Below are 56,687 nucleotides of genomic sequence, written 5' to 3'. Positions count from 1 at the left end.
GCTGTTGCGATGGCCGTTGAGGATATCACGCAGCAATGCGTCGCCGTCGGAAACCAGATCAACCGTCAAAGCCTTCGCGTGATAGTGCCTCCGGTTGACGGAAAGCAGAGGTTGCTTGGTTTTACAATACAGGATGTCGTCGACCACGATTAGACGATCACTGCGGTCAGCGAAGGTATCAAGCTGACTTTGAGCGATTTCGTTATCGAGATCCCGGATACCGAGGCCTGGCAGGTTAAGAGTATTAGCAGGATGTTTCAGGTCAACGTCCCCATCGAATCCCACAGTGCGCCACAGGTCGCGATGAACCGACCAATAGTCGGTAACGTTGATCAGTGCGCGGTTTGGAGGATATTTTTGAATGTGTAATGTAGCGCCTGCTTGTGGCACCTCACCTGCGCCCTGGAAGAACTCTCCATTCAGCACACGCAGTTCACCATCAGGTAGGGTCGCGGCAATTGGTGCTTCGTGGGCGTCGATAATCGCGACGTCGATCTCTCTGGTGAGAGTGGCGCTGATGATCTTCCGGTTTCGCGCCCGCCGAGGATAGCCCGTGGTGGCGACGGGAATTTCAAAGTTGATGGTGACTGGCACGGCATATTCCTTCAGCGTTTCGGTCAGGTGGGGGTTGATCGAGTTGGCCCGCTTTCGGGTTTTCACGGTTCCATGCGCGGCGGCCCGCGGCTTTCCGCAAGAGCCCAGCGCATCGCGTCTCCACGTTCGAGACGAGCACCTCTTGGAGCTTGTTGGGCCATGCCACTGATCGATGTCGCCGAGGTAGGAAAGCACTGGGATCTTTTCTCCCAGCGGTTGAGCGTGTTCCACTCGCCATGGTGCTCGCAGGCTTTGAGCCCGCGAGACGATACCTTGGCAGGCTCGCGCCTCGCCATGCGAGCTTCCCGTACCGCCGGCGACACTGCGCCGGCGGTCTTCTTCTTCCTCCCATCAGACATTCGCGGCACTTTCGGCCTGAACCTCAGGCTCTGGCGCGGAAAGCTCGATAGGTGCGATGGAGGGCACGTTGGCGACACGCGTTCTTGCCGGTGCCTCCTTGGCATGGTCCCCTGCCCCACCATTGATCTCCTCGTTCAGAAGCCCGTCTGCGACGGCGGCCGTCGCCTGATCAGCGTCATGCTCCGCGGTATCGTTTTCGCCATCATCCGCGATGTCCACAGCGACCTGACCGATCAAGCCGGCAGTGCCGGGGAACGCTTCGCCGAGAACCACGAAACGCAGCGCCGGCAGCGCCGCATCGACGACCCAGTCGTGGAACTCTTCCCGGCCGGGGTAGCGCGGAGAATCCCCAAGACGGGAGATGATCTGCCGTGCCTTTTCCCATTCGACCGGAAGCGGAGCGTCAGAGCCGCGTGGCGAGATCACCGCGCTCAGCAGAATGCCCGCCTTCTGGCAGTCGGCTTCTACCGCTGTTGCAAGCCTGGTTTTCGGGACGTGCTTGCCCTTGCGGATGTCGGCGACGATCAGTTCGACAGCCTTGAGCGAGCGCTTGACGAGCTTGTTGATCACCTCCAGATCTACCTTCACCCTGGCGTCGACGGCACGGCGAAGGCCGTTAGCGCCGCCACCTTCTGTTGCAGCCTTCGCCGGCGTGTCTCCCTTGATCCGCTGCTTGACCTTGCTGACAGTGAACTGCTCGCCCGAAAGGATCCGGCCGAGCAGTTCCGTGATCACTGGCGCATCCGCCGTCGCGATGATCGTCATCACGGTCGGCTTCACAGCGGCAGCGATCAGCAGCTCCTGCTGCTCCACGGTGAACTTCTCGACGCGGATAGTGTGGTTCCACGCATTGCGGACTGTCATTCCGCACTCCAGCTTCAGCCACTTGCCGAAGGACTTTTCCGGCAGCACCGACTTGACGCGAATGAGCTGCCGACCGAGCTCGAGCGCTTCTGCCGCGTCCCGCCGGCCGAGAGAAGCGATGAAGCCGCTCACCTCCGACAGAAGCGGCCGGTGCTCCTCCGGTGCTACGAACGTTTCTGCCGTCTTGCTTGCCTTGGCCTTATTGGCCTTCTGTGTTTTCTGCATCTGGAACTCCTTTGATGCGATTGGGGTAGCCGAAGCATTGGGCAATGCTCCTCGCTGACGCCTCCTGCGAGCGATGGCGTCAAAATGAAGCATTGATGTTGGATGGATCGTCAGACCCTGCCGCGCCGTGCGGACTTACGCCGATGGCAGCAGGGCGCCGACTAGATCACTTCATGACGGGGCGGCTTCGGTCACGCAGCGGTGCTGCCAATGCTCCTGGGTCCGCATGTATGCCGCACGTCGCGCGACCCAGTCGCCACGGACCAAGCAGTCGAGAAAGGCGGTCCGATAGGATGCGATCATCGCATCCTCATGCGCGCTGAGCGCTTTGCCGGACACCTGAGACTGGCGCAGGATGTAAAGGATGAGAGCTGGCAGCGGGTAGAACCACATCGCGACGCGCAAGTTTGACAACATGGTGCCCGCCGGCAAGTCGATCGCGATCGAGCCTGGATTTGCGGTACCGAAACGCAAATACAGTGTGTCATTGGGGTCAGCCACCAGTGCCATACCGTCCAGGCAGAGGTCACCCTTCCGGCCGGAAGTGTCATCGAGCAAAGCGCGGGAAGAACCGGGGGCCTCGTGAGCCATGTCTGCCAGTGCCATGATAGCAGGAGAGAAAATCATGCCTTGTCCCTTCCGGTATTGTTGATGGAGTTGCCGTTTCCGCGCGTCTGCTCAGAGTCGCGGGCCGTGCGATTGGCGGCCCGATAAGGCCCGAGCGAGAATGCCCGGTTCCAGCTGTCGCGCAGCCATTCCAGAGCCTCGGAATGATCGCCATGCTCGATCACGTCGATGAACGCCTTGAGCTTCGCATCAACCTTCCCTTGCCAGCCCTCGGCATCAGGATCGAAGCCCGGCAGATGGCGCAAGCTGTGAAGAAGCAGGTCAGGTGTCATGTCGACAAACAACGTCGCCAGCAGATCACCGAGTGTCCTGGATGCAGGCAGTGCGATATAAACGGCGTGCTCGACAGGCTGGCTAAGCACCGCTACGAGCCGAATTCCGTGAAGTGCAGAGACTTCGAGAACGTGTCCCTTCAAGCTCCTGTAGAACTGGCTTGGCCGGAAGGTCGTCGCGAAATCCTGCGTTGCACCACGCGCGGTGTGCAGGTTCCAACGAAGGTGATGGAGGTGTTCATTGGACAGTTTCTTGGTTTTGTGGGTCGAATTTTTGGTCACAGACTCTCCTTCGGCATTTCGATGCCCTACTGAGTGATGGAAATTTGGGTGGAAACCTGCTTGATCGTGAGGATGCGAGCCGGAGCTACACCGGCGCCTAGCCGTGCTGTCCGATCTTACGCACCGCCGCCTCATTGAGACGCTGCCGAGCGATGTCCACGTACGCGCGCTCCTTCTCGATCAGGATCGAGCGGCGTCCATGACCGTTGCAGACGGCTCCAACCGTGCCGGCCCCCGCAAACGGATCGAGAACCAAGTCGCCCGGCGCCGTCAGCGCACGCACGAAGCGTTCGACGAGTGCCTCCGGGAACTGGCACGGGTGCGCGGTTTTTTCGGGATGGTTGTGTTTGACATTGGGGATATCCCAGACGTCGCCGGGATTCTTACCGAGTGGATTTCCGCTCAGCTGCCCCTTCTTCGGTCCCTTGAAGTGACGCTTTCCCGGATATTTTTGCGGCACCCGGATCACATCCAGATCGAAGTGGTAGGTGTCAGATTTGGTAACCCACACGATCGTCTCGTAGCGACCCGAAAGACGGCGCGAGCAGTGCAGACCATGTCCGAAGGTCCACACAACGCGGTTGCGCACTTTCATGCCAAGCGCGCGAAACATCGCAATAAATTCCAGATCGAGCGGAACCACCTCGCCGGCGTGAACATAGTTTCCGAGCTGCCAGCACATCGATCCATGGTCCGACAAAACGCGATGGCATTCGCGGATGATCGGCTTCATCTGTTCAAGATAAGCAGCCAGGGACGTCGAGCGCTCGTACGCCTTGCCAATGTTGTAAGGCGGGCTTGTGAAGATCAGATCGACACTCTTGCTGGGAACCCGAGCCAGGACAGCCTCAGCCTCGTCGTGGCGGATGTCGCAAAGACCGTGCACGAACGAAATGTTTGGCTTGCTGCGGACAACCGCAGGGAGCGGGGTCTCTCCATTATTTGCTGTCGAAGTCGATTTTCTCGGGGGAGGGCCGAGTGGAGTTGACATTAGCGGTGTCGTCAGTCCAATTGTGTGTTTGAGGCATTGCGTCGGCATCCAAGGGCTCCACGTTGTTTGTCCGGTGCCACCTTAAAGCACCGACAGGGGGCCTTGATCCATGCAGAACGTTCACAGCACAAACTGACATTTAAGCAGTTGATATTGCTGTAGAAAATTGACCTTTTAGGTTCCTCACATCGTTTCACACGGATAGCTTTAAGCCTTGGCTAAGCAACTCCCTTGGAGCCTTGTTAGCCTGTGGAGGGTAGACCTTCATTTGAAGCCAGCGAGGTGAATATGACGATTGACTTGACCGCGATGATGACGAGGCCGGTAAACGAGGAAGCCTTAGAGGCTTACAACGATGGAACTGCTGAAAGCAGTGCGGATCTTGAAGATATCTATCCCGACGACCCTCGATTTCCAAAATATCCACGCGAACTTAGGCTTGAAAAACTTCGTGATAAGATCGAACTAGGAGTGCTTATGGGCCGATTGACGCCGGAGGAAGCCGAGCGTCGAGCCGAAAAAATGGGGTTAACCCCGTTTAAGTCTGTGCCCGCGAAAATCTCGGTTGATGGTCTTCCTGACCTCTGGACGCCGGAGATGGTGGCAACATGGATTGCCACTAAAGACCCAATGAAAGCACTTCGTCATCACTTTGAAAGTTGTCAGTCGTCAGCGGTCTGGTTGCGGAACATGCCTGGCCGCTATCATTCTGGTACGGCAAAACTACTAAGTCGGGCCGCTCCGTCGAGGCTTTTCAAACCCGGGTCGATACACGCAAATGGGTACAGTAAGGTATCTCTTACTAAGACAAGCTTTTTCGACAGCTACTACGATTTTGATGGCGAACTATGCGCGTTCCCCCCGTTCCACGAATGGTTCAAGGAGGTGAAGGAACTCCTTGTTGCCGAGCAGATATCTTCCTGGGGAATGGTTTCTGACGATGATCCAGGTCGCAAAATTCGTCCTGATGAATGGAGTTTCGCAAGTTTTCGTCAGGGACGCAGCGGTAAGGTTATTCTTTATATTGGAAGTGCACCAGTTTATGTTCAGATATATTTTCTCGGGTCCGAAATCCTGGAGAAATTTAGTTTGGTGGGTTCGAAGTATCGAGCTTGGCGGACGGATACAAAGGCGCTTCGTTCGTTATCTATGACCAGACGCATTTTGATAGAGTCCATGCAAAAAAGCGACAAATTTGCGCCCGGATTTCCAATTAACCGCTCATCCAAAAAGGAATTAAATCGGGAAATATGGGATTGTATAACAGACGATGGTCTGAAGGAAAAATACGCGATCACAAGCGATCCGAAGTTTTACAACTTCATTGACGAAACGTTTAAAGCGTATTTTGAAGAGAAAGACGCTTGATTACCTCATGGTCCGCCTCCCCTTCCCGGTTCGCTCAATGGAGACGACGAGATCGACGGCTTCGCCGATCACCTCGTGCATGGGCTGCTGGCTGACTTCCGCCGTCAGTTGCTCCAGCCGGCGCAAGGCTGAAATCGCCGTGTTGGAATGAATTGTGGTGACGCGCCGGGATGGCCTGTGTTCCAGGCCTTGAGCAGCGTCAGTGCCGCGCCGTCGCGGACCTCGCCGACAGTGATGCGGTCGGACGCAGGCGCATCGTGCTTTTCAGCGGGCGGGCCATGTCGATAGTATCGCTGGTATGCAGTGACACGGCGTTCTCGGCCGCGCATTGAATTTCGGCGGTGTCTTTCAGGATCACCATCCGATCGACCGGGGTCGCGGTGACGATCTCGGCGATGATGGCGTTGGCGAGTGTCGTCTTGCCCGATCCCGTGCCACCTGAGATGACGATGTCCATCCGAGCGTCGATCGCGCTTCGAATGGCAGATGCCTGGGCTTCGGTCATCACCTTCGACTTCACATACTCGGTCAGTGGAATAAGACGCGAGGCTCGGCGGCGGATGGTGCATGCTGGTCTGGAGACCACCGGCGGTAACAGGCCCTCGAAGCGGTGTCCGCCAATCGGAAGTTCACCAGAGATGATGGGCCGCTCGTCGTTGGTCTCCGACTGCAGCGCATGCGCAACACTGCCGATGACAACTTCGGCTGCGGCGGTGCTAATCGCGCCAGCGGGTGCCAAGCCGTGCCCCAGCCGTTCGATGAAGAGACGGCCGTCCGGATTGAGCATGATCTCGACCACGGTGGTGTCGTCGAGCGCGATGAAGAGCTGGTCACCGAGTGCGTCCTGCAGTTTGCGGACCAGGCGGGGATGGGAGCGCAGTTGGATCACGCAGCGCTCCTGAGCATTGCTCCGTCGGTCCGATGGAACGACTGATAACCTGGCGGGCATACCTGCTCGAAGCTGACGCGGTCGGCCGGCAGGCTCCCGTTAATGGCGATGGTGTTGCCGATCGGAGCAGGTTCGCCGAGACGCCGCATCGGCCATCCCGCTCGCTTCAGGATGCGCTCGAAGCGGAGATCGGTGGCCGTGGCGATTTCGCTGTAGCCGCTCGCCATCGACCATTCGATGATACCGGCAAACATGGTGAGCGTCGCAAGATGGAGCTGGCCCCCTCCCCTTCCCGCGGCCAAGGACGTATCGACGCAGAAGCGCGAACTCTCGACCATGCCAGAATGAGGGCGGAGCGAACCGCATCGAGAAGCTGGCGGAAGGTCTGCTCCAGCATTGTCGGGCCAGAAGCTGGAAGGAGACGAACGCAACCTGCGACCGTTCCACGGTCGGCAATTGCCAGAAGATAAGTCGGTCTGCAATCATCGTACTGGTCGCGCTCTTCTCCTGCGGTGTTAGGAGACGTCCCAGGCGAGACGTACGCCAAATACCGTCGCTCAAAGACGGTGCATCTGTCTCAGGAAGTCGCGATGGCGCTCTTCACCGCTTGCCTACGTGCAGATCTGCACCTCAGGTGATTCTAGCAACTCGCTGGTCCGGCTCTTAGAAAGGGAGCTCGTGGTGGGCTACGATGAGGAGATTTATGTGCAAATCTGCATTTTGCCGTTGCAGCGCCAACAAGAGAGAACAGGTGGAAATCCTTGAATCATCGTCAGTAAATCGAGTTGAGCTGCTTATGCGACGGAAATTCGTTCACTTCTTGTTAACTCTAATTCTCTTGCAGCACTGATAGAATCGTGCGCTATCTTGAGACGGCATACGCGCGTCTGACGCTTGCAAACCGTCTTGAACTTGAGGCTACATTGAACGTGATCGACAGGCACATAAACAGGGCAGCAACGTCCGCGCATATCACGCAGCGTGCTGAGGCGCTATCTGCGCGACTTCGTGCGGTTGGCGAACGCGCTTTCCCACCGACAGCGCAAAAGTCGCTTCGCTCATTCACTTCTGGTGAAGTTGCCGAAATAGTTGGAATTTCTGATGGGTACCTGCGCCAACTGTCGCTGGATGGTCTCGGGCCCACTCCCGACATTGGTACCGGAGGGCGCCGCTCGTATACCCTTGAGCAGATCAACGAGTTGCGGCGATACCTCGCTGAAGCGCGCCCGAAAGAAGCTGGGCGATTTTGGCCGCGCCGTCGGGAAAGTGACAAACTTCAAATCATCACAGTCGCGAACTTCAAGGGTGGCTCCGCCAAAACGACCACCTCACTTTATCTCGCACAGGGTTTAGCGCTGCAGGGTTACAGGGTTCTCGCAATCGATCTGGATCCTCAGGCCTCGCTCTCCGCGATGTTCGGGTATCAACCCGAGTTCGACGTTGCTGAAAATGCCACCATTTATGGCGCAATAAGATACGACGACCAACGTGTGCCGATGAAGGATGTGATCCGTTCGACTTACTTTACGGGCATCAGCATCGTCCCCGGCAATCTCGAACTGATGGAGTTCGAGCATCAAACGCCGCGCTTCATGCTCCAGAACCGCGGACGGCCGGAGGACCTGTTCTTTAGACGTGTCGCGAGCGCAATCAATCAAGTCGAAGACGAGTACGACATCGTTGTTATTGACTGCCCTCCCCAGCTGGGCTTCCTCACCATGGGCGCTTTGAACGCAGCTACCAGCATGATTGTCACCGTTCATCCGCAGATGGTGGACGTAGCGTCTATGAGTCAGTTCCTTCTCATGACATCGGATCTTGTCTCCGTCATTGAGGAAGCTGGAGGCAAGCTCGATTACGATTTCTTACGCTTTCTGGTTACTCGCCATGACCCGCGAGACGTCCCGGAACAGGAAATCGTCGGCCTGCTTCGTGATGTATTTGGGACGGATGTCATGGCTGCAGCAGCTTGGAAGTCAACGGCGATCGCCAATGCCGGTTTGACCAAACAATCGCTCTATGAGTTGTCGCGCGGCGCAGTCGGGCGGTCGACCTACGACCGCGCCATGGAATCAATCAATGCCGTCAACCACGAAGCTGTCGGTCTAATTAACGATGTGTGGGGCAGATAAACATGCTTCACCCTCAAGAAAATCAACCGCTTACCTTGTTGTCAGCTGACGACACGATGCCGCTGGGTCGGCAAGCGAGATGTTTTGATCGGGGAGACCATAGATGAGCAAACGAACTCAGTCAGTCCGCAATCTCTTTGCCGCTGGGCCAGATGTCGTGCCGACGGCGGAGACCCGCCAACCGATGCAGCGTGTAGCATCAGGCGCGGTGCGGTCCCTGAAGGACACTTTCTCGGAAGTTGAAAGAGACTACGAGGAACTCAAGCGGCAGTTTGCAGAAGGCGCTCTGCCGATTGACCTCGATCCGTCCCTTATTGACCCCTCCCCTTTCGCCGATCGTTTCGCGGACCAAGACCTGTCCGCTCTGGAAGCGCTCAAGACCTCTTTCTCGGAGCACGGGCAGGAGATACCAATCCTCGTTCGTAACCATCCGAGCGAGACAGGCCGCTACCAGATTGCCTATGGCCATCGTCGTGTGCGTGCGGCCAATCAACTTGGCATCAAGGTCAAAGCTTATGTACGCGAGCTAGGAGACGATCGCCTCGTTGTTGCGCAGGGGATCGAAAACTCTGCGCGCGAAGACCTTACCTTCATTGAGCGCTCAATATTTGCGTTGAAACTCGAAGACGGTGGCTTTGACCGGACGCTCATTCAGACGGCTCTTTCAGTTGATCGCCAAGAGGCGTCAAAGCTTATCAACGTGGGCCGAGCAGTTCCCGGCTGGTTGACCGAAGCGATTGGCAGAGCTCCGAAAATTGGCCGCCCCCGGTGGCAAGAGCTTGCTGACATTCTGAAGGCCGACGGCGTCGATGTCAAAGCGCGGAAAGCGACGAATGATAAGTCGTTCAGCCACAAGTCCTCAGATGATCGCTTCATTGCAGTCCTTCGTGCAGTTAAGGCAGTCGATAAGCCGAACTCGGTAAGACCCACGGCCCTAATCGCGAAGTCTGTAGATGGAGAAGAGATTGCGACTCTCGCTGTCACAGGCAAGGTCTGCAAGATCCAAATCGATAGAGATCGAGACGAGGCTTTTGCCAAGTTCGTGATGGATCGTATCCCCGATCTTTACGAGAACTTCCGGAAGACCACGTCCGGCTCCGAGAGCTAGAAAAGGAAGAAACCGCAAAAGAAAAAGGCCCCCAAACGTTGCCGTCATGGAAGCCTCTCTCATTGGTCTAAGCAGCCTGAGAATCGCATTTTCATGAATCACAGTCAAGAGTCTTGGCGCCGTTTTGGTGAGCGGATTTCTTTTGCCGATCGAGAGGTAGAAGAAAAATGCATAATGGAAGTGTAACGACGCCCTTCGGGCGGCGGCCTATGACGCTTGCGTTGGTCAGAGCCCAATTCAAGACATCCGAGATTCGGGATGGAAAGTCTGCTGATAAGTGGAAAGTGTACCGTGACGTTTGCGATGCGCGAGCGATTCTTGGTTTGCGCGATCGTGCGCTTGCCGTACTCAACGCTCTCATTTCATTTTTTCCCGAAACGGAACTGAACCACGGCAAAAACCTCGTCGTCTTTCCGTCTAATGCCCAGTTGATCACTCGAGCAAACGGTATCGCGGGCACGACCTTGAGAGAGAACCTAGCTGTGCTGGTAAATGCTGGGTTGATCAATCGCAACGACAGCCCCAATGGCAAGCGTTACGTGAGGCGTGCAAGGGACGGTGCTGTCGAGACCGCTTACGGATTCAGTCTTAGCCCCCTACTTGCAAGGTCGGAGGAATTCGCGCTCATGGCGCAACAGGTTGCCGAAGATGCCCGACGTCTAAAGTTCGTCAAAGAACGCACGACTATCGCCCGCAGGGATGTCAGAAAGCTCATTACTGCTGCGATTCAAGACGGCGCGGCTGGTGACTGGGCGACGATCGAGACCACGTATGTAGCGGCAGTAGGGCGGCTGCGGACAGCCAAATCGAAAACGGACTTTGAAGCAATCCTGGACGAACTGTCGCTTTTGCGTGACGGCGTTCTTAACATACTGCAATGCCAAGTTTTTCCGCAAGAATCCGACACCAGTGATAGCGGTATCCGTCACCACATACAGAATTCAAATACCGACTCTATAACTGAACTTGAACCGAGCTCTGAAATGGAGTTGGGCAAAACGGCCGTGCAAAATCGAAGCCTTCAGGCCGAGCCTTTAAAAGCTTTCCCAATTGGGTTGGTTATGCGGGCATGCCCCGAGATAGAGTCCTATGGGCCGGGAGGCGAAGTCCGAAATTGGAGGGACCTTATGTCGGCCGCGGTGGTTGTCCGCTCGACTTTGGGTGTGACCGCGTCGGCCTATCAGGACGCTTGCGAGGCGATGGGACCCGAAAACGCCGCGGTTGCAATGGCAGCGATACTTGAGCGAGCAGGGCACATCAATTCGGCCGGGGGATATCTACGTAATTTGACATCGAGAACCCGTCGCGGTGAGTTTTCGCTTGGTCCCATGTTGATGGCGCTGCTGAAAGCAAACTCAGGCGGCGAGATGCGGGCCTGAGATAATCCGGCGGTCGCAAAGGTTGAGGGCGTTCAGAAAGCGAACGATGTCGTCAGCTGACAACATCGCAAAGCATTGATTCTATTGATAAAGGACAATGTAGCGAAGACGAGTGATTAAAGTAGCTACCAGCATGCGAACCAGTCTGTCAGAGGCCTACTTCAGCGGAGGATTCTAATCATCGTATGGCCTGTCGCTGACGGTGCGTTAGTCCAGGACAGTCGGATCGACCCACAGGCTGTCGGAGCGAAGGTGCAAGACGCGCGAAATTTATTATCGGCTCGTTTAATCGACGCACTCGCTTCGGAACTTACAAGGAACGGCTCCAGTCTCTCACCTTGGAGCTCCCGTCAAATTTGGTCCGGTTCAGTCCGGCGTTTTTCCGCAGCAATTGTGAACCATCGGATAGCCCTGACCTTAATCCATGCGCATAAAACTCCCGTGTTCCAGCCCAGCCTACGCCGCTCTATGTTTTGACGATCACATTGGCCGTACTCTGATCCAGTGCCCGCTTCGAAACATTGCCCAAGCGACCGAGCTTTAGAAAATTGCTCCCGCTTTCGATCTTGGCAACCGCAAGCCAGCCACCGAGCGCATCCACAAGACAGCGCTCGTCGGGCGCATACGCTACCATCAAAATTGCCCGGTTGCGGTGCCTACCGTGCGGTTAGGCGTATCGTGGATTTCAGGGCAGTGGAGAAAGAGAAGCCCGACAGCCCGCGTTATTTCATCAGCATCGACCAGCTGACGAGCTGCCGTCGCACAGTATTGGCCACATGTGGTACCGAAGATCGAGATTAGCCTTGCTCGTGCAAACCAGCCGGCATCCGTGGCGAGGATCGATGTCGCGCTGTTCCGGTCTGCACAGATGGTTCGCGAAGACTTTCAGAGCCTGGGCTTCTGGTGCAGGCCAGGGGGAGGGAAGCGCTGGTCGCGGAGCGACTAGGCCTGCAGATAGGCAAGGGACGTGAATGCCCGAAGCGTGTTTCTGCTCATGCGCTCGTAGATCCGTTCAGCGGAATTTTCTGAATTGGCTGCAGCGAGACAACTCCTCCTCTTAACCCTGATGGGAAAGACGCGATATAGGATGTTCACGTGCGCTTCGCAGGCTGTAGTTTACCGGTATCCAACAGCCCGAGAGGCCGAGCACGACGAGACATTCAGGCCACTGGAGCGAGCAAGGACATGTATGGGAACGATGACAAATCATCGACAATCGTCGTGTTTGATACGGACTGTGTGCTTTGCTCGTCATGGGTTCACTTCCTCCTCCGTCACGAACGCGATCAGACGATGAGGTTTGTTTCCGCGTGGTCTGACGAGGGAACGCAGATGGCTGCGCGGCACGGACTGACGGCTGATGATCTCGATGAAACTTATCTGGTGATCGAAGGCGATCGCGGACTTGTGCGCTCCGATGCCGGACTGGCCCTGATGTGGCACCTCTCGATGCCCTGGCGCGCTCTTCGCATCCTCTCCATCTTTCCCCGTTCTCTTCGCGACATCGTCTACGCATTCATCGCCCGCAATCGCTACCGCTGGTTCGGTCATCGCGCGCGCTGTTTCGTGCCGCCTCACGGACAAAGCCATAGGTTCGTCAACGGCGCGTGGTCAGCGCCGCGTTCGCCATCTTAAAACGAGGCCCCCGGCAGGCCGGAGCGAGAACCGAGCCACCGGTTTCGGCAACTGGTCGCACTGTTCTGGCAGCATGCGCTGCAGCACGGTCGCCAGCACCAGTCCCGTTTCCATCAGGCCAAAATTCTGTCCGATACAGACACGCGGTCCGGCGCTGAAGGGCAGGTAGGCGTAGGGCGGCCAATCCGGCTCGCGCATGAAGCGGGCAGGCTCAAATCGTTCGGCGTTCTCGAAGACGCGCTCATCGCGTTGCGTGATGTCGGGAATGACCTGAACAAGGTCTCCGCGACGGATCCGATTTCCCTGGATGTCGACATCGCGCAAGGCTTCACGGAGAAAAAGCGTATAGGCGGGCGGAAAAAGCCGTAGAGTCTCGTTGAGTATTGCCGGGATCGTCGGCAGCCGAACGAGGTCGGATTGCAGTTGCGGTGCAATGCGGGCGCCAGAGTGGCAACCACTCCGGAACGGCGTTGCGATAGTCCGCCCAGGACTGGGGAAACCGCTGCTGCAGGTCATTTCGGTGGTGCCAGCACAATGCCTTCCACGAAAATCCAGGCCATGACGGCAGCCGCGGCGATCCATATGTTGTCGAGGAACGCTCCGAGGACGACCCAGGACAACGCTGCCGACAGCTGCATCGGGTTCCGGATATAGCTGTAGATCCCCGTCGTGACCAGCCGCCGCGTCGGGTCGAGTGGTATCGCGGTGCCAAGGCCTTGAACCGCAAGCATCTGCACGGCCGACAGACCGATGACGAAGCTTATCAAAAGACCGATGAACAGACCAGCCCAGCGCCAGGCCGGAAGCCCCGTGATGGGACGCTTATCAGCGAGACGGCTGGGCGGAAGGCGTTGGCTCGCGAGGCGGTCATTCATCCTCTCGCTTTCGGCGGACGCTAAGGATCTCTAAGAGACCTACGCCTAAAGGCAGTTGGTCCTCGGACCATCGAGATTAAAATCAGGCGGGGTGAGAAACAGCGCAATCGGGAGGGTTATGCTCCGTGCCCTCAATGACGCATGAAACCGAACCGATGCACCCGATCATCAGCGGCAGATCGGGATTGAGAGGGGTGGTTCGGAAAGGCAGCAACCTCGGTTCCTCGCTGCAGCCTTGAACAGCAAGTGCAAATCGCGTATTGTCAGACAAAGACCGATAATGTCAGACATTATTGTGATCTCTGGAGACGTCTATGACAAAACAAGGCCGCGAAAAAACCATCACATCGTCGTCGCCCGACGGCGTTCTCACGGCGGCCGCCCGGTCCGCGAAGGCTGGACAGTTTGTAACCGTCAGCAAGGCCCGGTTCGAAGCCGTGATGAAAGCCGCTGAGCATTCCGGCTTGCTGGGTGAAAAGAGCAAGCGGATCGGCGGCCGTATCAGTCCTGCTCTCATTGAACAGGCAAAAAAACATACGGGTATCGAGACAGACACGGATCTGATCGAATTTGCACTGGCAAATGTTGCCCTGGACGACAATTTCGGAGCCACGTTCCGCAAGACGCAAGGTACAGTAGATCCCGATATGAAGCTGGGTTTCTAAATTGTCGGACTTTGATTTCGACGCGGCGCTCCGCTGGGCTCGGTTTGATCCCTATCGCACTTTAGCAAGACGGCAGGACGAGGAACTCCCGTTCGTCAGTGATCGGGCAGACAGTGGCCAAGATATTATTCTGGATACGTGTGTCTATATCGACGGCCTGCAGGGACGTGCGCCGGAGGTCGTTGCCGATCTCCTCGATATCAGGATAAGCAATCATTCGACTGTGGCTATCCAGGAGTTGATGCACACTGTCGGCGTCCTAGATCCCAAACACCCCGGCACCAAGGGAGCGGTCCGGCAGATAGGTGTGACCATCATGGACATGAAGCCGCACCGTATTTTCGCGCCCGATCCTGACGTGTTGGGGCGGGCAGCACTCCTATCCGGCATGCTGTGCCGCCTTCAGGGCTATGAAAAAGATGCGCGCCTGCGAGCACTTCAGGACTGTGTTCTCTTTCTACAGGCGCAGAAATTGGGCTTCACGGTCCTCACAGCCAATGTCACCGATTTTGACTACCTTCTGCAGTTGATACCCACCGGGCGGGCTTTGTTTTACAGAGCTACGCAGTAGGTCTGAGTTATCAAATGTTGGGGTCTGTTCAATCGCTTCGGCTGGCGCGTAAAGTTGTGCGTACGCGCGATACTTTGCATATCTCGGCCCAAAAGCTGTTCTGGCAGCATTTGATAGATACGGCCGCGTCTCACTATGGAATAATCGGTTACAGCAAAAGGCGGGCAGCCCGTCCTGTTCGCCTGCTTGCGTTGTTGTAATAACTGGAGGCCTGCTGGACCGATCTATGTCGGGACTGCTCCATTGCTTCTGGCAAGGGAACGCCACGATTGGCAGCCTCCGTGAGATAACCCGACCGCAGCCCGTGCGCCGAAAACTCCCCAGGTTCCAGTCCAGCCATCTCCGCCCGTTGTTTGACGATCTGGTTGACTGCACTCGGCTCCAGCGCGCGCTTCGAAACATTCCCCCAGCGATCGATCTTCCGAAAAATGCTCCCCGCCTCGATCCTTCCGGCCGCAAGCCAGGCATTCAGCGCATCCACAGGTCTACCCGTCAGATAAACGACCTCATCGCTTTCGGCACCTGACGTCTTGGTGCGACCGAGGTGAATGGCGAGAGAGAGGAGGGGAGGGGCCCCCTCGACGGTGATTGGTGGCTCGGCGGTGAGCTGCTCCCTGCGCAGACCGGCAATCTCACTGCGACGCCGTCCGCCCGAGGCAAAAGCCACCATCAGGATTGCCCGGTCGCGGATATCACGAAGGTTGTCGGTGCTGCAGGTCGCGAGCATTTTTGCCAAGACGTCGCCGGTCACCGCCTTGGCGCTTTTGCGTTTCCTTGGCCGCGGTGTCGCGCGGACAGCAAGACGGATCGCGGACTTCAGCGAAGGGGAGGAGAAGACACCCGTCAGCCCGCGCCATTTCGTCAGCGTCGACCAGCTGGCAAGCCGCCGGCGCACCGTATCGGGCGCATGCGGCCCTAACGATCTGAGAAACCGTTGTTCGCGCAGGTTCTGCTCGACATCAGCCGGCATTCCGTGTTGGGGGTCGATGTCGCGCTGATCAGGCTGCCAGAGATGGTGGGCGACGAATTTCAGAGCCAAGGCTTCGGGTGCCGGCCAGGGGAGGGAGGCACCGGTTGCGGCCAGCGACCAGGCTTGCAGATAGGCAAGGTCGGAGGTGAGCGCGCGCAGGGTGTTTTCGCCCATGCCTTCGTTGACCAGATGGCGCAGCGTTTCGATATCCTGGTCGGTGAGCAATTCAGCCAGTTCGTCGCGGCGGTCGATAGGCAGCACGCTGGCGATGGTGTCGAGCTCGTCGGCCCGGCGATCGACGGCGGTCTTTGAACGGGGCAGCATGGCCATAGCAAACCTCACGATCGACGGTTTCGACGGCCGAGCGGCCAGGGACTTACCGGATTCTTTCTGATTTGCGGCCCGAAATCAATCACCCTCGATAAGATGTACTTATCGATGGTCAGCGCACCAACCCGAATTCATACCATGTGAGGAACCGAAATATTGATATAGAGTTCCTGTAGGAAATCATTTACCATGATTTCAATGGCTTATGATCTCGCGAGAATCAGCATGACTGCTCTGATGGAGCCGGCTTTCCGGGCCGGCTGTGGCTTTTAGCTCCCGGTTTCAATTGAAGCGCTAAGCGAGAAATTCGGCACTGAAATCTTCGCTTGCGATTTCATGCGGAGGAGGGGAGGGGCCTGCTAAAGACCTGAAGCCTTGGTTAAATTCACGCGGAAGCGATCACGTCGTCTCTGGTATCTACGGGTCATCTCCGCGGACGCGTGCCCCAGTTGCTTCTGGACATATCGCTCATCGACTTCGGCAGACGAAGCGAGCCCAGCACGAAGGGAGTGACCGGAGAACTTAAACGCACGCTCGATCTCGCTAAGATCACCGCGAACGCCGGCCGCCATCGCAGCACGCTTCACCAGCCGAGCCACTTCTTTGTCATTCAGCCGGTCTGGCCCAACCGCTTTGCCTTGTCCCGTGACCCGACGGAAGAGGGGACCGTGCGCAAGCTTGGCGAATTTGACCCAAGTCTCGACTGCCGCGATCGGGCAGGTGATGTCTGAAGAACCGCGGCCAATTTCGACTTCCCGCCATCCGGTTTTGCCGCGCAGAGTGACGAGCATTCCCTTGTCGAGGATCTCGATCCAGCCGCGCCCATCTTCGGTCTGATCTGCCTTCAGATCAAGGCCAACGATCTCGGAGCGGCGAAGACCTCCTGCAAATCCGATGAGCAGCATGGCACGGTCGCGCAGGCCGCGCAGAGAGCCGCGATCAAGCGTCTCGACCATGGCGATGATATCCTCTGCCAGAACCGCTTCCTTCTGGACGGGCGGCCTGGCATGGCTGTTACGAATGCCGGCCATCACCGTGGCAATATGCCTGTCCTTGCGATCAAGCGTCAGGCCGCGCTGGACATAGTTCCAGGCAAGCGAAGAGAGGCGCCGTTCGATGGTTGAGACGGAGTGGGCCTTGGCACCTCTTATAGGCGTGCCAATGGCACTGCCGGATGCGCATGCGGTGATATAGAGCCCAACTGTTTGCGGGTGCGGGGGGAGCGGAGCCAGATTGGACCGCCGACACCAAGCAGCAAAATGCTTCCAGTCCGAGGCATAAGCCTTGCGGGTATTCGCCGAACTCGCCGCCTCGACGTAACCCCTGGCGCGATCGGCAAGGCCTGCGAGGTGAGCTGGCGTCTGATTCTCGCCGACGAGAGAGGGAAGGGGGCTATCGCCCGACACGTCCGGCGCGGAAACATCACGGTCAGAAGCCGTGCTGAGAGACGTCGCTGAGGTCTCCTCAACGTGAATTTCGGTGCTCTGCTCGATGATTTGGGCCATTCTTCATATAAAGAGCACGACGTCCGATAATGCAAGATTATCGGACATAATCGTGCGGCGACGTGGCGTGCGGTTTACCGCATTAATACTGGCATTAACCGCGCATCTAATCTACACTCCTGCGCATGGATTCGCCCGCCCCATCTGCTCTAACGGCCCCCGCCTGGTCGCCCCGCCTACCAGCTTGGACGCGGCCGCGAACGCACGACATGAGGGAATCCGACGCCGCCTTCGCCGCCGGTATCGCCTTGAAATCTCTCGACGATCTGATCCGTGCCGACCCACCGTGGCTGGGCTGCTGGCGCGATCGACTGGCGCTCAAATCAGCCACCGTCGCCGCAAGAATGCTCGGCCGCAGCGAGGAAGAACCCACCATCCGCGACGCCGTTTTGCTGACCGCCGCTGGTGACGATCCAGGTCCTGCCGGAAAGCTGTTTTCCGCCACACGAATGCTGACGCGCCAATCCGGGACAATCACAACGCCATTCGTTAAGGAGCTTGCCGCGCTTCTGGGGATCCGTTGGGATGACGGCCTTACTTCAATCCCAGACGTGTTCGATACCGCCATCAAGTCCGGGCGGGCGGCACCCCTCGTGATCGCCGATCTGATATCGGCGATCACGACCCCCTGCCCGGACGCCGAGATCCTGGCTTTGGGCCTCGCCGACGTGGTGCTGGCCCATATGCTGAAATGGCCCAAAGCCCTACCGCTGCTGCTGCCCGAACGCTACGGCTCGGCTTTCCGAACACTTGGCGGCAGAGGCCGTGTGCGGCCGGGCGAGCCGGCCTATCCAAAAGCCATCTGCCTGGCGCTGGTCGATGGCGTCGAAGCTGCACTGCGCTCCGCCGTCGAGATCGACCGCAGCGCGGCGCGATTGCTGACCGTGGCGCCGAAGTTGCGCACCAAAGGCGCCGAGCGGGTGATCCGCAGGTTGCTGAGCGAGGATGCCGTTCCGGCCTCTGCGCCCGGCAGCAACCTGTCGCGCTGGGCGGCCACCCGGCTATTCGAGCGTCTCGAAGGCTTTGAGGCGGTACGGGAGCTCTCCGGTCGTTCCTCCTTCCGGATATTTGGGTTGTGACCATGGCCGGATCAACTGCACCCAAATCATCGCGCCGAAAGGCGAACGCCGCAGAGGATCCTCTTTATGATCGTGAACTGGAACAGTTCCCGCCGGAGATGCGCTGGCGGGAATGGATGCTGCGGGTCGAGGCGGTGATCTTTGCTTCCGCTGAGCCGGTTTCCCGCGAAACGCTGGCGCAGGTGGTCGGCAAAGACTGCAGCGTCGATCTGCTCATCGATGATTTGCGCGAGGAACTCAGTTCCAGGCCGTATGAACTGGTGTCGGTCGCCGGCGGATGGCAGCACCGAACCCGACCACGTTTCGCGGAAACGATCCGGGCTTCTTCGGCGCCGACGCGGGGAGGGGCGGCGGCGTTATCCGAGTTCGAGGCGATGGTGCTGATGGCGGTGGGATATTTTCAGCCGGTCACGCGGACGGAGTTGTCTAAGACTTTCGGCAAGGAAGTTAGTCGCGACACGATCGGGTCACTGCGTGGCGCGGGGTTTATTTCGTCCGGGCCGCGAAGTCCGACGCCCGGCGCGCCCTACACCTACGTGACGACGAAACATTTTCTCTCAGCCTTTGGCTTCGACACGCTGCGAGATCTGCCTGATATGGAGATGCTCGAGGATGCCGGGCTTCTCAGTCGGCGGAGCCAAGGTCGGGGTGACGTTTCTGAAGACGTAGAGACGTTTAGCTCGGGAGAGGATTAATCTGATTCAAAACGCAGATGTTACTCTGCGAGATTTGCCATAATTCGAAGGCATGGAAGAGGCTGGTTTGCTAGGTAGTGAATTGACTTACGTTCGAGTGCGTCGCAATCTAATCTACGCGGAGGGAGAGTAGAGATGGGGCTGGTAAACCTAAGTACCCGCGAGAAGCAGGCCATCGACGCGCTCAACAGCGGCGAGCTCCATGACTTGGTTGATGAGGCTATCAGGTCAGAGCACCTTGGAAAGCTCAGCAGCCTACCACTCTACGACTGCGGTGAGCACGTGGCCTCAAAACTTCGATATTTAGACAGGGCGCTCGCTGCCTACAGGATCGCGAAGTCGGCAAGGAAGCGGGATGAGACGCTGTATTCTGCACGCAAGGCCGGCAGTGATCTGACGTTTGCTGTTGGCCAGATGAAGCATCGCGTCCAGGTAGAGGAACGCGACGGCCAGCTATTTCTCGTTCACGATCCGGCGATGCCTCCATTCCGTCTGACCGAAGAAATGCAGGTTCGTGTTAGCTACAAGTGGCGCCGAACGGCAGAGGATGACTGGGCTTCCAGCTCGATCGTTTTCAAGCATAGGTTCCGGCCCCGTTTCGACCATCATGCACTCGCTCATCCGAAGCCGAAGCGAAAGCCGAGCGCCCGCAAAGTTGCGGAGGACCTGGAGAATAACCTGTTTCGCGAATGGAAGGACCTCGAGCAGTTGGCTCATTGGTCCGTGCGCGACTATTTTCGGGCGGGCAATGACGGCGCCAGCATTCCCGACCAGTTCGAGGTTCGGCTGGGTGACGGTGAACAGCTAAACAATTTCAGCGCTGATTTCTGGGGACGCGAAGCCAACACCTGAATCTCGGTCAGCCCTCCATAACCGTCCCTGCCGCAAATCTGCCCGCGCTCCAGGTGCTGTGAACGAGCCAGTCTTCGACAAGGAAGAATTCCCCACCCAGCACCTCAGCCCCCTCAGTTACAAGACGCCGCTTCATGGCATCCTCGCCGACAATCGCCACCTTGGCGCTCGAATACGGTGCGGCATCTGGAATGGGTTGGGGGTATTTTATCACCCATTTGAATTGCCCATTTGGATAGGCGCTTTGGATCTGGTCGCGCCGGGCCGATGGGCTTCGGGAGAACCCGACCTTGATGATCGTCCGGCCATCAACTTCAGCGGGCGGCCGCCCCAGATAAGCCGATGTATCGCCGCTGAGTTCCAATATGTAGAGATGTTTGGGGCCATCGGTTTCGCCAACCCAATACGGTTCGGTGGCGGGTGGGATCGCGCGACTTGGCGACAAGGCGGACTCGAGGGTCTGGATTGCGCCGTTGACGCGGCTCTTTTGCCCATACACCGGCACTTCATAGACATCGAGTTGCAGAAGAAGCTCTGCTTCGGCCGCGCTGACCTGGACGCCACTGGATCCAATGTATTCTGCGTGCGCGCTTGCGTATGCTGCTGGAAATAGCCGCTCCACAGGCTTCCAGTCTTCCTGAACGATCCGCCACGCACGTGTTGCTTGAACCGCGAGCAGCCATTTGCCTCTTGAGGCAGGGTCCATTTCCTTCTCGGCCCAGTGATCGCCTGCGATGAACTGACTGGCATGTCCGGCGTTGTGCGACATTTCCAAGACGCCAACGACCTTACCTCTCATCTGCTCGGGCCCTTTGCCCTTGGTGACATAGATCGCCACCAATGCGTTGGGACTGGACAGTCTCAGGTATCGATTCCGCTTGGCCTCGTCGGCAAAGCCGATGCACCCCCAACCCGCAGGGTCAAATCCCCAGAATGATGTCAGCCAAAGATCGCGGCCGCTAGGAAGTCTGTCGCTATCGGGCGCCAGGTCTGGGACAGAACCCCAATCGAAGGCGAACACGTCGCGTTGGGCGGCCTCGATGTCGATATCGCCTAAAGCTCCGCGAATATACGTCATTGCGTCCGATGCAGGATGTCTCTCACCACGCTTGACCAGAATTGTCGTGAGCGGCGGAAGTCCGCGATCATGCAGGGCGTGGAGGACGACTTCCAGGTTCTTGCCCAGGCCGCGCCCTGTTGGGTGGTTCCACCCGACAGCATCCCCTACCTGCTGATATGTCGCACGCGTTTGCCGCATCGCTTTTTCGGCAAGGAAACGCGCGATTTCGATTTGCACAGAATCCATCGATCTCCCCAGTCGATCAAGGCGATAGGCTTACTTCACTTGCCTGACGTCCCGCAGCAAGCACTCATTAAGCCTTGCCTCGGCGTTCAACGCAATCTATATTCCGTTCAACACAGGAGGTTCTTATGGCTGCGCAAACACGGACGGCCGTAGGCAGCGAAGCAACGATCGCTTCTACCCGCAATAAGCTTGTGCTGGAACAAGCGAAAGCCGCCGGTCTGCTTGGCGCCGCGAAGAATACCCGGGTTTCGGGGCGCGTTCCCTCCGAATTGATCGAGGCGGCCAAGAAGCGCGCCCATGTCACTTCTGACACGGAGCTGTTGGAACTGGCGCTGTCGCGGCTGGCCCTAGAAGACGACTTTGGCGTCCGTCTGGTCGCACGCAAGGGCAGCATCCCGTCGGACATTGATCTTGGGGTTTGATCTTCCCGAAGCTCTCCGATCGTTAAAGCCTCAAAAACACGCCGGAACGTTGGAACGCAGGCGCGACGGCGATCTCCCATGGGTTGCTGACGAGCCCGCGATTGGGGGGGCGCTGTTTCTGGATACCAGCGTCTACCTGGACGTGCTGCAGGGGCGATCGCCCGTGGAAGTGGACACGCTGCTCACATATCGCCTCTGCCAACATTCGGTGGTGTGTCTGTCCGAGCTGACCCACGCTTTTGGTCGGCTCGACCCAAAACATGCTTCCACGAAAACGGTGCTCGAAACGGTCGCAGCGACGATAGAGGACATTCCAGACCATCGGCTCCACGCGCCAGACGCGGCCATCTGGGGTCAGGCCGGCATGTTGGCGGGTCTTCTATTTCGGCTGAGTAATCTGCCGAAAGGGGAGGGGCACGAGCGTCGCTTCATCAATGACGCCCTCGTGTTCCTGCAGGCGCGTCAGCTGGGCGCCAGCGTGCTGACCGGCAACGTCCGCGATTTTGATTTCCTAACCCAGATCGTGCCAACCGGCCGGATCGTTCTTTATCGAAATTTACCGGGACAGCGATCGTCATGAACGACCAGGCCGCTCCTCCCCTCGACTTTCTCCACGAACTCGAACAACTGGCCCAGGTGCCGGAAACAGATATCAATCACCTGCAGAACTTGCCGGCCTTTCTCCATTTTGTGGAGCTGTGCCAAACCCGATATCCCCACGTCAGACCTGGCTCGATGTTACGATTTTCGCTGGCCTCGGCACTGCGGCGGCTCGGCTTGGCCTGCCTCGTCGGTGGCCAGGGTTCTGAGTTGGCAGCGACTGCGGCCGAGATACTGGATGGTCTCGACAAGGCCATCCGGAGCACCGCATCGAGGCGTATGCACCTGTGCCCGCTCGATCTGGCATCGCGCCTTCCGGCGATCTCGTTTGGCCCAAACCAAGTGCGGCGGTTTTCTGCGGCCGAGCTTGAGCAGCTCTTCGACGTTAGTATCCTTCAACGCGTGAACGAAAACTGGTCGCTCGATAGTGGACGTTTCTCCCAGTTCAACTGGCTCGTCGTCAGCGAGGAGGTTCGGCACGACGACATGGGGCCGGAGGGCAGAAGACTGCCCGGTCTGCTCGTGGATCTCAGTCAGGATTTTGGAAGGATTGAACCCTACAAGACAGGCCTTCCACCGGCGGTCGAAGCTGCCCTTTTCGGCCTTCTCACGATCCCATGGGAAAACATCGCCGACCTTATGGAGACGGAGTGGCGAGGATTTGTATTGCCGTGGGTTTACACCGTCGATTCCGATGTCTTTGCTCGGCGGCTTCCCCCACCGACCCCTGATAGCCTGACTTGGGAGCCAGCAGGGTATGTTGATAACAATGGCGAACACCATGAGTACGAAAGGCCGCTCCTCTATCCGCTAGATGAAGGTAGCGATCATGAAATCACCTGGCTGAACGATAGTGCTTGGGATGACATTGTATCCGCACGCAAAGCGTCCTTGTTCGCGCGGCCTATAGCGCACTTTTTCATTAGGGGCTTCCAGGCGGACGGAATCGACGAGTTCCTCGCTCATATTTCGACCATTGAAGCAGCTTTGGGCTCACCCATAGATCATGATAACAAAAAACGTCCCCGGCTTGGCGGGGTGAAACAGGGCGCGACCCACCGTGTGTGCCTTCGAATTTCCGGGCTGTTGGGCGACGCCGCGACTGGTACGGCCTATGGAGACCTCTTCAAGCTCAGAAGTGACTTTCTCCATGGCAAGCCGATGGGAGACATCTCCGGTCGGGACAAGCGGGCGGCCAGAGAGATCGCTCGAAAAGTGGTGTGTGCATTAATCGGTTCTGCCGTTTCGACGCCAAGTGTCGACCGCGAACAATTTCTGGCCGGTCTGTTGGACAGTGGGGCAAGCGTAGACGCGCAGAAAAACAGTGTGTCCAGGTCGAGGGAAGGCGCCAATGGTCGTTAATATATTGCTTCCAAGCCGAAAAGGCGTGCAGTCGTTTCCGACGAAGTTCGCACTCCAGCAGGACCACTGGAACGATTATTCATTCAAGACTCAGTATCACCTCTACCATCAAGAGGAAGGGCAACCTCCGACGCTTTTAGGGCCGGTAAAGATATTGCGACGCGGCCAGTCCGAGCAGGACGACATTCAAATCACGGAATCTTTCGAAAGGCTATCGCCCGAATTTGGATCGGTTGGTAACTCCCTAGACTACTACCAGCGGCTCAACGAGATTCCGTCGGCAGATCGCGATGAGATACTGTCCATCCTCAATGACGTCGTCGCCAACCCCCAGCTCGAACAGGTGTTCAACCAGGAAAAGGGTTGGCGCATATCTCTCTTTCGAGACAACATCGATCCCGATGGCTTTCTTGCCGACGCCGGCGCTATCCACTCGCGCAGTGCAAACGAGCTTCCAGACCTGCACTTCTCATTCAAATTCCATCCCGGCGGGTGGTCATCTCCGGTCCAGCTCTATTTCGATGCCCCTGGTCCGATTTTTTATTCCGGCCCCAGACGCAAACTCGGGCCCAGCCAGCGCGAGGTTCTGCTGCCGCGGCGCGTGATGGTCCTCATCGGGCGGAACGGATCGGGCAAAAGCACACTGCTCGCGCGAATTGCTCGCGTCGCCTTTGCGTCCCCGTCCGACAGGGCCTGGCCTCAGTTGATGTCGGTTGGCGTGTTTGATCCACCTTCGGTTGGGTTCATGCGCATTATCGCCGTCTCCTACAGTGCGTTTGAAAACTTTTCCGTCCCCGGTCTCTACGAGACTGAACTGGAGCAGATTGCAGCAGATATCGAGAAGGGGGGAGGGCGGTACGTCTATGCCGGACTGCGCGACGTCGTTGCCGAAGTGCGCGAACAATTGGCGACAGCAAGGTCCCGGCCTCGGGCGGATAACGAAAGAGCAACCGTCGACGCCGTCGATCGCAGACCCACCACAAAGCTGAAATCGCTCGAGCAACTGGCGGACGAGTTCGTTCGTCTGGTCGGGCAGATCACTGCCAATGGAGATGGCGCGCTGTTCGAAGCTGCCCTGCAGCCAGTGCTGGCAGACGCCTCATTCGTCGATGTGGCGAGTTCCGATTGGCAGGCGCTGATCGGCGCTGATCCCCGATCGAGCTTCCTGAGCTGGAGTACCGGACACAAGATTACGCTTCATGCAATCGCCTCGCTGGTCGCTCACACGACGAGGAAGTCGCTGGTGCTGTTCGATGAGCCGGAGACGCATCTGCATCCACCTCTCATTGCGGGGGTCCTGCACGCGCTGCGATTGGTCCTCGAGGAGAAAAATGCGTTTGCAATCGTCGCAACGCATTCGCCGGTAATCCTGCAGGAGACCCTGTCCCAACATGTGCGCGTCATTCGCCGAGTTGGAGATCAGTTCGACGTCATGGTGCCGTCCAGACAGACTTTCGGAGAGAACGTCGGCACGCTGACCCACGACACTTTCGGCTTGACCGCATCCACGACGGATTTCCACGAGGTTCTCGACATTCTCGTGCAGGCTCACACCAGCGTCGAGCAGGTGAATGAGCACTTCACGCCCCCGCTAAGCGGTCAGGCGCTTGCCTATATTCTCTCGGGTCTAGCACGAAAGGCACGCCAATGAGGTCACTGGCATGCCCTTCTCGCGACGAGGCGCGAGACTACCTAGCGGCCGCGGTCGAACCATACATTCATACGGGCTTGTCGAAGGGTTACGCGGCAACCGGAGCTGAACTTGACAGTGTCGTTGCGCTCTACGACGTTTATGATGCCGGGTCTGGCGCGCCTGCAGAACCACTTGAAGGGGCGGGCCTGACTGTCGAGTTCCGCAGCGCGATTCACAGTGGCTATGATTTTACGCAAGCCGGTAGAAAGTTGGCTGCTCTTCGAGCCAACCTTATGGCAGGTGTCGAACTCTGCCCGATCTGCGGTATCGCCCCCCCCCGTGAATTGGACCATCATCTGCCCCGGTCAACCTACCACGCTCTTGCCGTGTACCCTCGAAATTTGGTGCCGCTCTGCCACGACTGCAATCAGTCAAAGAGCAAATCGGTTGCCGATGATCCAGCCGAACGCTTTTTCCATCCGTATCTTGAGGAACTTCCAAATGTTCCATTTCTGCGGGCAACCATCATCATTCACGAGGGTGGTCTCGTCGCAGATTTCGACATCGATCCGAACGCGGCCATCGACGCCATCGTGAGAGCACGTCTCGCCTATGTGATTGAACGACTGAAACTCAATGAGCGCTATGCCAGAGAGATCAACATTTATCTCACAAGCCAGGTTACGGCGATCAGAATGTCATTCGAATGGGCCGGCCCAAACGGAGTTCGGGACTATCTGCTTGCCCAGGCGGACGTGGAAAGCGCGAGGTTCCATCTCAACCACTGGCAGCCGGTGCTCTTGCGCTCCTTGGCAGAAAATGTGGATTTCTGTGGTGGCGCCTTTGCCCATGTATTGCCCGCATGATTGGGTGGCCTGTGCGATAATCAACAAGGCAAGAGTTTCGGCGAGACGGACCACGGTAATTCATGATTCGCGCCCGCCAGGTTCTCCAGGCGGCTTGATCCGGGGAAATGAGCCAGCACCACGGCAAACCATGTTACTATCGAGGGTGCTCGGCTTTGCAAACATTGGTAACCTGCGGAGCTCGTGAAGCCTTCTATCCTCCCTTAGAGCGGCATATGGCAGCTGAGGACGACTCGATCGGGCTCGATTGCCCCAATCTCACCGCGAAATTGTAACGTCTCGCCCCGCCGGCGCTGGTGATTGTTCCAACCGTCGTCGTAGCACCGCAGTTCAATCAGTTGGGAGTGTACGACAGATTTTTCGCCTGCATCTCCCGTTCCAGAGACGCAAGCGGGAGCGTCGGCCCACAGGTAAAAACTGTTTTCGGCACCCTGCAGGATAAGGCCCGAAAGATACACGATATCCCCGTCAACCATGCAGCCGGCAGGGTTGTCGGTCGGCGCTGCGCCATCGGCCACACCGATAGCAGGCTGCAGCACACTGCATGCCAGCGACAAGGCTGCCAGCGCTGAAAAACGGCGTTTAAATCGTGGCAACATCGCTAATTCCTATATTGGGGCAGGGCGCCGCATTCGACCAGGCGGTCAACACCACCCCAAGCGCTGAATATCTCGGCTTCGACCTGGTCGGGCTGTTCCTGCGTAAAGCGGCCACGGAACATTCGCTTGATGTCGACCTCCGGGAAAACCAGATAGTTGACGTGGTCTAGCGCGAGCGTTTTGATCTCGTGATAATTCGGTAGTCCGCCAGATTGACACCCCGAAGCGCCGCAGCCGTAGCGATGGATACTTCGCCGATTTCCAGTTCCGGACCACTGTCAAAGTTGATGGCGTAAACCGGCTCGCCGCCGTTCCGCATCGTTACGACTAGGTCAAACGCGTCCGTCGGGCGACCGGGTCGGCCCCAGGCGCTATTGCCAGGGAGCACGTTACCGTTGAGCAATGAGGCATCGACGTAAATCGACTGGTCACACTTGTTCCCGTGCGTCCACGCCGCTTTTGTAGCTGAAACGTAATACCCCGGGGCTGCGCTGCTGTTGTCTTGAATGCACGGGATCTCTTCGCTTAGCGCGGTGCGGTCTTTAGACGGTCATACGGTCGGGGCTCCATTACGTTCACAATGGTGTTAAGCGCCGGGGCGTCCCCCTTTGGGTGATCAGGAAGCAGCACGAACAGGCAGGTCAATCTCAAGTAATTTGTAAATCTCTTTCCCCTGAAACCCAGTGAAGCAGTGAAGGCGATTGGTTTTGACTTGCAACTGGAGAGATTGGAACCGGGCGTAAAGCAGCAACTCAAGGGCAGTTGTTGGCTGTGTAACCCGCCGGTTCCTGTTAGGGGATCACTTCCGATGGGTTGATTTCGAAAGCGTCATGCGCTGACGTCGAGTAAATTGTACTCAATAAAGGCCGCTAGACCCCCTCTTTACAGACGGAAATGAATCACGGACATCGTCTTAGTGGGCCGAAGGATCATCAGATGAAGTATGACTACAATCCATTTGCGAGTGACTTCGATAGTATTGCCGTCGAGGATCTTGCTGTCCTCTTTTCGGTCGCCGAGGGCTGGTACGTCGAGTACAAGCGGGAGGTGCCGAACGCCGGCGCGATCGCGAAATCCATGACCGCATTTGCCAACACCTATGGTGGGTGGATTTTCTATGGCGTCAACGAAAGGTCAAAGGAAGATCCTGTCGCTGGGTCATTGCCTGGCATAGCCAACGAAGAGGCGGATGGGTGCCTGCAGCGCATTCGCCAAGCAGTCGCAAACCACGCGCAGCCCGCACCCTATTTCAGGGCCAAGGCGCTATTTGGGCCACTGGAAACGATGGGACTACCGGAAGGTCGCTGCGTTATAGTCGGCCAAGTTCCGTGGGGACCGGAAGCACCATACATCCACAAAGATGGCCGGATCTATCGACGGGTGGGGGACGGATCGGAGCCTCGACCGGAAAATGATCGGTTCATCCTCGATCAACTTTGGAGCCGCTCTTCGAAAATCACACAGCAATATGCGGACTGGATCGGCCAAGAATTAGAGACGTCGGAAGCCGAGGAGGATGCTGCTTATGTTCGACTTTTTCTTATCGCCGATTTCTGGGGCGATCATGAGCCAATGAAATCCGTATCCCTTCGACGTATCCGAGAAGTGATGTCGGATGTAAGCGGCAGCTACACAATACCATTCGACAATGTGTATCAGGGATCCCGTGGCTTCATCAGCCGCCAAACGGCAAACAACGACCCTGAGCAGCTTGGCCTCACTTGGAAGCTGAGTCGAGGTTTCGAGAGCGAGATAATCATCCCGCTCTCTAAATTCCGACGCGACAATCTACAAGATCTCGCTCCATGGCTGGATGGATACGACCACGCCGACCGATTTCTGCAGCTCTGTCAGAACCAGCGCTATCTTTTACCGACAATCATCGACCTCAATATCCTCTTGCACGTGTTGTTGGGGGTCACCCGAATCCAAACCCAATTGGCCAAAGAGTTCGGATGGACTGGCCCGATTTACGCGAAGATGGAAATTGCAGGTGTATGGCGCACCGTTCCGTTTTTCGACGCTCCCCACGTTCTTGATGAATATGAGAAGCATGGCATAGCGCTTGGGCTGAACGACAAGGTCGTATTGCACCGCGGGATAGGGCAAGAAAGCTTCGTTGAACTGCCGGGGCCCAATAGCGATGGGAATGATGACGGACACAGAGTTATGATGGCGATCCGGCTTTTTCTGCCCATCGCGATGGCACTGGGTGTCTCAACGGGCATCGATCCGGATGGTGACGGCACAGATGCAGCCGATTCAATCAGCAGTTTTTTGCACGCCGGCGGTCGCGCGATCGAAGTACAGAAAAACCGAGCAGATTTGGCATAGCAAGCAAGCGAGGTTTTTCTATCGGCGAAGGGGGTGCGGCAAGTTAAAGGCATAACCTGCATACTCGCCAACCGTACTTCGTTCTGGCGAGGCGTGTGACTTTCCGACGTGAGCGGCTAATGTTGCCTCCGGCCCGCGCAGTCCGCAGGCGTGGGCCTTACACGCTGGTGACCACGAAACCTTCCTGTCACAATTGGGGATTCCTGATCGGCACAATCTTTAAAGGTGATCTCGTATTCGGGGAGACCGGGTGCGGGTTTAGCCTCGGCGGTTTCGTGCTCTGTCTGTTCTGTCATTCCGATTCGGTCAACCTCTGTAGCGTCGTGGCACGTTTCGCGACTTTGACTGCCGCTCTCAAACAAACAACAGATAGTATGAAAAAACGGCGTATAACCATCTAAACGCTAGAGTTGTCGAAGAGGGCGGGGGTCGAGTGCATATCGAATTTTTGGAGATCGCAAATTTCAGGAAGCTTCTGTCCACCCGGGTCGATCTCTCGAGTACGACTACGCTGTTCGTCGGCGCGAATAATAGTGGGAAGACCTCGGCGATGCTCGCCCTTCGGCGGTTCCTGTCGCCCCGCCGTTGTCCATTCGAGATGCATGATTTGACCCTGTGTCATTGGCCCTCGATCATTGCATTGGGCGAAAGCTGGATAACTGCGCGCAACGCCGAGGAGGTCGTTGATCTGGTCGTTGATCCATGGGTCAGCGCGCTGCCGATGCTGGACCTTTGGTTGCATGTCGAAACGGGGGAGATGCACCACGTGCGCGATCTTATCCCGACGCTGGACTGGGAAGGTGGAAGGCTGGGCGTCCGGCTGCGCTACGAGCCGAAGGATCGCGCACTTCTGTACAAGGAGTTCATGGGCGCCGTGAGCGACGCCGAGACGATGCGCGCGGCGGCGCTGGCGGCCACTGTCGGGGAGAACCCTGAAGCCGATCCGCCGGCTACACCGCCCAAGCTGACGATCTGGCCGGAAAATCTTGTCGATTTTCTCGGCAAGCGCTTATCGACGCACTTCACCATACGGGCCTATCCGTTGGATCCCGGGAAGCTCGTCACGCCCACCAAGTCGCTGGCACAGCCGCAGGCCCTGTCTGGAGGTTCACGGCCGATCGACGGCGACCCGCTGGGCGGCCTGATCCGCGTCCACGACATCCCCGCGCAGCGAGGATTCGGTGAAGAGCAGCAGGCCGTCGAGGACGGCGATTCCCCTGCGGCGGCATCCGGCAGCCGACTGTCAGACCAACTTCGAAGCTATTATGCCAAACACCTCGATCCCACGAAGGGCCCCGATCCGAAGGACCTTGGCGCATTGCAGGCGATTGAAGCCGCGCAAGACGCCTTCGACAAGCGGCTGACCGAGAGCTTCAAGGCCGCTTTCACGGAGGTCGAGGGTATGGGATACCCCGGCGTGACGGATCCGCGTCCGCGTGTCTCCACACGATTGAAGGCAATAGACGGCCTCAACCACAACGCGGCGATCAGCTTCGAGGTGGACGTGATCGCGGGCGACGGCGCGATGACGCCGGTATTGCGATTGCCCGAGGCGAATAACGGCCTCGGCTATCAAAACCTCATCTCGATGATATTCCGGTTGATGAGCTTTCGCGACGCCTGGATGCGGGTGGGAAAGGCCTCGACCGGGGCGACGGTCACCACGACGGAGCCGCTCCATCTGGTACTCGTCGAAGAGCCGGAGGCGCATCTCCACGCTCAGGTGCAGCAGGTGTTCATCAAAAAGGCCTATGCAGTGCTTCGCGCCCATGAGGATCTCGGCGAGAACAAGAAGCTTCGCACCCAACTCGTGGTCAGTACGCATTCGAGCCACGTTGCGCACGAGACGTCCTTCTCATGCCTACGATATTTCCGGCGGCTGCCGGCAGGCATGGCAGCGAACGTACCTGTCTCGACGGTGATCAACCTGTCGGAGGTCTTCGGTCCTGGAAGCGAAACCGAGCGCTTCGTGACCCGCTATCTCAGGGCCCAGCACGCCGATCTGTTCTTCGCCGACGCGGCAATACTGGTGGAAGGACCGGCCGAACGGATGCTCGTCCCCAATTTTATACGCGCGCGTTATGATGAGCTCAACCAGTGCTACATCACGCTCCTCGAGATTGGTGGCAGCCATGCGCATCGCCTTAAGCCCCTGATCGATCATCTGGGTTTGTTGACCCTGATCATCACCGACTTGGACACGCTGGCCGAGACCGGCGGCGCCTCTGTTCAGCCGGCGAAGGGCGCTGGCCAGAAGACCAACAATGCCACCCTGAAGACGTGGGTGCCGCGGCTCGACGATATCGATGACCTGATGCGGGCCGACTGCGGGGTCAAAACGCTCCGCGAAGACAGCGACCCCCTGTTTGCGGTGCGCGCTGCCTATCAGATCCCACTTGGCGTCACCTCGCCGGGTATCGTAGGGCCGGAAGTGGCGTATCCTTACACGTTTGAGGACGCGCTCGTCTTCGAGAACCTGAGCTTTTTCTCGGAATTCGCGGGCACAGGTCTGGTGCGCAAGTTCCGCGATGCGATCACGGATGGCGGCGGAGCGGCCGCGATCGGCGAGCGAATGTATCTCGCCCTGAAGAGCGGCAAGAAGGCTGAATTTGCGCTCGACGTCATGGAGGTCGAAAATTTCGATGACATCATTGTTCCGAGTTACATCGCCGAGGGACTGGAGTGGCTGCTGGCGCAGCTCAAGAAAAAACAGGTCGAAATCCTGCCTCAGATTAAAGAGGATGTCGCCGCCGCAATCGAGCAGGCCGAAGCATGAGCGCGGCCGACGATAAATTCGATGCGGAGGCAGACGAGATCATCCTTGGCTGCCTGAACCTAGAGAAGCCCAAGAGCTTCTTTCTCTACGCTGGGGCCGGATCGGGAAAGACGCGTTCGCTCGTCGAAGTCATCCGCACTGTCTGCAGGGATCAGGGCAGACGGCTATCTCTATCCGGTCAGAAAATCGGGGTCATCACCTATACGAACGCGGCGTGCGATGAGATCAAGCAGCGGCTTGAGTTCGATCCGCGCGTTGAAGTGTCCACGATCCATGCGTTCGCCTGGTCGCTGATCGCGGGCTATGACGCTGACATCCGGGCGTGGCTGTCCACAAGGCTCCTTGAGGACATCGCGGAATTGGAGGCGGCCCAGGCGAAGGGACGAGCTACCAGCAAGGCCGCATCTGATCGCGCGCGCTCGATCGAGGGCAAGCAGCGACGTCGCGCGAACCTCGCCGAAATCACGCGCTTTGTTTACAGCCCGACCGGCGACAACCGGACGCGGGATTCCCTCAACCACGCGGAGGTCATCGCGATGACCTCCGATTTCCTCGGCGCAAAGCCCGGCTTGCGCCGGCTTCTCGTGACGCGGTTTCCGATACTGCTGATCGACGAAAGCCAGGATACGAACCGCAGGCTGATGGATGCGCTGCTCGACGTCGAGGAGGGATACCGTGACGCCTTCTGCCTCGGGCTTTTCGGTGACATGATGCAGCGGATCTACGCCGACGGTAAAGATCGCCTGGCCGAGGCAATCCCGGAGGTCTGGGCGAAGCCGAGGAAGCGGATGAACCATCGCTGCCCCACGCGCGTCATCACGCTCATCAACAAGATCAGGCATGATGAGGACGGGGAGGAGCAGCAGCCACGCAGCGACGCAGCGCAGGGTACTGTTCGTCTGTTCGTCGTCTCGCAGGCGATCGTCGACAAGACCGCAGCTGAGGTGGCGATAGCTGCAAAAATGGCCGAAATCACAGGCGATCCGGAATGGGGCCACGGGACCGCGGCGATCAAGACGCTGGCGTTGGAGCATCTGATGTCTGCGCGCCGCTTTGGTTTCGAGCAGTTTTTCGAGGCGCTCTATGCCGTTGAGCGCATCCGAACTAGCTTCTTGCAAGGGACGGGCGCAGGCATCGGCCTGTTCACCCGCGAGATACTGCCGCTCGTCACAGCTCTGCGCGCGCGGGATCGGTTTGCTGCCGCCGCAGTCGTTCGGCGCACGTCGCCATTTCTCGAGCGCAAGGCGCTTGAAACGGCCGGAGACAAGCAGGTCGAGATCCTCGGCGAAGTCAGGGCGGCCTGCGACGGCTTATTGGCGCTCGTTTCGGCCGAGGCGAAGCCTAGTTCCCGCGCTGTCCTTCGCTATGTCGCCGAGACCCGCCTGTTCACGATCCCTGACGTCCTGGTCCCATTTTGCACCGCCGATGTTGTTGCCCCTGACGGCGATGGCGACGCTCTGGCGGGTGACGCCGCCGACGGAGAGGACGAAGTCGACGTCAAAAGCGAGTCGGGCGGCTGGCGGTTGGCGCTTGAGGCGCCCTTCGACGAGATCGAGAAGTATGACCGCTACGTTCGAGGCGTGTCGCAGTTCGATACCCACCAGGGCGTCAAGGGCCTGGAGTTCCCACGGGTAATGGTCGTCGTCAGCGACGAGGAAGCGCGTGGCTTCATGTTCGCCTATGACAAGCTTTTCGCGACGAAGGCGAAGAGCAAGACGGATCTTGAGAATGAGGCAGCCGGCAAGGAGACGACCATCGATCGGACACGGCGACTGTTTTATGTGACCTGCAGCCGCGCGGAGCAAAGCCTTGCCGTCGTTTACTACGCTGCGGATCCGGAGCTGGCACGCGATGCGATGATACGGCAGGAGTGGTTCGAGCCCGGCGAGATAGCACTGATCTCCTAAGGGGGTCGGCTAGGTGCAGCGGATCTGCACAGCCCTTGAGATTAGTGATCCTTCCACTGCCGATGTTGCTCGCGTAATGCAGCTTCAGTAGCGGTGAGCCGGGCGGTATAATCCAGTCCGTCTGGGCTCTTAGCGGCGACCTCGGCGGACGCGATGACGAGGCGCCACGCACCATATTCGTGAAAAGCGTTCAGTCCGATAACGTTGCCGAGGGCGAGGTCGCTGGGTTCCGGCGCGGACAACAGCTTTGCGAAGGCTGCTATCGCAGCGTTCATGTCCCAATCGGAGACGAAGAGCATCAGCGCGCAGAGGGCAAGCAACGCCGTTGGCGCGCCCTTCCATCGATAAATTTCGGGCTGTCGCTTGCCGAAATCGATGCCGCCGTTCGCAGCGACGAAGGTGCAGAGCGAGATCGCCGCCTCATAGTAGGGCTGGAGCTTGGTGACGTCGAACACCTCGCGCCCATGATTTTTTTGAGCGAGTTCGTTCGCCTGTCGCCACGTCACGTCCTCGAACGGGATCAATCCGCCCTTCACCAGTTCAAACAGATGAAGGTGCTCTTCGGTGAACTGCCTTTTTGCGGCGGCTTTCCAGTCGAAGGCGGGCATCTCCGCTTGGGATGGGTGGAACTGCCAGCGCTGATGATGGGGGTGGCGCTGAAGTGCATGGGCCCAGGAAATCGCCTCCAGCGGCATCGATACCGTGAAGCGGGTGGCCGATTTAAGATCGAAAAACCACTGCCGCATGTCCCGGATACGACGCTGGTCAAATATGCCTTGCTCGATGCCCTTACATACCAGAAGGCGTATGGCCCTCGTTTCCGCGCTCTTTTCCGATCCGAAGTCGAGCAAGCTATCCTGGGTCGAACGAGTTTCGTCGTTCCCGTGGAATTCGCAGAATGGATGGTGGGCGTCGCCGCCGTTGGGATCGACAAACCTGAAGTGGGCCTGCCGAAGAATTGCCCTGGATGCTCGCGACCTTGCGGAGCGAACGATGTGAGCACCGAATTTCCCACATGATGAGCATTGGATGTCGGCGCGGATCGCATCGCCGAACGTGCTGAGAATTTCAGCTCCATCGTGGTCATGCCTTGGCTGGACGCCGGTCATCAAAGTCGCGAGTTGGTCGACATCGAGTTCGCGCGCGAACCTTACTGAAAATGCAGTTGCTGGCATTTGCCCCCCAAGCCAAAACGATCGTTTTGCGTCACCACGTGCACACTGCCTCCTTAAAGACAGTCTTGAATAAGACCTCAGCTGATTTGAGAAGGCACTTTGTCAACATGCCCTAGCGCAAGTCGTGCGCTCCCCTCCGGTGCACGATCGTCTGGCTCAAAATCCGCCGGTTGATTTTCTGCTTCCAGCTTAACTGCCTGGCGGAGAGCTTTCGCTTGAGTTTGGTTTGTTTGAGAAAGCGATATTCCTTTTCATCAAACAGATATCCCATTCGGTACGCATATTCGATGAGATCATCGTTGGCATTTGCGGATATGTCCTCCCGGATACGCTTCAGTCCTTCAAAGAGGTTACCGGTCTCGATTCCTACGAACCGGTTGATGCAGACATTGCCGACATAGGTCGTCGCGCCATTGAGGCGATTTCGAATGTAGCAATGTTCCAGAATATCCTGACCGCAGGGACATTGATCAAACTCTTCACTGATCTCGACGCCGACCAGGTCCCATTCAAGCCGAGCCGTCTCGAATGCCTTGGAGTTTGACAGGGGAACGATGTGTGATTTGAGACGCTCGAAGTTATGGCCTTTCATCAAGTTCAATCCCTGCGATATCGTTCCTGTTGGGCACGCCAGCGGTCGCGCGTGGTCATGTCTTCGTTTTCTTCTTCGTCCTCCTCCGCGCTTTCATGCCAGAGCATGATCAAGGCAAACCCATTTTTCTGAAGGCAGACCTGTTCGCTAAGAGACGGGGCGCGCTGCCCTCGGACTACGTCGATCCACAGATCGGGAAGCCGGCTTTCGATTTCGCTTGGAACGCCGATCTGGAGGTCCCGTCGGTAAAACGTTGAGCCTTGCGGGACCGACTTGTTGCGGCTTGCAACGACAAAAGGAAAGCGCTTTCGATTGTGATAGACCCGCCCAACCTTCTTATCCTTAACGACAATGAAGGCCAATGCTTCCGGGTGATACTCGGCATAGGCCCGCGCCATGGCTTCTTTGCTGACATCAAATCGGTCCGCCAACTCGAATACATGTTCAAGGCTTGGCGAGGGATGCTTCTTGAAGGCGTCGCGCAGTTTGGGTGGCGGCATCAGGATGAGGGAGGAAAAGCGGTTCGCTTCCACCTCCATTTTTGCACGCCGGTCGCTTTCCTTCGCCGACAGTGCTCGCAGATCTTCCCTCGAGCAGAGGAACTGACCGTCCTTGTCCGGGATGTGGTTGGCAATCAGGAAGTGCCCGAGCTCGTGGCCAATGGTGAATCGGCGACGCGGCCGGTTCATCCCCTTTCTAACAAGGATAATTCCGCGGCTCCGTACCGTGTCGGTGATTAAACCGCCCTCGAAACCTTCCGTTTGCAACTCGGCAATTTCCTCAATCTCGAGCTGGAGCGCCAACTCCTCGATCGGTACAGGAAGCGGAAGATTTGGTTCATGCTTCAGGATCAGACTGACGAGCCCTTCAGGCGACCCCGTGTCGGCTAGATCCATCCGCAAGATGTCCATTTACTTTCCCTTTGGTTTGAGCCTGTCCATCAGCATCTGGATTGTTTCACGGTCTTGCGGAGCGAGAGATTTGAGATCCCTATACATTGCGACTAGACCAGGCTCCTCGTCTTTCCCCTCTGGATTCTCGCCAACTAAGTCGGCAATAGCAACGCGAAAATGCGTGGCGAGTTTGGTCAGAAGTTCTATTGAGGGGTTGGTGCTGCGACCGGTCTCCAGATCATAGATATGCGTCTTGGACGCTCCAATGGCATCCGCGACGTCCTGCAAGGATTGACGGTTCTTGCCCCTGAGTTCTTTGAGCTTGGCAGCCAAAGACATGTTCGAATCACTCCCTTGAATCACTGAAGGCGCGTGCACTCGCGTGCCGCGCCGTTCGGTTAATCTGTACAAAAACATAGCACAGAGCTTGACGATAGCAAGCGTTCGATTTATCTGTATGAAATTAGACGAGCAAATCTTACGGCTAAATCCATTTTCGGGCGCAGGAGGAATGCATGTTTCACGATCATCGCCTTGTCATGCGGGACGGAATGCTCATCGGCGCTCTTGAGCGCATGTGTGCCACCCTTGAAATCGCGCCGAGCCAGGCGGACCTTGCGAAAGTGCGCTACGAAGGGGTCGGCGGATGGTTGGCCGACGCGGAGGATCCCCTGCTTAAGGCAATGGGAATTTTCCTGCAGGGATCGACCGCTATCGGAACGACCGTTAAGCCGATCGGCAGCAATGAACATGACGTCGACCTGGTGGCCCACGCGCCATATCTTGGACATTGGGTCGAGCCGGCTGCACTGAAGAAGGCAATCGGCGACCGGTTGAAAGCGAACGGCCATTACAAGCCGCTTCTGGTGGAGATGGCGCGCTGCTGGCGGCTGGTCTACGCCAACGAATTCCATATGGACATTACCCCGTCCATTCCGAACCGGGACTGCACCATGGGCGGGGAACTTGTGCCAGACCGGGCACTCAAAATTTGGAAGCCGTCAAACCCGAAGGGCTACAAGGCATTGTTCCTTGAGCGTGTGAAGTTGGCGCCGCGCTTCCGGGTGACGAAAAGCTTGCATACTCAGGATCGCGCCCGTGCTGACATCGAGCCCTTTCCTGAGCAGGTTCATTTCAAGGGCCTGTTGCAGAGGGTCGTCCAAATCCTGAAGCGCCACCGGGATGTCTTCATCGCAGTCAACGAGATCGATATATCTCTTTCGCCGATTTCGGTTCTGGTGACGACCTTGGCGTCCCAGAGTTACGAGTACTGCGTCAGGACCTTCATCTACGACTCTGAATTGGATCTGCTCTTCGACGTCATCCGGCACATGCCCGACTTCATCGAGACGCGCCGCGTTGATGGCCAGATGCAATGGTTCGTCTGGAACGAGACGACAAAGGGGGAGAATTTTTCCGAAAAGTGGAACGGCGATCCCAAACGCGCCGAGATATTTTACACTTGGCATACTCGTGCTCTGGCCGACATCAGCAGGCTGAAGGATGTAGAGGGGCTTGATGGCCTGAAGCGACAGCTCGGCGACGCCTTCGGGTCCGCCCCGGCCAAGGCTGTCATGGATTCCATTACCGATGACATCTCGACCTCTCGTCAGAGGGGCACTCTTGGCGTCGCACCCCGCATCGGCCTCGTGACAGGTATCACCACGGCCACCGCGACCCCCGTTCGCGCCAACACGTTTTTTGGAAGATAGCCACCATGCGTTTTTCCGATCCGAAGCCACTGACCCCCGCGCAGCAGTTTCTTCTACTGACGAAGAACCCGTTGTCTGTCGGGGATGGTGAACTCGGATCAGGACATTTCAGTTGGTACTATAAATCGTCGCCTACGCCGCTTTCCCGCATCTATGATGCTCGGTTAGAATTTGCGGTCAATCGCTCGCCGAGGGTGTTTCTGGACAATCCTGATCTGTTGATGCTGTCCGGTGGAAAAGACCTTCCACATGTATATGACCAGAAGCCTACCCGCCTCTGTCTCTATTTGCCACGCACATATGAGTGGCAGCCCTGGATGAGGCTCGATCAGACCATCATTCCGTGGACTTCGCTCTGGCTCTTCTATTTCGAGGATTGGCTGATCGATGGCGAGTGGCGAGGCGGGGGAGAGCATCCGCAGCATAGCGATGTGGAGCGGCATGTCAGTCGGAGCCGCCTGCAGCGGCACGCACCAGTTCGGAGGGCAGTTTGAATGGCAAAATCGAGGATTCCCGAGAAGGTCCAACGCGCGCTCTGGGCGCGTGCGGCAGGCCGTTGCCAGTTTCGCGGTTGCAACTGCGAACTCATTGGAGACCTTCTCACTGGCAAAGAGGACAAGATGTTTGGCTTTGTCGCCCACATCGTTGCCGACTCATCCGAGGGAGCCCGCGGTCATCCGACAAGATCAGCACTTCTCGCCAAAGACATCTCTAACCTCATGCTTCTCTGCGCCAAGTGCCATCGACTGATCGACAATGAAGCGCCAGACGACCATCCTGAGGAACTTCTGGTCCGTATGAAGGAGGAGCACGAGCGGAGGGTCCGCCTGGTGAGTGGTATCCAGCCAGATCGCGCTTCGCATGTTATCCGTTTTGGAGCCAACATCGGCAAAAACGAAGCGCTCGTGGCAAGAGATGACATATTCGCATCGATGCTGCCGGAGCGCTCACCGGCGTCATTTGAGACGATTGATCTTGAAATGCTCGGCCTCTCTCTCGAGGATAACGACGAGCAGTATTGGCAGGTTCAGCAGACCAACCTTCAAAGGCTGTTTGCCGACAAGATCAGGGGCCGGATCGAACGACAGCAGATTACCCATGCAAGCGTTTTCGCGCTTGCGCCCCAGCCGCTTCTCATTGAACTGGGGAGGCAGCTTTGCGATATTCTACCTGCGGAGGTTCATCAACGCCACAGAGAGCCAGCGACATGGAAGTGGCAGAACGACAGTGACCCGATCGAATTTCTGGTTGAGACGCCGACTGAGATAAATTCAAAGGTGGCTCTGATTTTAGGTTTGAGCGCGACAGTTTCGAAGGATCGCATTGCTTCCGTTCTGGGAAACGACGTTTCGGTTTGGTCGATCACTGTGAATTCGCCCCACAACGACATCATGCGGAATGCCGCGGATCTCACATTTTTTCGCCAGGAACTGAGGCGGCTTTTTAACAGTATAAAATCCGCGCACGGAGAGGGCGCGACAATAAATGTGTTCCCTGCCTTGCCAGTCTCTGCCGCGGTGGAAGTGGGTCGTGTCTGGATGCCGAAGGCCGATCTGCCGATGAACGTGTTTGATCAAAGTCGTAAGATCGGCGGGTTCGTCTCCGCTCTGCAGATCCATTGAAACAGCGGGTCGTAAGTTCGAATTGGTTCAAGGCGATGGCAATGGGTGTCGTGGCTCTTGAGCATAGGGTCGCGGAAGCCAGTGTTTCCAATTACTTATGTTTGCGGCGACGAACTCCGTCGCTGCCAGTCGCCGTCCGATCCCAGAGGTTTGCCAAAAACTCCTGATCTTGGAGGATACAAAAGGTCACCCTGTGGTCCAGCATGATGGGCGCGCGAGGGTGCTGCCCTTTTGGTTTAGGGCCCAATTCCACCCGGTGTGCTTGGCACAGACCGGCCTTCTTCCACTTCATCCGCAATATCTAGTAGACGATCATGTAGTGCTGATTGCTCGTAGTGAACTTGCTCGATTTTGCCGTCGATCATTCCTACGACAAGAACAGGCTTCTTGAGTGTATTATCAATCAATGCTGCTTCATCGGCTAGCAGGAGCGCGCGAGGCAAGTTTTCGAACGACTTTTCATAGCGCCGAATGATCGTGTCACTCGGAATGTCATGACCGCCGTCAGCCACGCGAAACCTCACGCGCTTCACGTTTTCCTCTGCATTATCCAGACATACGAAGATCAGATATACATGGAAACCGGCTTCTCTCGCCCGTTCCATAACCCCAACCGAGTGTTCGCTACTAAGTGTCGTTTCGAAGACAAAATCTGTTTTCGCCGCAATCGCCGCATCGATACGGTAGATCGCGAGCCGTCCAGCGCTAACTCGTTTAGTGCCTTCCTTCGCATCTTGGGGCAGGCCCTTTTGAATCTCATCTGCGTTGATGAAATCGCCGGGTGGACGATATTTTGCATAGATCGAAGACTTACCGGAGCCGTTCGGACCCGCCATAATGGTGCAAACCGGCTTGGACATGCGGTTAGCCTGCCGCCCTAGATTTTTTAACCTTACGCCGTACGACTCGCGTTTTTGCGCGCCTTATTTCGCGAAGCTTCTGAAATCCGTTTCGAGGTTTGGCCTTTGCAGGCGCAGAAGTAAGGGCGGATTGGGCGGGCGTTGTCTCTGGGAGATAATCGGAGGTTTCCGCGATAATACGAGGCTGCCATGACAGTTCGATGCCGAGAAACTTTCCGCGCTTTTCAGCGTCGGAACCGATTTCCTCGATCTCTTTCCACCGTTTGTTGAGCGTGTCTAAAAGCATTCGAAAACCTGTCATTCAACTATACGCTTCTAGCATCTTTTCGCAGTATGCTCCACCAGTTTCATACAGATGGAAGACGTCGGCGTAGCCCCTGCGTTCCCGCAAGCCCTTACCGGCGCGTAGTCGCCTACTTCCCTCGTCAGACAGCCAGATTTAATTCGCCGCCCGTTCCACAGCCTTTTTGAGCATGGACCGGTCTTCATTAGGAAACAGGGTTTTAGCAAGCGTTAGCCGGTTGCCGGCACTGATCTTCGGCGCGTCGAAGCGAGGATCAGCGAGAGGTTTGCCGACAATTGGAGTGAAACGAATTTTTTCTTCCGCCTCCCGCTCCTTCGCATCTTCCTCCGCATTCGAGCGAAGGTATCGGAAATTGTCGTTATGCCACTTAAACTATCTGGCTAACCTGTCGCCGGTTCGATTCCTGTCAAGGCGAAGTTAATCTTTGCACATGCTCGCACACGAGTGCCGGTGTGGTGGTTCCCTAAGCGCGAGCAATAGCTCAAGACGAGTCATTGAGCATACTCGCCCGTGCGAAACACCTTTAAGCACATTCGTAAAGCTACGATGATCGGTCACTTTACGAAGAGCTGGCGGGGGAACTTGGTGAGTTTCTCGTAACCGGTTTCGGTGACCGTGATGGTCTCTGACATGCCGAAACCGCGAGCGAGGACGTAGGTGTGGAAGGTCTGTCCGGGTTCGAACACCCAGGTGCTGTTCATAGAGGATTCCAGCGGCTCGCCACCATTCGGCTGCAGAAGTAAGCCTACGGAATAGAAGGTCTTGTTCGTGTAATTCTCGCGCAGGCCCGACGAAAGCACGCCATCGCGATAGATCGAATCGGGCACGCGCACGGAAACGCCCGGCTTCACTTCACGAATAGCTGCGTCCTGAATAGCGATCAGCTGTTCTACCACCCTGTAATCGTCATCCTGAACCGGTCCAACCCGGATCGGGCGCATGAAGCGGGCGTGGTAGTGTTTAACATTCGGCGTCGTCTCGATCTGGACGATGTCGCCGGCCTCAAGCACGCGGTCTGAATAGCCTCCATGCAGATGGAAAGCGCGTTCACCCGATGACATTACACCCGGGCCTGGAAGGTCGGAACCAGCCCGGATCATTGCGCCGCAGATTTCGGCTGCCATTTCGCGTTCGGTGACGCCGACGGCCGCACTGTCGATTGCCGCCTGCATGCCGGCTTCGGCAGCTTTCGCGGCGCGGCGCTGATAGGCGATTTCAGCGGGCGACTTGATCAGGCGCATTTGGGGCGCCATTAAGCTTTCATCCTGCCAGATGACCCCAGGGAGCGCCGATTTCAGGTATTCGTAACGGCCGGCCGACAGAGGCCACGCGGACAGCTCGATGCCGAGCTTGGCGCTCTTGCCGATACGGCTTTCGATCGCACCTGCGGCAACCGCCATGCGGTCGTCGCTGTCGGTCCACATCACCCGGTCCGAAAAGACGCAGGTGCTGTCGAGATAATATTCCTCGACATCGCGGCAGAACAGGGTCGGCTCGCCTTCGGCCGGGATAATTGCGAATTGCAGCGTGCCATAGGCGCGGGTGAAATAGCCGGTGAGCCAAGTGACGGTTTCCGGCAGGAAGGCCACAAGACCATCTAGCTGTTTTTTCTTCAGCTCGGCCTGGACGCGGGTGAGGCGGGACTGAAATTCCTGGCGTTCGAACCAGTAGGCGGGCGTTACCATCGTTCTTCCTCGATCGGATATTCTGGCGGATGTTTTGAAATCAGGCGTTCTGGACCAGTTCCGCAAAGCGGGTCAGCATGGTCTTGGCCTCGGCGGCCTCGTGCGCCTGCGCCTTGAGGTCGTCTATATCAGCGCCGTCGAGTACCATCCGGTCGCGGTTTTCTTCGAACCAGATGACGGCCTGCGCCTTGGTGACTTCCGGATGGCCCTGGATGCCCCAAATATCTTTGTCCCTGTAACGCCAGATATGGTTGGGGCAGTCGTCAGAATAGGCAAGCACGGTCATATCCGGATGCTCGGCTTTCACCTCGTCATTGTGCCAGACGAACATGTAGGTGCTATCGACCAGATCACGGCAAAGCTTGTCCGTGCCCGCCGCTTCAGTGAGCGGCAGATCCTTGTAGGCGATCTCGCACGAAGTGCGGCGGAACACCTGGTCCCGGCCGCAGAGCGCGGATGCCAGGATCTGGCTGCCGAAGCAGATGCCGAGCATGGGGATTTCGAGTTCTGCTGCTTCGCGGATCAGATCGTGTTCGCGCAGAATGAAGGGCACGTCCTCATAGGCGCCATGCGGGCTGCCGGAAAGAAAGATTCCGTCGTAACCCTTCAGCGTTTCAGGGAACTGGCCGTCATAAGCCCAGTAACGCTCGACTTGCAGACCCCAGGCCTCGAACCGGTCGTCGAGTTTTGCAATGGACTGCAACTTGCGCCCATTGCCGAGATAAAGAAGCCGTCCCGTCATGTCATTCCTCATTTTCGAAATCAGAAGACCAGCGGTATACCAATGGTCTTTATGGCGCAATCGGGAAATAATGGCATTTTGCGGCTGCTTTGCTACGTATCTGACAAGAAGTACAAAAGGGGAAGCAATGCGTATCGATCTCAATTCCGACCTTGGGGAAGGTTACGGCCCCTGGACGATGGGCGATGATGCGGCGATGCTCGACATCGTCAGCACGGCCAATATCGCCTGCGGTTTCCATGCCGGCGATCCCGAGATCATGCGGGCTACGGTGCGACTTGCGAAGGAACGTGGCGTCGCCTTCGGCGCGCATCCCGGCTATATGGACCTGATCGGTTTCGGCCGCCGCCGGTTACCGGGGTTGAGTATTTCCGAGATCGAAACGCTGGTTGCCTATCAGGTCGGCGCGCTGGCTGCGGTCGCGGCGCTCGAAAGCCATCCGATGACGCATGTGAAGACCCATGGGGCGCTCGGCAATGTCTGTGCCGATGACGATGGCATGGCGCTTGCCGTCGGCCGGGCCATCAAGGCCGTCGATCCGAAACTTGCCTTCATGGTGATGCCGGGAACGGCAACCGCGCGGGCCGCGGAAAAACTGGGGCTGACGTCGATCAACGAGATTTACGCCGACCGCACCTATGCGGACAGTTTTAACCTTTCTCCACGTTCCAAACCGGGTTCGGTGATCCACGATCCCGAACTTCTTGTGAAAAGGGTGATCGAGATGGTTTCGGAAGGATGCCTCACATCGACATCCGGCAAGCAGCTGGAAGTGCCGATCGGGTCGGTCTGCGTGCATGGCGATACGCCCGGTGCAGTGACGATGGCAAGGCAGTTGCGCGTAGCGCTTGAAAAGGCCGGGTGGACGATCGGCTCGTCGATTCATCCGAAGGCCTGATCAAAGCGGGCCGCGCTGCGCGCAATCCCATCCTAAGACCGCCGGCACGGTTCGAAGACTTCACCGCCGTTATCCTCGGGCTTGTCCCGAGGATCTGCATTCGTTTGATACAGTTGACGTAGTTAGATCCTCGGCTCAAGTCCAAGGACGACTGAGCCGCCTGAAGGAAGGCCTTTCATCAACTGAGAAGGGCGGTCAGCCTATTTCTCCGTGAGGCCGAAGATCACCGCGGAAAGCCGGTCCTTTGCATGGATTGCCAGTTCTTCGGCCACATCGGCTGAGATTTTCCGGAACATGAAGTCTCGACCCGCCGGTAGTTGTGCCAGGCGCGCGAGTTCGAATGACGCGACGGTGGCGATCTTCGGGTAACCTCCGGTCGTCTGGCTATCGGCTGTTAGAACGATCGGCTTGCCAGAACCCGGCACCTGGATGGAGCCGACGACGGTGGCATCCGAAACGATATCGTGGCCTTTGAATGCGCTGAGGGCCGGACCATCGAGGACCATCGCCATCCGGTCGCGTGATGTGGTGGTCCGATAGGGCTGACGCAGGAATGTTTTCCAGGCACTCTCCTCAAAATAGTCGTCCTGCGGGCCGGGAATGACCGCGATCGGAGCATTTCCGCGCAGATAAGGCGTGCCCAGCATGCGGGGCTTGAGTTCTCCGGTCTCGCCGAGGGGCAATATATCGCCTGAGGAAAGTACCCTGCCATCCAGCCCGCCGAGAGCGGTTCTCAAATGGGTCGAGCGGCTGCCGAGCACTTCTGGAATGGTGATGCCGCCGGAGATGGCGAGATAGCCCCAGACGGCGCCGCGGAGAGGGCCGATCGTCAGCGTTTCGCCTGCCTTAAGAAGATAGCTCTCCCAGGTGGGAACCGCCTTTGCGGCAATGTCTACTGCGCAGCGTCCACCGGTGACGGCGACAAGCACGTCCCGATCTGTCGTGAACGTGCCGCCCATCAGGGCGAATTCGATAGCGGCCGCTCCCGGGTCGTTGCCAACCAGAGCGTTGGCAATGGCATGGGCGTCACGGTCCATTGCCCCTGAGGTCGAGACACCGCGTGCGCGAAAACCGTAACGGCCGTCGTCCTGCACCGACATCAGAGGCCCGGAGCGATGAATGGAAAGGACAGCGGTCATCGGACGAGCTCCCTCAGCCTCGCGGTTCCGGCGGCGACCTGTGCGTCCAGATCCCGTGCCTCTTCCATATCAATGCTGCGGAACGTGATCCTGTCGCCAGCTCTCAGAAGAAAAGCTTCGGTGCGGGCGGGATCGAAGAGCTTGAACGGGGTGCGGCCGATAAAGCGCCAGCCGCTCGGGCCGGGCACGGAATTGATGCTCGACTGGCGGCCGCCGATACCGATGCCACCGGCCTCGATCCGCTGGCGCGGCACGGCAAGCCGCGGGGTGTGCAGGATTTCCGGCAAGCCGCCGAGATAGGCGAAGCCCGGTGCGAAGCCGATCATGTAAACCCGGTATTCGGCCGAGGAATGCAAGGCGATCACATCGGCTTCGGCGATGTTCTTCAGCTGGGCGATTTCATCGAGATCGGCCTGATGTTCGCCGCCGTAAAACACCGGGAATTCGAGCGGGCGTCCGGTGTCCGGTGCGGCAGCGTCTCGTGCCGCGCGTTGCAGCAGCTGCTCGCCGAGAGCAGCACCGCGTACGATCTTCGGGTCGTAGAAAACGGTCAGCGAGCGATAGGTCGGGATCGTCTCCAGAATGCCGTCGATTGGCGCGTCGGCAAGCGATGCATCGAGCGACAGGACCTTGAGATTGGCGGCCTCGCTCACCGTATCGGAAAACTCAATCCCGATGGCGCTATCGCCGCAGCGAAGGATGCGCGGATAGGAAATCTCGGTGATCGTTTCTGGGCCGGATCTTGAGCTTGATCTGGGGCAGGAGCGGGTTGTAACAGGCATGTCTTCAATCTACCATGTGGTGATCAGGTGCAGGTGGCCGGAACCCGATCGATGGCTGAAAGTTCGGCCAGCACTTTACTGGCGACCTGTATGCCTGTCTTTTCCAGCGCCTCGTCCGTCGAACCACCGATATGGGGAGTTAGCACAAGATTCGGGCAGTCGAGTAGGGGATGGCCGGAACTAATCGGCTCGGTCGCCAGCACGTCGAGCCCGGCACCGGCAATGACGCCTCCCTTCAGCGCAATGACGAGTGCATCTTCGTCGATTAGCGCGCCGCGGGCGGTGTTGATCAGGATGCCGTTTTTGCCGATCAGCGATAGGCGGCGAGCATCGAAAAGCGGTTCCGCCTCAGGGATGCCGTGCAGCGAGACGATGTCCGACCATTCGCAGAGGCTGTCGAGGTTCGGCAGGAGCGTAATGCCCTGCTGCCGAAGTTCTTCCTCCGGCGTGAAGCGCGACACGGTGGCAACCTCCATGCCAAATGCCTGGCCTAAGCGCGCGACGAGTTTTGCGATATGGCCGTAACCGAACAGGCCGAGACGGCGGCCGGAAAGCTCGAAGGTACGGTGATGCTGGCGGAAAAGCGTGTCACCGGTGCGCGAGGCGTTGTCGGCGGCGATCAGTGAGCGCGAACAGGCAAGCGCCAGGCCTATCACCAGTTCAGCAACCGACTGGGAATTGGCGCCCGGCGTGTTGTGCAGCGGGATGCCGCGTGCGGAAAGCGAAGGCTTGTGCACCTTGTCGGTACCGGTGCCATGAACGCCGACGACCTGCAGACTCGGGGCAGCCTCGATCTCGCGGGCAGACAGGCCGTGATTGCGGGTTATCACCGCCGTTGCAACGGCAAGATAGGGCTCGAGATCGGCAAAGGCTGTGGAGGGGGCAATGTGGACGTTAAGCCCTGTTTCCTCCAGCATGCGGATGGCGCTTTTAGCGATCGGCTGGACGATGAGGCAGTCACAACGGATATCGGACATGATCAGACTTCCAATGGCGGGTCGAGGCAGAGCGCAGAAACGAGCCTCGCTGCCTCGGTGAAGTCGGCAATCTCCATCTGCTCGTCCGGATTATGGCTGCCATTGGCATTGCGGATAAAGACCATCCCGGTCGGCACGCCCGCATCGGCAAATACAGCTGCATCATGGCCCGCACCGCAGGCCATGGTCTGAGCCTCGATACCGTGCTCCTTTGCCAATCTGGCGAGCGAGGAGACAATAGCCTCGTCCATCTTCGCCGCTTTGCTGTCGGTTAAACGGCCTAGTTCGAATTTGACGCGATGTTCCGCCTCGATGCGGGTGACCGTATTGGAGACGACGGCCTGCATCTTTGAAAGCGTTTCGGGTTCCTGGCTGCGAACATCGAGCGCGAATGAGAGCTTGCCAGCGATCTTGCTGAAGGCGGCTTCCGAAGCGTCGGTCGAAAATTGGCCGAAAGTGACGACGAGATCGGCGCCCTCTGCCTGCAGCTCATCCCAAGCCTTGTCGAGTTCGACGACCAGAGCCGATGCTGCGAGCACGGCGTCGCTGCGGTATTCGCGCGGCGTGGCGCCCGAATGGGCATAAAAACCGATGCATTTGGCTTCGCGATAACGGAACGAACCGCGAATGCCGGTGACGATGCCGATCGGGATCTGCTTTTCGACCAGAACCGGACCCTGCTCGATATGCGCCTCGATGAACATGGCGATGTTTTCCGGGTCGAGCCAGGATTTTCCCGAGCGGAGGAATTCCGTGTCGCCGCCGGCGGCATCGATGGCAGCGCCGAGCGAGATCTGGTCGGAGGAGCGCTTGACCTTGTCGAGTTCGCTGCCTGTCAACCGGCCAAGTGCGGAGCGGCTGCCGATATAGGAAGCACCAAACCAGGTGCTTTCCTCTGCGCGAATTGCCATGACGGTGATATCGCGTGGCGGGCGGATGCCAGCAAGGACGTAACCGGAGACGACCGAGAGGCCGAGAAGCACGCCGGCAGCACCGTCGAAATTGCCGCCCATAGGTACGGAATCGAGATGCGACCCGATGAATATGCCCGGACCATCCTCGCGTCCCTTCATCGTCATGTAGAGATTGCAGCCGGGATCGGTCTTCACTTCAAGACCGAGCTTGTGCGCCTCGCGGCGCACCATGTCATGGGCGATCTGTTCGCCGAGTCCATAGGATGTACGGGTGATGCCGCGATTGGTGCCGGTGCGGCGCCTCAACTCATCGAACAGCCGTTCGGCAAGCGCTATATCGACCGGGGCAGAATTGCTGCGCGAAAGCTTCTCAGCCTGCACACCCTTTGCAAATACTGTCATGTGCGGGTCAGTCTCCCGATAATGCTGTCTTTGACGCGATCAAGATGCTGGCGCATCAGCTTGGCTGCGTCATCGCCGCGGCCTTCGCGCAACGCGCCGACGATATCCAGATGTTCGCGGCAGGTCGCCTCGAACCGTTCCGGCATGCTTCTCAGGTCGAAAATCTGGGTCTGGCGACGCAGCGTGCGGATGATCTGCGCCAGTTGTGGATTGCCAGCGCAATCGCCGATGCCGCCGTGCAGCCGGTCGTCGACATCGCGGACCGAACCGCGATCCGGCTTGCCTTCGCCGTCTTCCGGTTTTCCGAGCAGGGTTTTCAGGTCTGCTTCGAGGTCGTCGAGAGCGGCGGCAGACATGCGACCGGCGGCAAGCCGGGCGGCCTCGGGTTCCAGAAGCTGGCGGATCTGCAGCGCGTCCATATAATCCTCGATGCGCATCTGCTTGACCTGGAGGCCACGGCTGCCCTGGCGGATCAGCAGGCCTTCGCTTTCGAGCATTAGTAGTGCATCGCGGATCGGCGTGCGCGACATGTTGAGGATTTCCGCCAAGCGGCGTTCGGTCACCATCGTGCCCGGCTGCGCAACCCCGGTAAGGATCAGGTTCAATATCTGTTCGTAGGCCTGAAGCGCCAGCCGTTTATCGGTTTCAATTAGCATAAATATTCAGTCCCTCCCTTGCGGAGACCACGTCAAATATCTGTCTGGTGCCACACGCTTTGGCAGTTGTAACCAGATTCTACGCCCAGTGGGTGTCTATCTTCCGCAATCGTTCTCGCTTGTCTCGTAATTATTGTATTCCTCTGGTTGACGAGTGGTATACCAAACCGTAGGGTGAGGCAATAACGAGCTTTGCTGATCTTGCCGAAAGGACACATCCGTGAGTGCCATGCCGCAACCGACCCTCCCCTTTTCCAAGGAGGAGCATCTGCAGCGACAGGACCGGCTTCGAGCCGAACTCGCGGCGCGCGGCGTCGAAGCCATGCTCGTGTTTGCGCAGGAAAGCATGTACTGGCTGACCGGCTATGACACCGGCGGCTTCGTCTATTACCAGTGCCTGGTCGTGCCGACCGATGGCCGCCAGCCGGTTCTTCTGACCCGCCGCCCTGATCTGGTTCAGGCAAAACAGACGAGCATCATCGAGGACATCCGCATCTGGTGGGACGCCGAGGACGCCAATCCGGCTGCCGACCTGAAGGTCATTCTTGAAGAGCTCCGTCTTGGCGGAAAAAAGATCGCCATCGAGCTGAACACCCACGGCCTGACCGGCTGGAACCTCTATCGCACGCAGCAGACGATCGGCAACTGGTGCGAGCTGGAAGACGACCGTCACCTGATCCGCTGGCTGCGTGTGTGCAAGTCGCCGGCCGAGATCGAATATACCCGCAAGGCCGCCCGCATTCTGGATGACTCGCTGAATGCCGTGATCGCCGCCGCGCGTCCGGGCATTCTCGACAGCGACCTGAAGGCCACTTACCTGACCTCGATCCTCGGCCAGGGCGCTGACATGCCGCCGAATGCGCCGCTGTTCAATTCCGGCCCGCGTGCAGTCTATGGCCGCGGCGTTTCGGATCCGCGCCGGCTGGAAGAACAGGACCAGATCCTCGTCGAGTATCCGGTTGCCTATCGCCGTTACAACGTGAAGACCGAGTGGACGATCGTGTTCGGAAAAGTCTCTGATGCGCATCGCAAGATGTACGATGTCGGCATGGAGACGCTGCATAGGATGACGGAGATCGCGCGTCCCGGCACGACGCTCGGCGAAATCTTCGACGTTTATGCCAATGGTCTCGACAATGGCGGTTACAAGCGCGCCCGTTACGGCGCGACCGGCTATTCAGTGGGCTGCACGTTCGCGCCGACCAGCATGGACGTGCCGCCGATGATCTATTCCGGCAACCCGACCGTCTGTCAGCCGGGCATGACGCTGTTCTACCATGTGATGAACGGCGACAGCGACACCGGACTTGCAATGGGCGTGGGCCACACGCTGCTCGTCACCGACGGCGCGCCGGAGGTACTGACCGGATTGCCCGACGAGCTGACAGTGATCAGCTGACGGGCCAAGGAATAAAGCCGGGACAACCAAAAAAATACTGCCGTCCGGCTTACGTCAAAAACAAATCAGAGGGCACAAGATGACAAGTTTCATGATTTCCCGCCGCAGCGTGATGATGGGTCTCGCCAGCGGCCTTGCCGCGACCGCACTCATTCCCGGCATCGACATGTCCGAGGCGCTGGCTGCCGATACGCCGAAGGCCGGCGGCACGCTGAAGATCAGCCACTCGACGCGTATCGCAACGCTGAACGTGCTCAACTGCTCCGGTCCTGCCGAATATCCGGTCGTCGACATGCTCTATTCGGGCCTGACCCGCATGGGTCCCGACAACAAGCCGATGGCCGATCTCGCCGAGCGCTGGGAAGGCAGTGAAGACGCCAAGATCTTCACCTTCTACCTACGCAACGGCATCGTCTTCCACGACGGCACGCCTTGCACCGCCGATGACGTCGTCGCCACCTTCCAGGCGATCCTCAACCCCGACATTCCGGCCGCCGCCCGTTCCGTCCTCAACATGATCGAGAAGATCGAGGCCGTCGACGCGACGACGGTCAAGTTCTCGCTGAAGACGCCGTTTGCCGACCTGCCGATCTCGACGGCACATGCTAATGCCCGCATCGTCTCCAAGGTCGCCCTATCCGGCCCGCGCGAAAAGCTGGACACGACCGCCAACGGCACCGGCCCGTTCAAGCTCGAGACCTATGACAGCGCCCGCATGGTGCGCCTCGTCAAGAACGAGAACTATTTCATCAAGGGCAAGCCTTACCTCGACGGTATCGACATGATGCTATTCCCAGATCTGGCTGCCGAAAGCGCGAACTTCCTGTCCGGCGCAGTTGACGTCATGCTGGTCGTCCAGCAGGCGGATTTCCAGCGTATCGCCGATGCGACCGGCATCACGGCACAGCGCATTCCGTCGGGCCGTTTCGTCAACATCACCATGCGTCAGGACCAAAAACCCTTCGACGATGTGCGGGTGCGCAAGGCGCTCGCCATGTCGGTCGATCGCCCGACGCTGGTCGATCTCGTGCTTGAAGGCCTCGGCCGCCCGGCCTATGATAACCTCGTGTCGCCGGAATTCCCCTATGCAATCGAAACGCCTGAGATCGCCTACGATCCGGCCGGTGCCAAGAAGCTGCTTGCGGAAGCCGGTTATCCCGACGGCATCAAGATCAAGCTCGTCGCGTCCAACCGCCCGGCAATCCGGGCACAGGTGGCAATCGCGCTGAAGCAGATGGCGCTGCCCGCGGGATTCAACATCGAAGTCGAGACCATGCCGCACGACACCTATCTGGCCAATGTGTGGATGAAGGGTCAGTTCTACATGGGCTATTGGGGCATGCAGGCCACCGAAGACGCTACGTTCAACCTGCTGCTGACCTCTAATGCATCCTACGAGGACACAGCCTGGAAAAATGCCGATTTTGACAAGCTTGTCGCCGATGCCCGCGCCACCGTCGACCCGGCCGCGCGCAAGGAACTGTACGCCCAGGCTCAGCAGCTGCAGCTCGACGAGACGCCTTATATCGTGCCGATCTTCGAAGACATTCTGACGGCCAGCGGAAAGGGCGCAGAGGATTGGACGATCGCGCCTATGTCCCGCTACTACTACGCCGAGAATGTCTGGCTGAACAAGGCCTGATCGCATGAGCCGGGGCTATCTCATCCGCCGCTTGCTAGCCGTTTTCCTGGTGCTGGCGATCGTAACCTTTGCAGTGTTCGCCATCACGACAATGCTGCCGGGCAACGCAGCGATCATGATCCTGGGTGAATATGCCACCCCGGACGCGGTTGCCGCACTCGAAAAGCAGCTGCATCTGGATCAGCCCTGGTACACGCAATATCTGACCTGGGTCGCCGGCATTCTGCGCGGCGATCTGGGGACATCCCTGCGTCTGTCTCTGCCGGTGACCCAAGTCGTCGGTGAGGCATTCGCGAACTCCGCGATGCTGGCATTGACGGCGCTCGTCGTCGTCACCATTACCGCCATTCCGCTCGGCGCGCTTGCCGCGATCAAGCGGGGCACCGCGATGGATCTGGCGCTCGGTCTGTTCAGCTATCTCGGCACCTGCCTTCCGGAATTCGTCACCGCAACGCTGTTGCTGGTCGTCTTCGCGGCACCGAACCACGGACTTTTCCCGGCTGGGGGTTTTGTCGCTCCGTGGGAAAATCTTGCAGGGTTCGGCGCTCATGTAGTTCTCCCAGCGGCAACGCTTGGACTCGTGCTGATGGCCCATATCGCCAGGCAGGTCCGTTCCGAAATGTCTGAAGTGCTGTCTTCCGACTATATTCGCGCCGCACGTCTCAAAGGCCTAACCGAGAGACGGGTGATCCGCCGGCACGCGCTGCCAAACTCGCTGGCGCCGGCCGTTGCGGTCATCTCGCTCGATATCGGCTACCTGCTCGGCGGCATCATCGTCGTCGAGGAAATCTTTGCCTGGCCGGGTCTTGGACGCCTGTTGATATACGCGCTGGAAAACCGCGACCTACCCGTCATCCAGGCGGTGACCCTGCTTCTCGCGGCCGTGTACGCTTTGTCCAACCTTCTGTCGGACATCGTCATTGCCCTTCTCGACCCGAGGGTGCGTTATGCGTAATTTCTTCTCCACCCCCACGGCCATCGTCGGCACGGTACTGCTCACGCTCGTCTGTTTTGCCGCAGTCTTCGGCCCGATGATCGCTCCCTACGATCCACAAGCGTTCGATCCGCTGAACCGGCTTCAAGGACCCTCGATCGCCCATCTTTTCGGCACCGACCAGTTCGGCCGCGACCTTCTTTCGCGCATCCTCACGGGCGCGCCATCGACAGTTGCCTTCGGTGTCGGAGCGACATTTCTCGGTGTCGGCATAGGTTCGATCATTGGCGTTGTCGCCGGTGTTTCCGGTGGATGGGTTGATTCGACGATTATGCGCATTCTCGATGGACTTCTGGCAGTTCCGGACCTGCTATTCACGCTTCTGATCGTCACCATTCTGGGCGGTGGCATGGAACACGCCATGCTGGCCGTTTCGATCGCCTTTGCGCCGGGCATGGCCCGCATCTCACGAAGCGCTGTGCTCTCTGTCCGTACCCGTGACTATGTACGGGCTGCGGTGGCCCGCGGTGAGTCCGGCGTTTATATCGTCACATGTGAAGTGCTCCCGAATGCTTTGAGTCCCATCGTCGTGGAAGCCACGATCCGCGTTTCCTTCGCGATCATGATCGGCGCAACGCTCGGCTTCCTCGGTCTTGGCGCCCAGCCGCCGAGCACGGAATGGGGCCTCATGGTCGCAGAAGCCCGCCAGTTCATGTTCCGCAATCCGTGGTGTGTTGCAATCCCTGGCTTTGCGATTGCCATCGCTGCCCTCGGTTTCAACCTTTTTGGCGACGCCCTGCGTGACGCCCTCGATCCCAAGAGGAGCCACGGATGAGCTTACAGACCGCGACCCAGGATGTAATCACAGCCGCCGAAAAGCCGGCTTTGTCAATCATCGACTACTCGCTTGCCTACAATACCGCGAACGGCCTCGTATCGGCACTGAAGAACATCGACCTGACCATTCCGAAGGGAAAAACTGTTGGACTTGTCGGTGAATCCGGTTCCGGCAAGTCGTCGATGGCGTGGTCGATCATGCGCTACCTGTCGCCAAATGCAGTCGAGACGGGCGGCGCGATCCGGCTGGCCGGCCAGGAACTGCTCGACTACACGCCCTATCAGATGATGGACATTCGCGGCCGGCGCATGGCCATGGTTTTTCAGGACCCCTCGACCGCGCTTAATCCGACGATCCGGCTTGGCGAACAGATTGCCGAAGTGCTGATGCGCCACCGCGGACTGACCAAGGCGCAGGCCTGGGTAGAGGCGGAAGCGGCGCTTGCCCGCACCGGAATCACCCGGCCGAAGGAAATGCTGCAGCGTTTTCCGCACGAGGCATCGGGCGGCGAAAAGCAACGTGTGGTGATCGCCACCGCCTTTGCCTGCGAGCCGGAACTAATCATTTTCGACGAGCCGACCACGGCACTTGACATACTGACCGCACGGCAGATCCTCGATCTGTTCAACCAGCTGCGCGATGAAACGAATGTTTCCGCACTCTACATCTCGCACGATCTCGGGCTCGTCTCCCGCGTCGTGGATGAAGTTTCGGTGCTGCATAAGGGCGTGATCGTCGAGCGCGGTCTGGTCGGCGACGTGTTCCAAAAACCTTCGGCTCCTTACACGAAACAGCTGATCGGCGCGGTGCCGAACCCGCACCGCTGGATCGGCGTCGATGTGCCGGCCGTGCCGCAAACGCTTGTCAAACTCGATGGGATCGGCGTTCATTACGGTGCGCCGTCGAAAATTCACAAGATGTTCTGGCCGGAGGATGCGGAAAAGATCGGCTTCTGGGGCGCCAGGGACGTCAATTTCGAGGTTCGCAAGGGCGAGCTGCTCGGCGTTGTCGGCGAAAGCGGCTCGGGCAAATCGACCATCGCCAAGGTTCTCGCCGGCCTGCAGGATTTTGAGGGCAAGCTTGAATTCGACGGCAAGACGGTGGGTAGCCGCAAGGCGATCGACCGGGCCTATCGCCGCCGCGTGCAGATTGTTTTCCAGCATCCCGATGCCTCGCTCAACCCGCGCCAGAAGATCGGCACGATCATCGCCCGGCCGCTGAAACTCTACGGCGTCGTGCCGCGTGAAAAAATCAAGGAACGAATTGTCGAGCTTCTGGAAATGGTACGGCTTCCAGCTGAATACGCCGATCGTTATCCGCACCAGTTATCCGGCGGCGAAAAGCAACGCGTGGCGATTGCCCGTGCTTTTGCCGCAGAACCCGAGTTGGTCATCTGCGACGAGGTGACGGCAGCGCTCGACGTGTCGGTCCAGGCGGCGGTGGCCGAACTGCTTATCAAGTTGCAGAAAGATACAGGTGCGGCCTGCGTGTTCATCACCCATGACCTGAACCTGATTCGCCAGCTCGCCCACCGTATTGCCGTCATGCACCACGGCAAGCTGGTCGATTTCTTCGACCGGAGGGATGCCCGGTCCAACGATCGCGATCCCTATACCAAGGCGCTGCTCGACGCGGTGCCAGTTCATACGCCTGTGGAGGCTTTTGAAGTCGCATGACTATGTATGTTCCCCAGGAGTTTGCCGGTGCAACGCGCGGCGGTCGCCAGGTTCTTCTGAAGTTCAAAAAGGGTGAGTTCGACACCCGTCTGGCGGCGACCCGTCGCCGGATGCGCGAGCGCGGTCTCGATGCGCTGATCGTGTTTTCGCAGGAAAGCCATTACTGGCTGACGAGTTATGACACGGCTGGTTACGTCTTCTTCCAGGCCGGACTCGTGCTGGCCGATAATGGCAGCGACACCGTGCTTCTGACCCGCACGCCTGACCTGCGGCAAGCGAATGTCGCTTCGCTCTACGACGATGTGCGTGTCTGGCTGAATGCTGAGGATGCCAACCCGGCTAACGACCTGCGCGTGGTCATGGTCGAGAAGGGCCTTGCAGGAAAAAAGGTCGGTGTCGAATATGCGACCTATGGCCTGACCGGTGCCCATGCCCGCATGGTCGACAAGGCGCTTGATGGGTTCTGCGTCACCGAGGATGCGTCGGACATCATCCGCACAGGAAGGCTGGTGAAATCGGTAGCCGAGCTGGAACATGTGCGTATAGCGGGCAAGCTGGCGGATGCGGCTGTTCGCGCTGCGATCGATGTCACCAAACCCGGCATTCCCGACACCGTGCTCTCCGGCGCGGCACTCACCTCCATGCTTGCCGGCGGTGGCGACATTCCATCCGGTGGGCCTCTCGTCAATTCGGGATCACGCGCGCTTTACGGCCGCGGGATCGGCGGACCCCGGTTGATCGAGGAACAGGACCAGATTCTCGTCGAGCTCGC

The 56,687-nt window shown here is 58.2% G+C and carries 53 protein-coding genes and 2 pseudogenes (2 of these 55 cut by a window edge); 29 read left to right on the top strand and 26 right to left on the bottom strand.

Annotated features, from left to right (window positions below):
- The 5 genes from BLW69_RS20960 to BLW69_RS20935 form a co-directional block, all read right to left on the bottom strand.
- On the bottom strand, positions 1–660 hold the 5' portion of the coding sequence (locus tag BLW69_RS20960) for a hypothetical protein (protein WP_092664946.1). Its footprint begins 471 nt before the window's first position; 660 of the gene's 1,131 nt are visible here — the first part of the coding sequence; it begins with the start codon at positions 658–660; its stop codon lies off the left edge, out of view.
- A gap of 285 nt (positions 661–945) precedes the next feature.
- Entirely contained in the window at positions 946–2,043 is a 1,098-nt protein-coding gene (locus BLW69_RS20950; RefSeq protein WP_092664940.1) for a hypothetical protein, read from the bottom strand.
- A 171-nt stretch (positions 2,044–2,214) separates the two neighbouring features.
- Positions 2,215–2,670, bottom strand: coding sequence for a hypothetical protein (locus BLW69_RS20945; protein ID WP_092664937.1), 456 nt, complete (start codon positions 2,668–2,670; stop codon positions 2,215–2,217).
- Positions 2,667–3,224, bottom strand: coding sequence for a hypothetical protein (locus BLW69_RS20940; protein WP_092664935.1), 558 nt, complete (start codon positions 3,222–3,224; stop codon positions 2,667–2,669). Before BLW69_RS20940 ends, BLW69_RS20945 begins: the two co-directional genes overlap by 4 nt.
- Before the next feature lie 97 nt (positions 3,225–3,321).
- A complete protein-coding gene (locus BLW69_RS20935) occupies positions 3,322–4,215 on the bottom strand; it encodes a DNA-methyltransferase (RefSeq protein WP_092664932.1) in 894 nt (297 codons plus the stop codon).
- 288 nt (positions 4,216–4,503) lie between these two features.
- Here BLW69_RS20935 and BLW69_RS20930 point away from each other — a divergent pair, with 288 nt between their 5' ends.
- A complete protein-coding gene (locus tag BLW69_RS20930) occupies positions 4,504–5,583 on the top strand; it encodes a hypothetical protein (RefSeq protein ID WP_092664929.1) in 1,080 nt (359 codons plus the stop codon).
- Here the strand turns inward: BLW69_RS20930 and trbB are convergent.
- Positions 5,584–6,472: pseudogene (trbB, locus tag BLW69_RS20925) on the bottom strand (P-type conjugative transfer ATPase TrbB).
- Positions 6,469–7,044 (bottom strand): annotated as a pseudogene (traI, locus tag BLW69_RS20920) (acyl-homoserine-lactone synthase TraI). Before traI ends, trbB begins: the two co-directional pseudogenes overlap by 4 nt.
- 351 nt (positions 7,045–7,395) lie before the next feature.
- Between traI and repA the strand changes: the two are divergent.
- From repA to repC, 3 genes are all read left to right on the top strand, one after another.
- Positions 7,396–8,604: a plasmid partitioning protein RepA gene (gene repA, locus BLW69_RS20915; protein WP_092665045.1), complete on the top strand. Its 1,209-nt coding sequence runs from the start codon at positions 7,396–7,398 to the stop codon at positions 8,602–8,604.
- Positions 8,605–8,707: 103 nt separating this feature from the next.
- The gene (gene repB / locus BLW69_RS20910; protein ID WP_092664926.1) at positions 8,708–9,712 is read left to right on the top strand and encodes a plasmid partitioning protein RepB; all 1,005 of its coding nucleotides are present in this window, start codon (positions 8,708–8,710) and stop codon (positions 9,710–9,712) included.
- 167 nt (positions 9,713–9,879) lie between these two features.
- Positions 9,880–11,091 carry a plasmid replication protein RepC gene (gene repC / locus BLW69_RS20905; RefSeq protein WP_092664923.1) on the top strand — a complete coding sequence of 404 codons (1,212 nt, stop codon included), beginning with the start codon at positions 9,880–9,882 and terminating at the stop codon, positions 11,089–11,091.
- Between the two features lie 466 nt (positions 11,092–11,557).
- On the opposite strand, the gene BLW69_RS22885 is transcribed toward repC, so the two are convergent.
- Complete coding sequence (locus tag BLW69_RS22885) at positions 11,558–11,725, bottom strand: site-specific integrase (protein ID WP_175487301.1); 168 nt, start codon at positions 11,723–11,725, stop codon at positions 11,558–11,560.
- 551 nt (positions 11,726–12,276) lie between these two features.
- On the opposite strand from BLW69_RS22885, the gene BLW69_RS20900 reads away from it, so the two are divergent.
- Complete coding sequence (locus BLW69_RS20900; RefSeq protein ID WP_092664920.1) at positions 12,277–12,726, top strand: thiol-disulfide oxidoreductase DCC family protein; 450 nt, start codon at positions 12,277–12,279, stop codon at positions 12,724–12,726.
- Here the strand turns inward: BLW69_RS20900 and BLW69_RS20895 are convergent.
- Together BLW69_RS20895 and BLW69_RS20890 are read right to left on the bottom strand one after the other, a co-directional pair.
- A complete protein-coding gene (locus tag BLW69_RS20895; protein WP_162759577.1) occupies positions 12,703–13,242 on the bottom strand; it encodes a cytochrome P450 in 540 nt (179 codons plus the stop codon). The genes BLW69_RS20900 and BLW69_RS20895 overlap by 24 nt on opposite strands.
- Positions 13,239–13,601 carry a methyltransferase family protein gene (locus tag BLW69_RS20890; RefSeq protein WP_092664914.1) on the bottom strand — a complete coding sequence of 121 codons (363 nt, stop codon included), beginning with the start codon at positions 13,599–13,601 and terminating at the stop codon, positions 13,239–13,241. The genes BLW69_RS20895 and BLW69_RS20890 overlap by 4 nt, the downstream gene beginning before the upstream one ends.
- 314 nt (positions 13,602–13,915) lie before the next feature.
- Here BLW69_RS20890 and BLW69_RS23040 point away from each other — a divergent pair, with 314 nt between their 5' ends.
- Both BLW69_RS23040 and BLW69_RS20880 read left to right on the top strand, forming a co-directional pair.
- Positions 13,916–14,266, top strand: coding sequence for a hypothetical protein (locus tag BLW69_RS23040; protein WP_244508918.1), 351 nt, complete (start codon positions 13,916–13,918; stop codon positions 14,264–14,266).
- Position 14,267: 1 nt separating this feature from the next.
- Positions 14,268–14,837 carry a type II toxin-antitoxin system VapC family toxin gene (locus BLW69_RS20880; protein WP_092664912.1) on the top strand — a complete coding sequence of 190 codons (570 nt, stop codon included), beginning with the start codon at positions 14,268–14,270 and terminating at the stop codon, positions 14,835–14,837.
- Positions 14,838–14,985: 148 nt separating this feature from the next.
- Here the strand turns inward: BLW69_RS20880 and BLW69_RS20875 are convergent, their stop codons facing one another.
- Together BLW69_RS20875 and BLW69_RS20870 are read right to left on the bottom strand one after the other, a co-directional pair.
- Complete coding sequence (locus BLW69_RS20875) at positions 14,986–16,137, bottom strand: site-specific integrase (protein ID WP_092664909.1); 1,152 nt, start codon at positions 16,135–16,137, stop codon at positions 14,986–14,988.
- A 359-nt stretch (positions 16,138–16,496) separates the two neighbouring features.
- A complete protein-coding gene (locus BLW69_RS20870; protein WP_092664906.1) occupies positions 16,497–17,642 on the bottom strand; it encodes a site-specific integrase in 1,146 nt (381 codons plus the stop codon).
- A 125-nt stretch (positions 17,643–17,767) separates the two neighbouring features.
- Between BLW69_RS20870 and BLW69_RS20865 the strand changes: the two genes are divergently transcribed.
- The 3 genes from BLW69_RS20865 (at position 17,768) to BLW69_RS20855 (ending at position 20,268) form a co-directional block, all read left to right on the top strand.
- The gene (locus BLW69_RS20865; protein ID WP_092664904.1) at positions 17,768–18,721 is read left to right on the top strand and encodes a DUF1403 family protein; all 954 of its coding nucleotides are present in this window, start codon (positions 17,768–17,770) and stop codon (positions 18,719–18,721) included.
- A 2-nt stretch (positions 18,722–18,723) separates the two neighbouring features.
- On the top strand, positions 18,724–19,416 hold the full coding sequence (locus BLW69_RS20860; protein WP_092664901.1) for an SMC-Scp complex subunit ScpB: 693 nt from the start codon (positions 18,724–18,726) through the stop codon (positions 19,414–19,416).
- A gap of 135 nt (positions 19,417–19,551) precedes the next feature.
- Entirely contained in the window at positions 19,552–20,268 is a 717-nt protein-coding gene (locus BLW69_RS20855; RefSeq protein WP_092664899.1) for a hypothetical protein, read from the top strand.
- 7 nt (positions 20,269–20,275) lie between these two features.
- Here the strand turns inward: BLW69_RS20855 and BLW69_RS20850 are convergent, their stop codons facing one another.
- Complete coding sequence (locus tag BLW69_RS20850) at positions 20,276–21,574, bottom strand: hypothetical protein (protein WP_092664896.1); 1,299 nt, start codon at positions 21,572–21,574, stop codon at positions 20,276–20,278.
- Between the two features lie 125 nt (positions 21,575–21,699).
- Between BLW69_RS20850 and BLW69_RS20845 the strand changes: the two genes are divergently transcribed.
- Genes BLW69_RS20845 through BLW69_RS22625 form a run of 5 tightly spaced genes read left to right on the top strand, consistent with a single transcriptional unit; the run spans position 21,700 to position 26,457 of the window.
- The gene (locus BLW69_RS20845) at positions 21,700–21,996 is read left to right on the top strand and encodes a hypothetical protein (RefSeq protein WP_092664893.1); all 297 of its coding nucleotides are present in this window, start codon (positions 21,700–21,702) and stop codon (positions 21,994–21,996) included.
- Positions 21,986–22,576 (top strand): type II toxin-antitoxin system VapC family toxin, encoded by a 591-nt coding sequence (locus tag BLW69_RS20840; protein WP_092664890.1) that lies wholly within the window; start codon positions 21,986–21,988, stop codon positions 22,574–22,576. Before BLW69_RS20845 ends, BLW69_RS20840 begins: the two co-directional genes overlap by 11 nt.
- The gene (locus BLW69_RS20835) at positions 22,573–23,958 is read left to right on the top strand and encodes a hypothetical protein (RefSeq protein ID WP_092664887.1); all 1,386 of its coding nucleotides are present in this window, start codon (positions 22,573–22,575) and stop codon (positions 23,956–23,958) included. The genes BLW69_RS20840 and BLW69_RS20835 overlap by 4 nt, the downstream gene beginning before the upstream one ends.
- Positions 23,948–25,609, top strand: a complete 1,662-nt coding sequence (locus BLW69_RS20830) for an AAA family ATPase (protein ID WP_092664884.1) — start codon at positions 23,948–23,950, stop codon at positions 25,607–25,609. The genes BLW69_RS20835 and BLW69_RS20830 overlap by 11 nt, the downstream gene beginning before the upstream one ends.
- Entirely contained in the window at positions 25,606–26,457 is an 852-nt protein-coding gene (locus BLW69_RS22625; protein WP_139283912.1) for an HNH endonuclease, read from the top strand. Before BLW69_RS20830 ends, BLW69_RS22625 begins: the two co-directional genes overlap by 4 nt.
- Before the next feature lie 203 nt (positions 26,458–26,660).
- Here the strand turns inward: BLW69_RS22625 and BLW69_RS20815 are convergent, their stop codons facing one another.
- Positions 26,661–27,056 carry a hypothetical protein gene (locus BLW69_RS20815; RefSeq protein WP_092664875.1) on the bottom strand — a complete coding sequence of 132 codons (396 nt, stop codon included), beginning with the start codon at positions 27,054–27,056 and terminating at the stop codon, positions 26,661–26,663.
- Between BLW69_RS20815 and BLW69_RS22620 the strand changes: the two genes are divergently transcribed.
- From BLW69_RS22620 to BLW69_RS20800, 4 genes are all read left to right on the top strand, one after another.
- Positions 27,047–27,226 (top strand): hypothetical protein, encoded by a 180-nt coding sequence (locus tag BLW69_RS22620; protein WP_139283911.1) that lies wholly within the window; start codon positions 27,047–27,049, stop codon positions 27,224–27,226. The genes BLW69_RS20815 and BLW69_RS22620 overlap by 10 nt on opposite strands.
- Positions 27,227–27,992: 766 nt before the next feature.
- Complete coding sequence (locus BLW69_RS20810) at positions 27,993–29,390, top strand: AlbA family DNA-binding domain-containing protein (protein ID WP_175487300.1); 1,398 nt, start codon at positions 27,993–27,995, stop codon at positions 29,388–29,390.
- A 433-nt stretch (positions 29,391–29,823) separates the two neighbouring features.
- The gene (locus tag BLW69_RS20805) at positions 29,824–32,166 is read left to right on the top strand and encodes an AAA family ATPase (protein WP_092664869.1); all 2,343 of its coding nucleotides are present in this window, start codon (positions 29,824–29,826) and stop codon (positions 32,164–32,166) included.
- Positions 32,163–34,073 (top strand): UvrD-helicase domain-containing protein, encoded by a 1,911-nt coding sequence (locus tag BLW69_RS20800; protein ID WP_092664866.1) that lies wholly within the window; start codon positions 32,163–32,165, stop codon positions 34,071–34,073. Before BLW69_RS20805 ends, BLW69_RS20800 begins: the two co-directional genes overlap by 4 nt.
- A gap of 41 nt (positions 34,074–34,114) precedes the next feature.
- Here BLW69_RS20800 and BLW69_RS20795 read toward each other — a convergent pair whose 3' ends face one another.
- The 4 genes from BLW69_RS20795 to BLW69_RS20780 all read right to left on the bottom strand — a co-directional run bounded on the left by BLW69_RS20795 (position 34,115) and on the right by BLW69_RS20780 (position 37,072).
- The gene (locus BLW69_RS20795; protein ID WP_092664862.1) at positions 34,115–35,248 is read right to left on the bottom strand and encodes a hypothetical protein; all 1,134 of its coding nucleotides are present in this window, start codon (positions 35,246–35,248) and stop codon (positions 34,115–34,117) included.
- A 112-nt stretch (positions 35,249–35,360) separates the two neighbouring features.
- On the bottom strand, positions 35,361–35,840 hold the full coding sequence (locus BLW69_RS20790) for a hypothetical protein (RefSeq protein WP_092665039.1): 480 nt from the start codon (positions 35,838–35,840) through the stop codon (positions 35,361–35,363).
- A 5-nt stretch (positions 35,841–35,845) separates the two neighbouring features.
- Positions 35,846–36,751, bottom strand: coding sequence for an ImmA/IrrE family metallo-endopeptidase (locus BLW69_RS20785; RefSeq protein ID WP_092664859.1), 906 nt, complete (start codon positions 36,749–36,751; stop codon positions 35,846–35,848).
- The gene (locus tag BLW69_RS20780; protein ID WP_007636261.1) at positions 36,752–37,072 is read right to left on the bottom strand and encodes a helix-turn-helix domain-containing protein; all 321 of its coding nucleotides are present in this window, start codon (positions 37,070–37,072) and stop codon (positions 36,752–36,754) included.
- A gap of 212 nt (positions 37,073–37,284) precedes the next feature.
- Here BLW69_RS20780 and BLW69_RS20775 point away from each other — a divergent pair, with 212 nt between their 5' ends.
- From BLW69_RS20775 to BLW69_RS20765, 3 genes are read left to right on the top strand one after another with little or no spacing between them, the layout of a single operon-like run.
- The gene (locus BLW69_RS20775; protein ID WP_244508917.1) at positions 37,285–38,445 is read left to right on the top strand and encodes a nucleotidyltransferase domain-containing protein; all 1,161 of its coding nucleotides are present in this window, start codon (positions 37,285–37,287) and stop codon (positions 38,443–38,445) included.
- 5 nt (positions 38,446–38,450) lie between these two features.
- Entirely contained in the window at positions 38,451–38,939 is a 489-nt protein-coding gene (locus BLW69_RS20770) for a type II CBASS E2 protein (RefSeq protein WP_092664854.1), read from the top strand.
- Entirely contained in the window at positions 38,940–40,067 is a 1,128-nt protein-coding gene (locus BLW69_RS20765; RefSeq protein WP_092664851.1) for an HNH endonuclease, read from the top strand.
- A gap of 236 nt (positions 40,068–40,303) precedes the next feature.
- On the opposite strand, the gene BLW69_RS20760 is transcribed toward BLW69_RS20765, so the two are convergent.
- The 3 genes from BLW69_RS20760 to BLW69_RS20745 form a co-directional block, all read right to left on the bottom strand.
- A complete protein-coding gene (locus BLW69_RS20760; RefSeq protein ID WP_092664849.1) occupies positions 40,304–40,927 on the bottom strand; it encodes an ATPase in 624 nt (207 codons plus the stop codon).
- An 858-nt stretch (positions 40,928–41,785) separates the two neighbouring features.
- On the bottom strand, positions 41,786–42,916 hold the full coding sequence (locus BLW69_RS20750; RefSeq protein ID WP_092664843.1) for a M24 family metallopeptidase: 1,131 nt from the start codon (positions 42,914–42,916) through the stop codon (positions 41,786–41,788).
- Between the two features lie 40 nt (positions 42,917–42,956).
- On the bottom strand, positions 42,957–43,658 hold the full coding sequence (locus BLW69_RS20745; protein WP_092664840.1) for a type 1 glutamine amidotransferase: 702 nt from the start codon (positions 43,656–43,658) through the stop codon (positions 42,957–42,959).
- A gap of 127 nt (positions 43,659–43,785) precedes the next feature.
- Here BLW69_RS20745 and BLW69_RS20740 point away from each other — a divergent pair, with 127 nt between their 5' ends.
- The gene (locus tag BLW69_RS20740; protein ID WP_092664838.1) at positions 43,786–44,556 is read left to right on the top strand and encodes a LamB/YcsF family protein; all 771 of its coding nucleotides are present in this window, start codon (positions 43,786–43,788) and stop codon (positions 44,554–44,556) included.
- Positions 44,557–44,756: 200 nt separating this feature from the next.
- Here the strand turns inward: BLW69_RS20740 and BLW69_RS20735 are convergent, their stop codons facing one another.
- From BLW69_RS20735 to BLW69_RS20715, 5 genes are read right to left on the bottom strand one after another with little or no spacing between them, the layout of a single operon-like run.
- Positions 44,757–45,695, bottom strand: a complete 939-nt coding sequence (locus BLW69_RS20735; RefSeq protein ID WP_092664837.1) for a 5-oxoprolinase subunit C family protein — start codon at positions 45,693–45,695, stop codon at positions 44,757–44,759.
- Positions 45,692–46,477, bottom strand: coding sequence for a 5-oxoprolinase subunit PxpB (gene pxpB / locus BLW69_RS20730; RefSeq protein ID WP_092664835.1), 786 nt, complete (start codon positions 46,475–46,477; stop codon positions 45,692–45,694). The genes BLW69_RS20735 and pxpB overlap by 4 nt, the downstream gene beginning before the upstream one ends.
- Positions 46,478–46,500: 23 nt before the next feature.
- A complete protein-coding gene (locus tag BLW69_RS20725; RefSeq protein ID WP_092664832.1) occupies positions 46,501–47,454 on the bottom strand; it encodes an NAD(P)-dependent oxidoreductase in 954 nt (317 codons plus the stop codon).
- Positions 47,455–47,456: 2 nt separating this feature from the next.
- Positions 47,457–48,770: a hydantoinase/carbamoylase family amidase gene (locus BLW69_RS20720; protein ID WP_092664829.1), complete on the bottom strand. Its 1,314-nt coding sequence runs from the start codon at positions 48,768–48,770 to the stop codon at positions 47,457–47,459.
- Positions 48,767–49,426 carry a GntR family transcriptional regulator gene (locus BLW69_RS20715; protein ID WP_092664826.1) on the bottom strand — a complete coding sequence of 220 codons (660 nt, stop codon included), beginning with the start codon at positions 49,424–49,426 and terminating at the stop codon, positions 48,767–48,769. The genes BLW69_RS20720 and BLW69_RS20715 overlap by 4 nt, the downstream gene beginning before the upstream one ends.
- Before the next feature lie 229 nt (positions 49,427–49,655).
- Between BLW69_RS20715 and BLW69_RS20710 the strand changes: the two genes are divergently transcribed.
- From BLW69_RS20710 to BLW69_RS20685, 6 genes are all read left to right on the top strand, one after another.
- Entirely contained in the window at positions 49,656–50,825 is a 1,170-nt protein-coding gene (locus BLW69_RS20710; RefSeq protein ID WP_092664823.1) for a M24 family metallopeptidase, read from the top strand.
- A gap of 79 nt (positions 50,826–50,904) precedes the next feature.
- Positions 50,905–52,467, top strand: a complete 1,563-nt coding sequence (locus BLW69_RS20705) for an ABC transporter substrate-binding protein (RefSeq protein ID WP_092664820.1) — start codon at positions 50,905–50,907, stop codon at positions 52,465–52,467.
- A 4-nt stretch (positions 52,468–52,471) separates the two neighbouring features.
- The gene (locus tag BLW69_RS20700; protein ID WP_092664817.1) at positions 52,472–53,422 is read left to right on the top strand and encodes an ABC transporter permease; all 951 of its coding nucleotides are present in this window, start codon (positions 52,472–52,474) and stop codon (positions 53,420–53,422) included.
- The gene (locus BLW69_RS20695) at positions 53,415–54,236 is read left to right on the top strand and encodes an ABC transporter permease (RefSeq protein ID WP_092664816.1); all 822 of its coding nucleotides are present in this window, start codon (positions 53,415–53,417) and stop codon (positions 54,234–54,236) included. The genes BLW69_RS20700 and BLW69_RS20695 overlap by 8 nt, the downstream gene beginning before the upstream one ends.
- Positions 54,233–55,915 carry a dipeptide ABC transporter ATP-binding protein gene (locus BLW69_RS20690; protein ID WP_092664813.1) on the top strand — a complete coding sequence of 561 codons (1,683 nt, stop codon included), beginning with the start codon at positions 54,233–54,235 and terminating at the stop codon, positions 55,913–55,915. Before BLW69_RS20695 ends, BLW69_RS20690 begins: the two co-directional genes overlap by 4 nt.
- Positions 55,912–56,687: the 5' portion of a M24 family metallopeptidase gene (locus BLW69_RS20685; protein ID WP_092664810.1), read on the top strand. The gene runs 439 nt beyond the window's last position; the window shows 776 of its 1,215 coding nt (coding positions 1–776); it begins with the start codon at positions 55,912–55,914; its stop codon lies beyond the right edge, outside the window. The genes BLW69_RS20690 and BLW69_RS20685 overlap by 4 nt, the downstream gene beginning before the upstream one ends.

The sequence above is a fragment of the Rhizobium sp. NFR12 genome, from assembly GCF_900108545.1.
Lineage (GTDB): Bacteria > Pseudomonadota > Alphaproteobacteria > Rhizobiales > Rhizobiaceae > Neorhizobium > Neorhizobium soli.
This window is presented reverse-complemented; position numbering and strand designations above follow the sequence as displayed.

What these genes read in the sequence shown, in the direction of transcription:
- BLW69_RS20835 (WP_092664887.1), top strand. Translation starts at nt 22,573, where the DNA reads ATGAACGACCAGGCCGCTCCTCCCCTCGACTTTCTCCACGAACTCGAA.
- BLW69_RS20900 (WP_092664920.1), top strand. Translation starts at nt 12,277, where the DNA reads ATGTATGGGAACGATGACAAATCATCGACAATCGTCGTGTTTGATACG.
- BLW69_RS20800 (WP_092664866.1), top strand. Translation starts at nt 32,163, where the DNA reads ATGAGCGCGGCCGACGATAAATTCGATGCGGAGGCAGACGAGATCATC.
- BLW69_RS20770 (WP_092664854.1), top strand. Translation starts at nt 38,451, where the DNA reads ATGCGTTTTTCCGATCCGAAGCCACTGACCCCCGCGCAGCAGTTTCTT.
- BLW69_RS20860 (WP_092664901.1), top strand. Translation starts at nt 18,724, where the DNA reads ATGGCCGGATCAACTGCACCCAAATCATCGCGCCGAAAGGCGAACGCC.
- BLW69_RS20760 (WP_092664849.1), bottom strand. Translation starts at nt 40,927, where the DNA reads ATGTCCAAGCCGGTTTGCACCATTATGGCGGGTCCGAACGGCTCCGGT.
- BLW69_RS20830 (WP_092664884.1), top strand. Translation starts at nt 23,948, where the DNA reads ATGGTCGTTAATATATTGCTTCCAAGCCGAAAAGGCGTGCAGTCGTTT.
- BLW69_RS20875 (WP_092664909.1), bottom strand. Translation starts at nt 16,137, where the DNA reads ATGGCCATGCTGCCCCGTTCAAAGACCGCCGTCGATCGCCGGGCCGAC.
- BLW69_RS20890 (WP_092664914.1), bottom strand. Translation starts at nt 13,601, where the DNA reads ATGAATGACCGCCTCGCGAGCCAACGCCTTCCGCCCAGCCGTCTCGCT.
- BLW69_RS20775 (WP_244508917.1), top strand. Translation starts at nt 37,285, where the DNA reads ATGCTCATCGGCGCTCTTGAGCGCATGTGTGCCACCCTTGAAATCGCG.
- pxpB (WP_092664835.1), bottom strand. Translation starts at nt 46,477, where the DNA reads ATGCCTGTTACAACCCGCTCCTGCCCCAGATCAAGCTCAAGATCCGGC.
- BLW69_RS20945 (WP_092664937.1), bottom strand. Translation starts at nt 2,670, where the DNA reads ATGATTTTCTCTCCTGCTATCATGGCACTGGCAGACATGGCTCACGAG.
- BLW69_RS20950 (WP_092664940.1), bottom strand. Translation starts at nt 2,043, where the DNA reads ATGCAGAAAACACAGAAGGCCAATAAGGCCAAGGCAAGCAAGACGGCA.
- BLW69_RS20790 (WP_092665039.1), bottom strand. Translation starts at nt 35,840, where the DNA reads ATGAAAGGCCATAACTTCGAGCGTCTCAAATCACACATCGTTCCCCTG.
- repB (WP_092664926.1), top strand. Translation starts at nt 8,708, where the DNA reads ATGAGCAAACGAACTCAGTCAGTCCGCAATCTCTTTGCCGCTGGGCCA.
- BLW69_RS20725 (WP_092664832.1), bottom strand. Translation starts at nt 47,454, where the DNA reads ATGTCCGATATCCGTTGTGACTGCCTCATCGTCCAGCCGATCGCTAAA.
- repC (WP_092664923.1), top strand. Translation starts at nt 9,880, where the DNA reads ATGCATAATGGAAGTGTAACGACGCCCTTCGGGCGGCGGCCTATGACG.
- BLW69_RS22885 (WP_175487301.1), bottom strand. Translation starts at nt 11,725, where the DNA reads ATGGTAGCGTATGCGCCCGACGAGCGCTGTCTTGTGGATGCGCTCGGT.
- BLW69_RS20780 (WP_007636261.1), bottom strand. Translation starts at nt 37,072, where the DNA reads ATGTCTTTGGCTGCCAAGCTCAAAGAACTCAGGGGCAAGAACCGTCAA.
- BLW69_RS20700 (WP_092664817.1), top strand. Translation starts at nt 52,472, where the DNA reads ATGAGCCGGGGCTATCTCATCCGCCGCTTGCTAGCCGTTTTCCTGGTG.
- BLW69_RS20745 (WP_092664840.1), bottom strand. Translation starts at nt 43,658, where the DNA reads ATGACGGGACGGCTTCTTTATCTCGGCAATGGGCGCAAGTTGCAGTCC.
- BLW69_RS20845 (WP_092664893.1), top strand. Translation starts at nt 21,700, where the DNA reads ATGGCTGCGCAAACACGGACGGCCGTAGGCAGCGAAGCAACGATCGCT.
- BLW69_RS20690 (WP_092664813.1), top strand. Translation starts at nt 54,233, where the DNA reads ATGAGCTTACAGACCGCGACCCAGGATGTAATCACAGCCGCCGAAAAG.
- BLW69_RS20750 (WP_092664843.1), bottom strand. Translation starts at nt 42,916, where the DNA reads ATGGTAACGCCCGCCTACTGGTTCGAACGCCAGGAATTTCAGTCCCGC.
- BLW69_RS20735 (WP_092664837.1), bottom strand. Translation starts at nt 45,695, where the DNA reads ATGACCGCTGTCCTTTCCATTCATCGCTCCGGGCCTCTGATGTCGGTG.
- BLW69_RS20705 (WP_092664820.1), top strand. Translation starts at nt 50,905, where the DNA reads ATGACAAGTTTCATGATTTCCCGCCGCAGCGTGATGATGGGTCTCGCC.
- BLW69_RS20695 (WP_092664816.1), top strand. Translation starts at nt 53,415, where the DNA reads ATGCGTAATTTCTTCTCCACCCCCACGGCCATCGTCGGCACGGTACTG.
- BLW69_RS20850 (WP_092664896.1), bottom strand. Translation starts at nt 21,574, where the DNA reads ATGGATTCTGTGCAAATCGAAATCGCGCGTTTCCTTGCCGAAAAAGCG.
- BLW69_RS20870 (WP_092664906.1), bottom strand. Translation starts at nt 17,642, where the DNA reads ATGGCCCAAATCATCGAGCAGAGCACCGAAATTCACGTTGAGGAGACC.
- BLW69_RS20740 (WP_092664838.1), top strand. Translation starts at nt 43,786, where the DNA reads ATGCGTATCGATCTCAATTCCGACCTTGGGGAAGGTTACGGCCCCTGG.
- BLW69_RS20810 (WP_175487300.1), top strand. Translation starts at nt 27,993, where the DNA reads ATGAAGTATGACTACAATCCATTTGCGAGTGACTTCGATAGTATTGCC.
- BLW69_RS20765 (WP_092664851.1), top strand. Translation starts at nt 38,940, where the DNA reads ATGGCAAAATCGAGGATTCCCGAGAAGGTCCAACGCGCGCTCTGGGCG.
- BLW69_RS22625 (WP_139283912.1), top strand. Translation starts at nt 25,606, where the DNA reads ATGAGGTCACTGGCATGCCCTTCTCGCGACGAGGCGCGAGACTACCTA.
- BLW69_RS20785 (WP_092664859.1), bottom strand. Translation starts at nt 36,751, where the DNA reads ATGGACATCTTGCGGATGGATCTAGCCGACACGGGGTCGCCTGAAGGG.
- BLW69_RS20715 (WP_092664826.1), bottom strand. Translation starts at nt 49,426, where the DNA reads ATGCTAATTGAAACCGATAAACGGCTGGCGCTTCAGGCCTACGAACAG.
- BLW69_RS20815 (WP_092664875.1), bottom strand. Translation starts at nt 27,056, where the DNA reads ATGTTGCCACGATTTAAACGCCGTTTTTCAGCGCTGGCAGCCTTGTCG.
- BLW69_RS23040 (WP_244508918.1), top strand. Translation starts at nt 13,916, where the DNA reads ATGACAAAACAAGGCCGCGAAAAAACCATCACATCGTCGTCGCCCGAC.
- BLW69_RS20930 (WP_092664929.1), top strand. Translation starts at nt 4,504, where the DNA reads ATGACGATTGACTTGACCGCGATGATGACGAGGCCGGTAAACGAGGAA.
- BLW69_RS20895 (WP_162759577.1), bottom strand. Translation starts at nt 13,242, where the DNA reads ATGACCTGCAGCAGCGGTTTCCCCAGTCCTGGGCGGACTATCGCAACG.
- BLW69_RS20935 (WP_092664932.1), bottom strand. Translation starts at nt 4,215, where the DNA reads ATGTCAACTCCACTCGGCCCTCCCCCGAGAAAATCGACTTCGACAGCA.
- BLW69_RS20710 (WP_092664823.1), top strand. Translation starts at nt 49,656, where the DNA reads ATGCCGCAACCGACCCTCCCCTTTTCCAAGGAGGAGCATCTGCAGCGA.
- BLW69_RS20795 (WP_092664862.1), bottom strand. Translation starts at nt 35,248, where the DNA reads ATGCCAGCAACTGCATTTTCAGTAAGGTTCGCGCGCGAACTCGATGTC.
- BLW69_RS20865 (WP_092664904.1), top strand. Translation starts at nt 17,768, where the DNA reads ATGGATTCGCCCGCCCCATCTGCTCTAACGGCCCCCGCCTGGTCGCCC.
- BLW69_RS20855 (WP_092664899.1), top strand. Translation starts at nt 19,552, where the DNA reads ATGGGGCTGGTAAACCTAAGTACCCGCGAGAAGCAGGCCATCGACGCG.
- BLW69_RS20720 (WP_092664829.1), bottom strand. Translation starts at nt 48,770, where the DNA reads ATGACAGTATTTGCAAAGGGTGTGCAGGCTGAGAAGCTTTCGCGCAGC.